This is a genomic window from Neorhizobium sp. S3-V5DH (assembly GCF_004343065.1).
GTDB classification, from domain to species: Bacteria; Pseudomonadota; Alphaproteobacteria; order Rhizobiales; family Rhizobiaceae; genus Neorhizobium; species Neorhizobium huautlense.
On record NZ_SMCL01000013.1, the window covers coordinates 1 to 57,671 of the forward strand.

Here is a 57,671-nt window from a genome sequence, read left to right on the forward strand (position 1 = left end):
CAGATGGAGGACCCAATGACTGGCAGTCTGTTCAGCCGACCTCTTTTTGTGCAAAGACAGCACTTCGTTCAGGAGGTAGGTTGCCTCGACGACATTTTTGACTTCCTGGAGGAATGGCCTGCGGACAAGCGAGATGTGGCGTATGAGACCATGCTGAGGGCGTGCCGCGACGCCGCGGTTGGTCGGTTTCCCCTCGGGGCGGTGCGCGACAATTTCAGGCGTTTCCTCAAAAAAAACGGCCTCCTGGTAGAGATCGAGTCCGTACCGTTCGTCTCGCGCGGCTCCAGCGACCGGAACGTAGATGGAATGTAGGTGCTGTCGTGTGGTCGTTCGCGACTGGCGGCGGCGCTTGCCTGCCCGGCGCTGGCAGGTGTTCCCAGCAAACCATATGATCTCGTCTTTGGTGGCTGCAGCTTGGTGCGAAAAACCGCGCGGCCTGCTGACAGATCGTCAGGTCAGAAAGGTCAATGTATTAAAGCAGGGCTCTCCAATGTTCGCCATAATGCGTGGGCTTGGCTATGCGCTTCAACGGCATCTTGCGCAGCGCTAGGAGGCGCTGGATGGATGGATCAATGATGCCGTTGACACCGAATTCACGACGATCATGTGTTTAGCCACCGCGTTTTGCCCCGGGACATTGATGTCCTAAGAAATGCGGTCGAATTCCCTTGGAGCAACAGTCAAGCCGAAGCGCAGATCAACCGCCTCAACATGCTGAAGCGAACAATGTACGGTCACGCTGGCTCAGAACTGGAGGGCGAGAATGCTGCCGCTTAATCAGAAATTGAGGATGAGCCCGATTAACCGCAAAATGACAACATATTCGAGAGGTTCGTGGAGCGCCGAGGAAAGTCATACGCGATATGTTATTGTCTCTGGCTGTTCAGGCGGTGGAAAATCAACTCTGCTTGGAGAACTTCAAGAGCGGGGCTTCGCCATTGCTGAGGAACCCGGGCGTCGTATTGTCAAACAACAACTTGAAACTGGGGGAGAAGCTTTGCCATGGGTTAACATGGCGGCTTTCGCACGAAAAGCAATAGAGATGGCACTTCAAGACCTGGCCGATGCCGAAAGGCGAGCGTCCGTGACGTTCTTTGACCGGGGGCTTATTGATGCAGTTGCAGGTCTACATCATGCGACTGGGGAGCCGATTCGGTTGGACCTCATTGCTGCAAACCGGTTTCATGTAGATGTCTTCATGACCCCGCCTTGGCCGGAGTTGTACCAGGCTGATTCAGAGCGACGGCACGGTTTGGAGGAAGCGGTTGCCGAGTATGATCGTCTCGTGAAGCTATACCCGTCACTCGGCTACAAAGTTCGGTTGATCCCCAAAACTTCGGTCGCCGGAAGAGCCGACTACATTTTGAGCCAGTTACACCGGGACTTCTTGCCCTGACGCTGAATAGGCGCGAGGGCGGAGGGCGGATAGAACTCCGGTCCTAATCGCCACAAGTGGTTGGAATGTAGAAAGCCCGCGTCAATCCCCAGAAGCGCGGGCTTTCGCGGCCGGGGCTCTTCTCTGCCCGACCTATGCCCGAAATTTACGCCTATGGAGCCCGAAGGATCAACTACGCCGAAGGGCGTAATTAGAGGAAGTCGATCTTATCGACCATGGCAGACAGCTGGTCCTCCGTCCGAACTCCGCGCTCGTAGAGATTGACCAATGTGGCCGCTAGTCCTTCGGCTTGAGCACTCGTCTTCTGGATGCCCAGCGTACAGCAAGTTTGGTCGAAAATCCGCTGCAGCGTTGCAACCTCATCTGGAAGGAGAACGCTTTGACGAGCAGGCTGCAAATATTCACTTAGCATTGGCGAGCTCCCTTGTCCCGGGGACGAGCCGGGCGCGGTGGCAGCATATGAATGTTCCGGGGTGATGAACAGAGGGGTCGGGTGTGTAGGAAAAATAATCTACTAGGAAAGCGGCTGGCACTTTGAAAAGGATGGGATGAAAGGATCGCAGAGTGGACCATATTTGGCCAAAATCAAGCTTTTGGTTGCTTCATAGCGGCCGAATACTATCTTCTCGCGGACCGAGGACGGGAAGACAATGGTAAGCGAAACAAAGCTAGAATACAGCCCCCTCACCGAGGCTACCAGAGAGGCACACACCCAGACATTCATCAACCAATTTGTTCGGTCCCATAAGTGCCAGGTGATAGGTCCGATTTTTCCCCTATGGTATTTGGGGCCATGATCCGATCTGCATCGCCCGCCTTCATGTTTTCGCTTATTGCGTTTGGCACAATCCTCGGTATCGCCGGAACTGACCTAGTCCTTCCCGCGGTCCCCGAGATGCCGCACGAATTGGGCGGCACGCCCGCTTTAGCCCAGATGGTGCTGGCAGCTTATGCCGCAGGAACGCTTGTGGGTCTGCTGACATTCGGTGAACTCGGCGCGAGATATTCGCCTCGCAGACTCCTGATCTGGTCGCTGACCCTATTTGCTTTCACCTCCATCCTGGCAGCATTCGCGCCTACGCTGGAGTGGCTGGTGGCATTCAGGTTTGCTCAAGGAGCTTTCGGCTCTGGTCCTGCAGTATTTGCCCCAGGTTTCATCCAGGGTCTCTTCACGGGTGACAAAGCGGTCGGAATGTTTGGTCGGCTTGGCTCGATCGAATCTCTAACCCCGGCGCTTGCCCCGGTGGCAGGTGCGCTTCTGCTCGGCATGGGCGGTTGGGAAACATCCTTCCTGGTTCTTGGAGCCTTTGCGATCTTCTGCGCCATCGCCTGCGTGGTCTACAGCCGCTCGCTTCCGGATCGGACTGTAGCGCTTGAGACTCATCGAAGCTACTTGTCGATCCTGCGGGACGGGGTGTTCCTTCGGCACGCGCTGAGCCAGGCTTTCTCTCTCGCCGCAATCCTCATCTTTGTCTTTGGCGCACCGGTCGTGATGACAGAGATCATGGGCGGCGGCATTGAGGATTTCATCCTTCTGCAGATTTGCGGAATAGCCATCTTTATTCTGGCATCCAATCTTTCCAGCACACTTGCCAGCAAGTTCGGGATCGAGCGCATGATCTACCTCGGAACGGGAGTCTTGCTCACTGCCTTTCTGCTGATCCTTGCCTATGTTCAGTTTGGTGGAAGCAGCCTTGCTGTCATCGTGCCCATCTGGGCCATCACCAATGGAGCGTTCGGTCTGCGGGGTCCAATCGGCTTCCATCAGGCCATAGTAGCCTCGAAGGGCGATCATTCTCGTGGCGCTGCACTGGTTGTGGCAGGCATCTTGGGGTTCACGGCGACAGGTACCGCTATCGCCGCGCCGTTCCTTGACCTTGGTTGGTGGCCTCTCGCCCTGGCAAGCTGCCTTTCAGCAGCCCTTGCCTCCCTCTGCCTGGCAGTCTTTCCAGAAGGCTGAACTGCTCTTTCGAAGGACCGAAGGTCTGCCGTCACCACGCGCAAGTGCGGGCTGGGCGAATAGTCTCGGAACACGCTGATAGAGAACGGTACGATCGTCTCGGCAAGCCTTGGGGCCAAGCGCACAGGCCAGCCATCTCTTTCCGACACCCGAGGGGCCGCAGATGCCAGATTGTGATGAGGACTGATCCAGTCGCTGCCGCGCAATTTCATGAAGAGCGCGCGGTCAAGGCCGCGTTCGCTGCGATAATCGCGACATCTTCCGGCGTCGACTGGTGGCGCAGTTTGGCGAAGCTGAGACGTGCAGCAAGCTTGTGATCGTAGCGGGAACGCCACTCCCGTTCGAGCAACAATCAGAGCCATTCAGCATGCGAGAGATGTTGCGGCTTCGCCGTTGCCGCTGAGTTCGCCAAAGGCTTTTGCCGTGCCGGCCAAGCCCATGGCGTTCAGTTTGTCGAGTGTTGGATGAGAAGCATCTTCGTTCTCCTTAGTGGTAATAGCGGGGTCTGCGGATGTTTTCATGATGGACCGGTCCATGCGACGCCGCTCTATTTGAGGCAGCCGTTCGGTCAAGGTGATTGTCGAGGATGGAGCGCACCGAGCCATATGTCTGGGCTCCAATCTCCAGCGCACGGCCGCAAGCGGCATTGACCCTGTCGCGGCCAAAGCTCTTGTTGAGGCGGATGATCCCGAGGCAAGCTCGAAAGCCTTGTTCAGGATGCGGCCTGTCGGCGAGGATGCGCTCGCACAGCAGCGCAACATCCCACCCAATGGCAGAGGCTTCGCGTCGAATGCGTTCGATCGTCCAGTCAGCAAAGCGGCGATGCGCTGAGGGCTTATGATCAGGGATCGTCGCATGCTTGCCGTTGCCGCTGGAGCGTCGATGAGCAGCAATCCGCTCGCCCTTGTGGAAGATCTCGATCGTATTGGCGGTTATCTGTACGCATCCGAGGTGGGCCGCCTTGCTGAGAAGTGAGGCGAACTGGATGTTCTGTCTATATGGACGTCAATATAGACAGTGTGAGAACCGTGGATTTAACGCTTGAGAAGCGGCTGCAAGTTAGCCGTATGGAGATTGTCGATAGCGGGCGGCGTCGCCGTTTCAGCAACGAGGCCAAACTTGCAATCGTGGCGGAGAGTTATTCCTCAGCTGCTCCCTCAGAGATATCCGCTGCCGGCCAGCCACATGCGATACTCCTCCCAATCTTTCAGGCGTGTACCGGGCGCTCGCATGAATTGCTCCATTCGCCCAGCGAGCTTCTCCATCGTTTCATCGGATGGCCAATCGCCCAAAGTGACGTATATCCGCCATGCAGTTTTCACACTCATGCCTTGTGGTGGATCAAATGGTGTTATGCAGAACTGGTGGCTAGAGAGGGCACTCTTTACCCTCGACAGCGGAATGCCTATCTCGTCAGCTATCGCCTTAGGCTTCACCCCGAGAGCAGCCATCTTCACGATCAGGTTGTCGCGCTCAATCTTGTCCATACACACCGAGATACTGCAATCATCATTCGCGGAAAAGAAGCAGCAGCGTCAGGTCAATTTCGGCATGACGATGGCGTCTGCTCCTATTATGTCGTTCTTGTTTTTCATTCCGTCCCAAAACTCCTCGGCGGTGCGTGCCGCCTCGGCCGCCGTCTGCGTGTTATCCCGCGTTCAGTGGTCGCATTCCTTTTCATCCCATCGAATAGGTCACCTCAGCGCCAATGCCTTTCTTGAAGGCCCCTCCAACCAAATCTCCCCAAATATTGATCGCCGTTATAGGCGGAGCAGTCCTTCAGCGCCTTCAATCTAAAGCCCCGACCGGATGTGGTGGATGGCCACTTTGGCGCATTGCGATGCCGGTAGCAGAGGCTGTCCGCCACATCAGGATTGGCTGCCAATTATCACCGGAGGCGGCTTTTTGCGCTCTTTAGCAGGATTAGAAGTTGGCTTCGAGCTGTGCTCTTTGATTTGTTGCCAAGGGCTTCTCGAATCAAGGCTCGCGCTTCTGCCTGCTTGTTGACAGCTGGATGCTTAAGGATCGCTTCTACGCGACCCAGCCATTCAAAATGCTCCAGGGCGGCCCAGGATTCGTTGATTTCGGGTATGGCGCGGATTACATCCTCGATCTCCGCCATGAAGACGTTAGCGTCGATGTTTCTGTCCGCAGGTGCGTTCATGATTTTTGTTTCAGAATAGATGGACCGCTTCGGCTCAAACGACAGGGCCGGCGCGCTGTCCCGTGCGGGGCCCTTTACCCTAAACCAAAGATTGCCCTGTGCTGCTTAGGGACCAGGGACTTTACGCTGGGTCGTAGAAGGGGTGAACAGGTTTCAAAGGATTAGAGCAAATGTCCACTGCAATCAAGACGGCCGGCGCTTCTGGCGCGCCGGCCGCTGAGATTGTTGATTGGGGCAAAACCGCAGGTTCTCAGAAACTTATTAAGCTTCGTCGAGCGTGAACGATCAAGTCGGCCGTTAGTAGGATATAAAAATGAAAACTGATCGCCCGTTCCGCCTCCACTTACACTCGTTGGCCAAGGAGGTGTCTGAGGAAAAGTTCGCTCGCGGCGAAAAGGCGACGCAGCAGTGGTGCCCGGTCGAATAGCCGACGCTAAAGTTTTAGCGGCTTAGTTGAGGGGAACATAATATTCCTTTGGTAGTCAGAAAGACGACGACCCGCATCTTTGATCCAACACGCGGCGAGTGCAAGGAAATAATTATGACTGCAGCACGTACTGAACTGCCTAACGCTTTGCCCAGACAGGATGTGCTAGCGGAGATTTTCAAGAAGGCGCCGCATCCGATCATCGTGAAGAACAGCGCATCTCAGTTCCTCTTCCTCAATGACGCCGCCTGCGATTTGATAGGCGCGAGATCGGAAGACGTCGTCGGTAAAACAGATTATGATTTTCTGCCCAAGGCTGAGGCCGATGCGATCCGAGCCGTGGACATCCAGATCTTCGAAACTGGAGAGGAAAAGCTCTTCGAAGAGGTGATTACTGGGCGGGACGGTTCACCCCACACCCTCAAGACCCACAAACGGCGCGTTTGTCTGGCTTTTGACGACACAGTACAGGAATTCCTGATCGTGGAGTTTCAGAACGTCACCGAGTTGCGGAAGGCAGAGCGCGTTCTTCGGGCGAGCGAGGAGCATCACAGATCGCTGATCGAACTCCATCCTCAAACGCCCTGGTTAGCCAATGCTGCCGGGGAGATCATCGAAGTTGGGGCCGAATGGGAGCATCTTTCAGGGAGGTCCTGTGACGAAGCCGCCGGCTCCGGGTGGGAAAGCTCCGTTCATCAAGAAGACCTGCTCGCAGTGAAAGAAAACTGGGCACGCTCGGTGGAGACAGGCGCTCCGCTCGACATCGAGTTCCGCGTCGCTAATGTAGGTGGGGAAGTTCGTTGGTTTCGCAGTCGTGCGGCGCCGAAAAGATCACCAACCGGCAAGATCACCAGATGGTACGGCTTGCTCGAAGACGTCCATGAGCGGCGGCTCGCGTTGGACGCGCTAAGGAAAAGCGAACAGAGTCTGATTGAACATCGGGACGAACTAGAGAAGCTGGTCGAGGCAAGGACTGCAGAAGTCAGCAGGAAAAATGCCGAACTCGACCGGTTGCTCCAGCAGGAACGCGAGGTCAACGCGTTGCAGCGCCGCTTCGTGGCCATGATTTCCCACGAATTCCGCACGCCACTTGCGATCATTGACAGCGCGGCCCAGCGATTAACGCGGACGAAGACAGCGGTCACCAGCGACTATCTCTTCGAAAAATCCGCGCAGATAAAAGGGGCTGTCGCTCGGATGGTCGAGCTGATGGAAAGCATCTTGGCTGCCGGACGGTTGCGAACAGGTACGATTGCGATTGACAGGCAACCGTGTTCATTGGCCACGGTAATAGACGAAGCAGTTAAGCGCAGACGGGACATCAGCGCGACCCACGACATCCATGTTGACGTCACGTCCCTTCCTCAATCGATGCCTTTTGATCCAGACGCCGTCGATCGCGTCGTATCGAACCTCCTTTCGAACGCCGTGAAGTACTCTCCTCACTCGTCGGAAATCTACATGCGCGGCTGGCAGGAGGATGGCTGGGCGAAGGTGAGCGTTCGTGACACGGGCATCGGCATGGATGTTGACGACCTTCCACGTCTTTTCGAGCCATATTTCAGAGCCCGTAGTGCAACGGGAATCGCAGGCACGGGTATTGGACTGAATATCGTTCGCGAAATCATCGAGCTGCACGGTGGAACAATCTCGGTCACCAGTGAGATTGGCAAAGGGACGACCTTTACGATCTCGCTTCCGGTGGATCACCACCCGAGATTGGAACAGGACGCAGCCTAAGAGGTGCCGGCAAGATGACGACTATTCTTTGCATTGATGATGAGACCGAAATTCGAAAACTCCTGGTCGAGGAGTTTCAGGACGCAGGGCTAAAGACCCTGGAGGCCGCGAACGGACGGGAGGGATTGGAGAAGATGTTGACCGCGTGGCCAGACATCGTCGTTTGCGATGTCTCGATGCCAGTGATGACCGGGCACGAGCTTTTGGCTGAGATCCAAGTCAATCATCCGGAATTCTCCAATACCCCGTTCATCATGTTGACTGCGATGACGGATAAGGAAAACACGCTGAATGGCTTGAAAGCTGGCGCCGACGACTATTTGACGAAGCCGGTGGATCTCGATCTTTTGATGGCGAAAATCAGCGGCTGCATTGCGCGGCTTGAAAGCAACCGCAAGGCGGGTCGGGGTCTGTAATTGAACCCAAACGCGAGCTACTGCGTTGGGCGTAATACTGAGCTTCGCGACTGCAGGTGTATGATGCCTTTTTTATCCTCGTCCAAACATCATACGGGAAGCGGGCAAACGCTCGATATTGTCTCAGCGATCTTTGCCGGCTTTCACAACCCGGTCATCGTCAAAGATGAGAATTCCCGTTTTGTATATCTCAATACAGCCGCCTGCGCCCTCCTGGGCTGTAAGCCAGATGACATTGCCGGACGATCGGACCATGATTTTTTGCCCAAAGAGGAGGCTGACGAAATCATCGCCGTCGACCGCGAGATTTTGAGGACTGGACGAGAGCGGATATTCGAGGAGACAATTACAACGCCTCGGGGAGAACGGAGGACACTTGTTACCCATAAACACTGCGTAACACTGCCGGCTTCGGCTGCTCCGTTGAGGCTGGTGGTTGCCGTCATCAACGACGTGACCGAATTGCGTAATGTCGAGCGCGCCCTTCGCGCTCGCGAGGAACATTATCGCTCTTTGATCGAACTTCATCCTCAAGTGCCGTGGGTTGCCACACCCGACGGGGAGGTCGAAGAGGTTGGCCGGACTTGGCTCGAAATATCGGGCCGCGCACCGGAAGACGCATTTGGCTCGGGATGGGCAACAATCATCCATCCCGACGACTTGCCCCAGGTACAACGGAGGTGGTCAGCGTCAATCCGAACTGGCACCAAATTTGACGTGGAGTGTCGTATACGCAGCGCTACCGGGGCGTTTAGGTGGGTCCGCAATCGTGCGGCGCCACGCCGAGATGAGGACGGGGCAATTACCCGTTGGTACGGCCTGCTTGAAGACATTGATGAGCGGAAAAAAGCCGAGGAAGCGGTTCGTGAAAGCGAAGCTCGTTTCCGCCTCATCGCGGACAGCACGCCGGTGATGATCTGGATGACCGACGCCAAGGGCGAGACGACATATCTTAACCGCCGATGGTCCGAAACAACAGGGCAGTCGAGCGACGAGGCGCTGGGGTCAGGATGGTTGAACGCCATTCATCCCGAGGATCGTGACAGCGTGATGGCTGCGTTTGTCGAAGCGGTACAAAACCGGGCACCCACACGTGTGGAATACCGCCTGCGCCGTAGGGATGGAACCTGGGCGTGGGTGATTGATCTTGGCGAGCCACGGTTGACGTCCAATGGCGACCTCATTGGCTTCGCCGGGTCGGTGCTCGACATCTCCGAACGCCATGCTGCGGAGTTGGCACTGGAGGAAAGCGAAACCTTCATTCGTAGCATATTCGACAGCAGCCCAGATTGCATCCGGTTGATGGATCTCGAGGGCAATCTGGTTCTCATGAACCGGGCAGGGCGTCAGCTTTTCGGCCTCGCCCCCGACGCTCCCCTGAACGAGATGCGCTGGGACAAGATCGTTGCCGCCTCCGACATGTCGAAGGTTGCTTCCGCGTTTGACCGTGTTAAAGCGGCAGAGACGGCTCGCTTCGAGACTGTAATTGCCGCTCACGACGGTAAAACACATTGCATGGACGTTATAGCCGCGCCAGTGTTTGGCTCGGGGGGAAAGCCGGTCCGTATCTTAACGATCTGGCGTGACGTGACGGAGGCAAAGACCGCACGCACTGAGGCTGAGGACGCCCGGCATGCGGCCGAGACGGCCGCTCGTCGGCTATCGTCAGTGCTTGAAAGTACCATGGACTGCGTGATCGTTCTCGATCGGGAATGGCGTCTGACATACATGAATTCGAAGGCAATGAGCCTGCTTGATCTCGGTGAAGAGGCCATCGGCAAGAATATCTGGACTCTCTACCCGGCGGAAGCAGACAGCATTTTCGCCTTACACTATCGGCAAGCGCTAGCAGAAAACGAAGCGGTCACTTTTGAGGAGTATTCTCCCTCGCTCAGCCTTTGGCTTGAAGTCCATGCCTCGCCCTCGGCCGATGGACTCTCAGTTTTCTTTCGTGACATCTCAGATCGGCGCAAGGCCGAGCAGGAACGGGTTCAGGCGCAGAGCCAGATCCTGCACATGTCGAGGCACGATGCGCTTACGGGCCTGCCGAACCGGCTGTGTTTCCGCGAGCGGCTCATCCGGGAACTCGAAGGTTTGCAACAAGGAAAAGGCGTAGCTCTCTTGGCTCTTGATCTCGACGGTTTCAAGGCGGTGAACGATGCCTATGGTCACCCCGTGGGCGATGCCTTGCTGCGTCAGGTTGCCGACCGTCTAAGATCCTGCGTGGAGGAAGCCGGCGTAGTGGCTCGCGTCGGTGGGGACGAATTTGTGGTCGTGCAGCCGTCAATCGGCAACCTTGATGATCCGCGCTTACTTGCTGGTCGCATCATCAAAATGCTTGAGACACCTTTTGATCTCGACGGAGTGTCCGCGACCATCGGCACCAGCGTCGGTATCGCACTAGGCCCAGAACATGCAAGCACTGTGGAGGAGCTTGTAAGAGCATCGGATGTCGCGCTTTATCGCGCAAAGGCGGACGGCCGAGGCAAATTCTCGTTCTTCGAACCCGGAATGGACAAACACCTTCAGGCGCGACAGCAACTGAAATTGCAGCTCAGCAATGCACTCATCCGCGGAGAACTGGAGGTTCATTATCAGCCACTGGTGGAGCTTGCGTCGAAAAAGATCACCTCATGCGAGGCGCTTGTTAGGTGGCGGCATCCGGAGAAAGGCATGATTTCGCCGGCTGACTTTATTCCGGTCGCTGAGGAAAGCGGTCTCATCGTGCAGCTAGGAGCATGGGTTCTCAATGAAGCGTGCCGGCAGGCCACCGCCTGGCCCGCGGACGTAGGCGTATCTGTCAATCTATCGCCGCTCCAGTTCAAGAGCGGCGACCTTCCCGAAACAGTCTCGCGATCTTTAGAGGCGTCTGGCCTCGCCCCCACCCGCCTTCAGCTCGAGATTACCGAATCGGTGATGCTCGATGACGAGGAAAACAACTTGCGGACCCTGCAGCAGATCAGGCGGCTCGGCGTCACAATCGCGATGGACGACTTTGGAACCGGCTATTCATCACTCGGCTACCTTCGCAGCTTTCCCTTCGACAAAATCAAGGTCGACCGAGGGTTCATCAATGATCTTCCTGAAGGGCGAGAATCTCTAGCAATCATCCGGGCTGTCGCGGGCATCGGCCGCAGCTTAGGGATAACAACGACCGTGGAGGGTGTCGAAACCAAAGCGCAGCTCGATGCGGTCAGTGCGGAGGGTTTTAACGAAGCGCAAGGATATCTGTTCTCCCGCCCAGTGCCTGCATCTGAAGTGTCTAAGTTACTTAAACGCAGCTAACCACAAGCGCATTACGAAATCGCATTCGATGAGATGCAAGCGCCTTCGTCCCGGCTAGGGCCTCCGGGCGCCGGTCCGTTTCGTCTACGATACACCGGCTGTGATGAAAATGTCGAAGTACAGTCAACGGGCAAGTCGAGTTAGTGGATGATGACGTGATCGAGATCACTTTCGCGTAAGCAAAAGACGATGAGCGCCGGTCGAGGGCAAAACCTGGGACTTCTGCTGCTAAACTGGATCCAGGACAAAATGCCGGGAACCATCGCCAGCATCAAAATAGCAAACATTAGACGAGCTACCATGGCACTTCTTCGAAAGAACAAGCTGGCCGCCGTTATAAAGGCAACGATCTAAGAAGAGCGTTCGGCCAGCGATCCGGGCCGTCATCAGAATTTCTGTCATTCGGTCTAGACTTCCGCGGTTGCTGCCCGACTAACGAAAACATCGGCTATTTTCCTGCCGAGGCACGAGCTGGAGAGGCACCGGACGTACTCGTCTGGCCGACTGCCCCCGGCGCAGCATAACCAGACTCCAGCCTAAGACGGGGCGATCACGGGATTAACAATCCCGACACCGATGGAGTTGGTAGCAGCCCAACGCGAATCCTCCCGTGCTCGTTGGAGAAGCTCGGGAGCCTCCGTGGCGATGCGGGCCCGTCCCACTTGCACGATCTCCGCGGATGACACGCCCTGCCAGCGCTCCCATACCTCGGCCTGGAGCGGGCTGACAACGAGGATGGCGAACAGATAGCTTATGAACTCGGACAGGACGCTCTCCCAATTCTTTGCAACGTTGAGGGCCATACGGGGCTCGAGCGGCCTGCCATTTGAAGGAAATCCCGACTGGCGGGTTGAATCGGATCGCCGCGATGGATGATGCCTGACGCATAACCCATCGGTTGTCGGTAATACTGCTTCAGATACGCACCGCAGTCGGTGTCAACGCCCCGTTTGGGAGACGGCACCAACGTCGTTACACCCGGAGCTTTTCAGGGAGAAGATGCATGCAGTCAGGCGTCCGGTTGTTGTCTCAAAGGTGTAAGAGAGTGTTTAAGTTCTGAAGTCATCATAGGGGCTTTCGTATAAGAGTCGGGGTGAAGCGTCCGCCAATGATGACCGTGGTAAGTTGCATCGCAAATGAACACAATTTGCTCCTGGTTTTTATCGCGGCTCTTACTTGCCTTTTCGGTGCGGCGATCACCTTGAGATTACTGCACCGGGCAGCGATCGCGTCGCGGTGGCAGAGGCTCGGTTGGCAGTTCCTGGCTGCAGTCGCTGGTGGCGGCGGCGTATGGACAACGCACTTCGTCGCCATGCTAGCATATGAACCACCGGCGCCAGCATCATTCGACCCGGTGATGACCTTGATGTCGCTGATGATCGCGATGTTGGGCCTCCTTGCCGGTTTCTCTATCAGTGGGATGGGAGCGACGCGTAAGTTCCCGCTGCTTGGTGGCACACTAGTCGGCTTAACATATTCCGCTATGCACTATACCGGGATGCGCGCCTACCATGTAGTTGGACTCGTCGAATGGCGAATTGATTACATTTTGGTCTCAGTATTAATCGCAACCTTATGTTCGGCGGCGGCGGTAGCCGTGGTCTGGCGATCGGGGCTGCAGATGCAACGATTCTGGTTGGCCGTTGCGCTTTTGGTCACGGGGATTGTCGGTCTACATTTCACGGCAATGGCGGCCTACCGCGTGACGCCGCTGACACAGAGTTTTGCCGAGGTGGATACGGCAGCCATTTTCACCTTCGCCCTCGCCATCACAATCGTTGCCCTGATCGTCGTCAGTTCCGGGCTCGCGAGCTATCTGATTGACACAGATGTTCGCGCAGACTCACAGGAACAGCTCCGCCACATGGCAGCCCACGATGCCTTGACGGGTCTGCCCAATCGCGCCAGTTTTTCCACTCACATCAGTAAAGTGTTCGATGAAGCCCAAGGACGAGGCCGCAAATTCGCCGTCATTGGCGTCGACCTCAACCGCTTTAAGGAAATCAATGACACGCTCGGACACGGCGCCGGCGATGAGGCCCTTCGCATCATCTCACGTCGCCTGGCGCAATGCCTTGAGGAGGACGAGTTTGTCGCCCGCCTGGGCGGCGATGAGTTCGCAGCAGTGAAAAAATGTGGCGCTAAAAGCGATGTCTCCGCCTTCGCCGAGCGCCTTGCCGAAATCGTAAGCCGGCCGATGCGTATTGGTAGCATGGAGATGAGAGTCGGGGCGAGCATGGGGGCCGCCATCTGGCCGGACGATGCCAAAGAACTGGACGAGTTGGTCAACAATGCCGATGTGGCAATGTATCATGCCAAGCACGCCGCCCTTGACGGGCTTCTGTTCTACGATGCCGGAATTGGTGCATTGGAACGCAAGCGGCGGCAGCTTGCGGAAACATTGCGACACTCCATAGAGCACGGCGAACTGGATGTCCACTATCAGGTGCAGAAGTCGCTCTCGACCAGCGAAATCCATGGATACGAAGCGCTACTGCGCTGGACACATCCGAAGCTAGGTCCAATTTCGCCATCCGAGTTCATTCCGGTTGCGGAGGAGAATGGATTGGTAGGGTCACTTGGTGCCTGGGTGCTTCGCCGGGCATGTACGGACGCGGCCGCGTGGGAACCGCCATGCCGTGTGGCCGTCAATGTTTCGGCTGTCCAGTTCATGGATGCCAACCTGCCTAGGCTGGTACACGAGATACTGGTTGAGACAGGGTTGCCGCCGCATCGATTGGAGCTGGAGCTTACCGAAACTGCACTGATCAAGGATAAAGTTCGCTCGCTGCACATCATCCGCCAGATTAAAGCTCTCGGAGTCGGATTGGCGCTCGATGACTTCGGAAGTGGTTACTCGTCACTCGAAACACTACGGTCGTTCCCCTTCGATAAGATCAAGCTGGACAAAGCCTTTGTCGATGGGATTGAGCAGGACCGGCAGTCGAAGGCTATCGTGAGAGCCGTACTAGCCCTCGGCAAGAGCCTGGATATTCCTGTTCTGGCAGAGGGCATAGAGACTGAAGAGCAAATGTCAGTATTGCGGATGGAAGGCTGCGACGAAGGACAAGGCTATCTGTTGGGAAGACCGTCAGCGACCAGGGATCTTGCTCACAAACTTGTGCCGACACGAGGGGAGGGTCCGCATCAGGAGAACCTGGCGACGAGCCGCTCTGCTTAAACCCCCTCGCTACCTCGGCAATACCCCCCATGTGGCACCCTAACGAGTCTCGTTCAGGGTGGTGAATAAAACTTCACTGCACAAAATTTGAGGGTGGACTGCAGCGACGTGTGTATGAGAAATCGTGGTAGCGATCAGGCGGCCATCTGGACGAGGGTTTCTGACAGGCGATGAACGTCGTACGGTTTGGCCATGAAAACGCTTCGCTCCGGAAGCTGGTTGGAATTCCGGCGGTATTCGGCTGGGCTAATCCCGCCACTTCATGCAGCAGCTGGATTCTTACATCCAGTGGTACAACCAGCATCGTATAAAGCTCTCACTGGAATGGTACCAACATACAACGTTCACCGTGATTGAGGCACGCCAAGCGCAACTGCTAGCGTTGCCTCGAGGGCTTTAGCAGAAAAGGGTTTGGCCAAGACAGGCCTTCCGATAAACTCCTCAGGCAATCCCGCCGTCCCGTATCCAGTACTGAAGATAAAGGGCACGCCGCGCTCAAGTAGGACTTCCGCAACAGGAAAACTGCGCTCTCCGCCAAGATTCACATCGAGCACAGCCAGATCAATCTCTTCGGCGGCCGCGACTGCGCAGGCTTCCTGTAATTCAGCTACGGACGCAACGATTTCGCAGCCGAGATCCGAAAGCATATCTTCGATCAGAAGAGCAACGAAACCCTCGTCCTCAACGACGAGAACCTTGATGCCGCTAAATTCACTCATGCAGCAACGAGCCCGGGCGCAATCGACATGCGGCACACAACTCCCGAAGGTTCGAAGGTGAGGTCGAGTTCACCACCGAGATCCCGCTCGATACACCGTTCCATCAACTTGCTGCCCGTGCCGCGACGTGTGGGCGGTACGACCGGTGGCCCACCATGCTCGCGCCATTCGAGGATCATTCTCGGTTTCAGGTCCGGACCCTCTTCCACTCGCCAGGAGAGCGAAAGCCTGCCCGCCCCTGAGGACAGAGCTCCATATTTCAGAGCATTGGTGGCGAGTTCGTTAAGCACCATCGTTACGTTCAACGCCGTGCGGGGGTCCAGATCAACGAAGGGTCCATCGATCTCGACCTGCCGTCCTGCATTACCGGCCAATGCCGTCAATACTTCCCGGGTGAGCGCGTCCAGGGAAGCACCCTCCCAATTGCGTCTCGTCAGCAAATCATGAGCGCGCGACAAAGCCAGTAGTCTTGCCTCGAACCGATGGGAAAAATCTTCCAGGCTGTCAGCATGCCGCGCCGTCTGAGCCGCCAGCGACTGCACCGTCGCCAGCGTGTTCTTCACACGATGGTTGAGTTCGTCAATCAGCAGCCTCTGCCGGTTCTCCGCTTGCTTGCGCTCGGTAATATCCACCAGCATGTTGATTGCACCTATCAGCTTGCCATCGGCGTCATGAAGAGGTGTAGGGTAGGGAGTGAACGGAATGCGTCTGCCATCTGGCCGTTCGGCGATTGCCTCGGCGCCGCGAACGGCACGATTTTCCTTCAACGCCACAGCCATTGGGCATTGGTCGTGGGGAAGCCGCGTGCCGTCGGTATTGTAAAGACGCCAGGTCACGCACCACATATCGCCGATCTGGGGCGTACGGCCGGACATCTCCACGGCGGCGTTGTTGAAGAAGGTGATACGACCGGCCGCATCCGTTGTATAAACCGCCGCCGGCAGCGCCTCCAGCAGATCGCGCAGGTGCTGTTCGCTCTCGCGTATCCGGTCCTCCATCTGCTTGGCGGCAGTAACATCCTGGAGCACCCGTACCCCGTAGCGGAAGCCCCCGGATGCATCCAGAACGGACGAGCTGTAGACATCCAAGTAAACCGTAGTGCCATCGGGCCTCGTAGCCCGTTTGCGTACGGCATAATTGTCGATTTCGCCGGCGACCTGGCGCGCATAAAGAGCACCATCCTCGTATCGGTCCTCTTCTTCTGTATAGTCGAAGAAGGTCATGTTGAGGAGCTGCTCGCGGGAGCGTCCCAACATCCGGCAGAGAGTGTCGTTGACGCGCAGCAGACGGCCGTTTTTGTCGGCTTCCGCAATCCCGATCGTAGCGGCGTCATAGGTTGCGGCCAGCCGCTCGTCGCTTTCATGGCGAGCAGTCTCGGCCTCACGAAGATCGGTTACATCAGTCGTAAAACAGCGCGTGCTGATGAACTTGCCGTCCTCAAACCGGCTGTTGGACGTGATCAGCACCTGCTTGATGGACCCGTCCTTGGCACGCAGACGTGCCGGATACAGGTCGAGCTTTTCGCCGCAGGAAAGCTTGTGGAGGATGTCGCCGATGACGGGTGCGTCCACATGGAACTCGACGATATGGCGGCCCACGTATTCCTCAGCCGTATAGCCGAGAAGCGCAAGCTCGGCCTTGTTGGCGCGCTGGATGATGCCGTCACCGCCGACGATATGCAGGCCAATCGCGCTATTTTCGAAGAAATCTTCAAGATCGGCGTTCTTCTGCTGAATCGTTTCTTCCAGCTGTTTATGCGCGGAGACATCCTGGAAGCAGTTGATCGCGCCCTGGATCCTGCCTTCATGGTCCTTCAGGGCCCGGATATTGACGAGGGCCGTAAAACGCGACCCATCCGGCCGTTCCATGACAACCTCGGCATTGCGCGTCGACGTGCCGGCGAAGATTGCCGTTGCCATGGGACAGACGTCATGCGCAAGCGGCGTGCCATCGGGGAGGAAGAGGGCGTGGGACCCGCAGAAGCGGGAACGCTTGTCGCCGACGGAAGGAGTTTGCCCCCACAGCTCCGCCGCCTCGGAATTATAACGGACCAGCCAGCCGTCCTGGTCGCAGAGATAGACCGCGCCAGGGATAGCATCGAGAACACCTGGGGCAGCTGCCGTGAGCGCCTCGAACTCGGTCAGCCGTCGCGCGGCGGCAGGAAACTCTTCGATATTGGACATGCAACTTATCCCCTCGGGCCCTGAGGCCGGAAACAGAGCGCCAGCCAAAGCTGGACCCGGATCCGCACCCCGCCCTTGCTCGCTCCACTGCGCGCAACCACAACAAACGCAACAATTGAGAATTGGTTCCGCGCGCCAAGAACAGGGACCGCGTATTTATTCCGGTGCTTCGCACCATTATACCCCGGGTGCGGCCCCAGACCATCCAAGTTCGGCCAAGGAGACGAGGTACTCGACGGCTGCCGATAATGTTCCTATGTTCCACCGCGTCTGTTGGCAGGAAGCCGACGAGCAGCGGCTGGCGCTTGCACCGAAGTTGGAGGGATCATGTCGGTTATCGCAAGGAACAATGTCACCGTGCGGGGCGAAGGACGGCGCGCCATGGTCTTTGCGCACGGCTTCGGCTGCGACCAGAACATGTGGCGGCATGTCACGCCGGCCTTTGAACAGGACCACAAAGTTGTCCTCTTCGACCATGTCGGCTGCGGCAAGTCCGACCTCACCGCCTATGACCATGCCAAGTACTCGCGCCTTGCCGGTTATGCGGCTGATGTCGTCGAGATAGGTCAGGCCCTGGATATCAAAGGTGGCGTATTTGTCGCACATTCCGTCAGCGCTATGATCGGTATTCTCGCCTCAATCGAAGCACCTGATCTGTTCAGCGAGCTTGTCCTGATCGGTCCATCGCCCCGCTATATCAACGACGAAGGTTACGAGGGCGGGTTCACGCGAGAACAGATCGAGGAACTGCTGGAATTCCTGGACGATAATCACATGGGATGGTCCGCCGCAATGGGTCCGGTGATCATGGGCAACCCCGATCGCCCCGAGCTCAGCGAAGAGCTTGTGAACAGCTTTTGCCGCACCGACCCCGATATTGCCAAGGCGTTCGCGCGCGTCACCTTTTTGTCGGACAATCGGGCGGATCTTCCGCGTTGTCAGGCACGTGCGCTTGTGATCCAATGCAAGCAGGATGTCATCGCCCAGCAGGGGGTCGGTGAATATGTACGGGATCACTTGCCACGGGGGGAGATGGTCGTCATCGATGCAACAGGACATTGTCCGAACCTGAGCGCGCCTGCCCAGGTCATCTCCGCGATCAAAGCCTTTGTGTAAGGCGGAGGCTCAAACTGGATTGGAGGGCATCATGGAGGATCTTGAAGACCTCTACGAGAATGCCCCATGTGGATACCTCTCTCTGGCCGCTGATGGCGTGATTGTCAAAGCCAACCGCACGCTTGCCGGATGGCTTGGCATGCCGAGCTTCGACCTCCTCGGAAAGCGGTTCTACGATCTGCTCAACGTTCCGGGGAAGATTTTCTACGAAACCCATTTTGCACCCCTGTTGCGAATGCAGGGGCACTTCAATGAAGTCGCCCTGGATCTTGTCGGCCCGGATGGACGAAAGCTCCCCGTTTTGGCAAATGCAGCCGAGCGCCGGTCGAGCGACGGGGGAGTGCAGTTTACCCGCATAACCCTGTTCCAGGCGGCGGATCGGCGCCGATATGAGCGCGACCTGGTGGATGCGAAGAACGCAGCCGACCGAGCCCGCCGAGAGCTCGGGGAACTAAACAGAACCCTGGAAGAGCGGGTCGATGCAGCCATTGCCGAGCGGCTCCAACTTGAGCAAGGGCTACTGGCGGAAAAGGAAGTGGCGCGCTTGAGGGAGCAATTCGTTGCAATCCTGGGCCATGACCTGCGCAATCCGCTGGCTTCGATCGCCGGTGGGCTTAACATTCTGTCCCGGGAGCCTCAGTCCGATAAGGCACGGCGCGTCCTGACGATGATGAGCCAAAGTGCCGAGCGCATGTCTGGCTTGATCCAGGATATGCTTGATCTCGCGCGGTGTCGAGCTGGCCAAGGCATTGCTATCGACCCGAAGCCGACCGACTTGCGCATCGTACTTGAGCAGGTTGTCCAGGAATTACAGACCGCACATCCCGGGCGAGACATCCAGAGTTCGCTTGATATTGCGGAGGAGGTAAATTGTGATGGCGGCCGGGTCGCTCAATTGGTCTCAAACCTGCTGGGTAACGCGTTGGCGCATGGGGCCCCTAACCGACCGGTGAAGATCGTCGCGGCTCCTGGCGTCAACGAAGTCGTGATAACGGTTGCGAATGAGGGCAAGCCGATCCCCGAGCACGTAAAGAACCACCTGTTCGAGCCCTTCTTCCGCGCTACAAGCTCTGCTGAGAAGCAGGGGCTTGGCCTCGGCCTATTTATCTGCAGTGAGATTGCTCGAAGCCATGGCGGTCGTTTGGAGGTGCACTCCGACACAAAGCAGACTGCCTTCCTATTCAGGATGCCGCCTAGCGCCGTCAAGCCAGTGGCATCGTGACGGCCCAGTGAAGGCAAAAGCGGTTACGAGACCGGCCGTGAAAAGATAAACTTGTCCGATCTGATGGCGTTCCAACGCCTCATGCGAAGGATCTATGTCGTTCGCGACAAACACAATGAGCCAACCCCGAATAGCTGATCGCTCGTGGCGCCAAAGGCGGTGGTCTGTTCAGGCTGCTTATGAACCGGGCATCGAAACCTTGAATCGCTGCGGCTGAGGCGCAATACTAGAGTAATGAGATTTTCAGGTGGAAGGAAGGAGATGGCTCTGACCGATGTTCGATGGACCCGTCCTGTGAAGGTGCGGCTCCAGTGTGGACTGGAGCACACCTTCACCAGCATCTACGAGGCCCTCGATTTCCTGGAAAACGAGGAGGGGTCGCCCCGCGACGTTGATGCAGCCCGTCGAATTTTGTTTTTGAAGTCGCTGGAGCTTTCTCCCGTTTTGCTGTCGAACAAAAAACTGTCGAGGCAGCTGCTCGAGCGTCCGGTGGCGCCCGCAGCCGGAACCGACCCTCAAAACCCCTCACAGCCGGCGGCCGCAACTCGCCATCTGCGCATCGTGGCCTAATAGTGGGTCGAGACACGCGCATAGCCGATAAGACGTTTTGGGGCCGGCGATAGATTGGCGACTTGCCGCTTTGCCATGGTTTTTTCGCGCGCTTTTCTGGTGGTTTGTACAGATAAGGAATGCCTGAGAAATCGACCAGTTGCAAGCGTGTTTTATGGTCCAAATGCAGCGCCGCCAGACTCGAAAAGCGACCCCGAACGGGCATCCGGCCGTAGCCAGTGTGAAACGCGCTCTGATGGCCATCTGCGCCGGAAATACCTGAAAATAAGGAGATCGGAGGAGGAGAGGGGCAAGAAGGGTCGGCTGAGCAGAGGAATGATGAGGGAAGCCGCATCGTAGCCGAATGCCAGGACCGCTGTGAGTGGCCTGCAGAGCCGAGACCGTTCCGCCGAACCTCGCCGAAATCTGCTCGAAAGGCCGGAAAACCAGGCGTTTCCGGTCATCCAGGGCGACCGACAGGCGGATTCGCGTGCCCTGTCGATCTACCATCGATAAACGCTTGTTATCGATGGCTAGGCGTGGCCTAGGGCAACATAAGGAGTGAGGAATGCTAACTTTGTGATAGAGTTCTTTTAGCAAATCATTTACCATAAAATCAATGGCTTACGATCTCGCGAAAATCAGTATGACAGCCCTGATGCGGCCGGCTTTTGATGCCGGTGTCGCTGTGACCCGTCTCGACGAGCGCATCGCCCGCTCGCCGGTCGGCGCCGGGTGGATCGAGCGCCAAAGTTTCGCCGACGCCTGCGCCTCCCTCTGGATCGACGGCGAACTCGTCCATCTCGAAGACCTCGTCCTGCACGACGCGACCCGCGATACCCGCCCGCCCACGCACGAGCTGATCATCGCCCGCGACGTGTTACGAACCCGCCGGCGCATCGCCGCGCAGTTACCGGATTGGGCGCTGTCGCCGGACGGAATTCGCGCCCTGCGAAAGACAGCGGAGATCACGGCCGCTGGCGCTGATGGAGCGGAGACGGCCAACACCATTCGGCGCGCGGTCCCGGCGGATCCGGAAGGGGAGGGGGATGATGACGGCGCGGGAAATCTGCCCGGCGTCGACTATGCCGCCATCGACGCGGTGCTGGCCCGATCGGAGGCGGCGATCGAGAGCGCCACACGACCGGGGCGCGCCGGCGGCAACCGTTCGGCCGAAAAGGATCCTCTCATCTATGATGTCGACTGGGACGAGGATGCCCGGCTCGACGAGTGGCGCGGCGTCCTGCGCCAGGCCGAAAACCTGCCGGCCGTGCTGCAGGCAATCGTCGCCCTCGATGCCTGGAACGAGCTGGCTGTCCTTCAGCACGCGCCCTGGCTTGGCCGGCTGTTGGCCGCGGCGATACTGGGCCAGGCAGGCGTCACCAGCGGTGCCCATCTCGCCGCCATCAATCTCGGCCTGAAAACCATCCCCGTCGATCGGCGACGGCATCGCGATCGCGAAACGCGGCTGCTCGCCATTGCCCACGGATTTTTGGCAGCCGCCGAGATCGGGATGAAAGAACACGACAGGCTGATGTTGGCGAAAACGATGATGGACCGGAAACTGGAAGGACGCCGGACGTCGTCAAAGCTGCCGGAATTGGTCGAGCTGGTCATGGCAAAGCCGTTGGTGTCGGCCGGGATGGTGGCCAAGACGCTGGATGTGACGCCGCAGGCGGCGCGGCGGATTGTTTTGGAGCTGGGCTTGAGGGAGATGACCGGGAGGGGGAGGTTTCGGGCGTGGGGAGTGATCTGATCCACCGCAGCGTATATTCGTCGGAGGTGGAGAACTCTTGAGATGTGAACACAAGCGGTCGCCCTTAGAACACATCGAAAAAATTCAGTGAGATGAGCAAAAGATACTCTTCCTCGAAACGCAAACAAGGCAGGTAGGACCGTGCCGGCTTCGAGTTAGGGTAACGACCTGTTCACCGACGGTGCTATGATGATTTCCTGCCCGCTAGTTGCTATGGATTATCGGAACGGAGGGGCGGACACATGGCAAAGACGGATATCGGACTGCGGCAGGCGCACAGGATTGCCAACATGCCGGCCGACAAGCGCAAGGCATTCATTGCCGAAGGCCTGCCAATCTTGCTGGAAAGTGCACGCGGCCTCTATGCCGCGTCGCAGAAGGTCTCGGACATGCCCCGTGAGTCCAGTGTACTCAAGGGCCATGCGGAAGAGGAAGCGGCCAAGATCCTCATCCTCATGGACATCGTCCGCTGCCCCAAAAAGCGCATCGCCGGCAGGATCGGGACGTTGATGAGCTGGTATTACGACCATCTTTCGCGGCTTCTCTATGCAGAAGCTTGCCAATGGCGGCCGGTCGATCTGAAGGAATTGCGCAAGATCATCGACCAGCGGCGCGTGACACACTACCTTGAAGGCGGCATGGGCGAGTTCATCGCGCCGAACGACCTTATCTACCAGCGGGAAACCCGCCTCTATGCCGACATCGAAGGCCTTGATGACGGCACCCTGCAGTGGATCGCACCTGGTGGTTACACCAGCATCTTCGATTTCAAGCCGAGTGCGCTAATTGTCGCCGAGGCACTGTCCGCGGTCGGTGCCTTCAGCCTCAATGGGATCAACGCTGTGTCCGAGGTCTGGGACGATGTGGATTTTCAGGATGACACGAAGTCCCATGAAAGCGACCGGCTCATTCAGGCCATGCTCGAACGGCTAATCGAAGAGAAGTTGGTGACGGAAGCCGCCAGTGACGACCATGTCGGTCAACTCTACGACCGCTGGCAAATGCCGCTCTACGCGCTGGACATGAAGTCCAAGGTGGTGGAGCGCTCGGCACTGGAGGAGGAGCAGGAACGCATGCTCTGGGCAGAGATTGGCGTCACCAACGAGTACTGATCCTACCTGTCTCGAAAACACCGAATCCTACATCCCCGATCTCGGAAAGCGAACAGGGCGTGGCCGGTGATCTTTAGTTTAAACGGCTTTTCGCGTGGAATCAGGCATTAGATTAAAGTCGAGGCGTGTAACTATCTGAATTCAAGGAGTCGTCGGGCAGACCGGCGAGGTAGGTCCGATATGCCTCCGGGAGACCGTGGTGGCTCGCGCCGTTCCGCAAGTGGTCCAGGTAGGCAAGACTCGGCAGATGCAAGCCTTCCTGGGGCGATGCTATGTAGGTTTCGGCATCCATCCACTCTCCGTTCAGATTGATCGTGACGGTCAGACGATTGTAGGCATTTTCCGACGGCTCCCGATCGCGACGATAGCCTTCATTGATATCGAGCGAGGCAAAATCTTTGTCACTAAGGTCCCAAACCACGCCCCAGGTATCCTGGCCAATCTGCGGAGTGACCGATGACACGCCGCAACCGCGGTTTTTCGATCGACGCGGAAAACAAAGGATGTAATCCGGCAGATAGCCGAGACCGACGAGCTTTGCGTTGGGGCAACGCTCTATCATCTGATCCGGATCCATGTTGGACCCATAGGCGAAGTAGAGCATGTTGCCTCCATTCTACAAGTTCTTCGGACCTGTCTTTGGTCCACCATATAATTCATAAAAAGCAATGGTTTGCAACAAAGGTGGAAGAATTTTACCATTCATTATTGAATTCTCGTCCACTTTAGGTAAGACTGGTCACTGGCATACGAGGATTTCCATACATGACGACGGCAAAAGCGGATCTCGATTCCGACATCATCAGCCTTGCGCGCCTGGCTCTCGCCGGTCGAGCCCAGGATATCCAGATGCTGGTGCAACGCATTGCGCGCAAGACACGGGCGGATAAGCCCGAGCTTTCCAGTTCGCTGACCGCTCTTCTGCGAGAAGCGCCCTCGAAAGAAACTCCGCTGCGCCGGATGGCTGAAGTCCCGATGCCGGTTGATTCCGATTCGCGCCTTCATCTTCTAAAGATTGAGGAGACGATCGAGCTTGATCATCCGCCAGTGCTAGCCCCAGAGGTTTCCGCGGCGCTTGACCAGCTGATTGCGGAACGGGGTCGGCTTGAGGCACTCGACGCGGCAGGGCTTGATCCGACCAGAACCGCACTTTTCGTCGGTCCGCCCGGGGTAGGCAAGACCCTTGCCGCAAGATGGTTGGCAAAACGGCTCGGCAAGCCTCTGATGATCCTCGATCTCGCTGCGGTTATGAGCAGCTACCTCGGCCGCACCGGGGCAAATCTTCGCCAGGTACTGGACTATGCCAAGCAGGCGGACTGCGTTCTCCTGTTAGATGAGCTCGATGCCATTGCGAAGCGTCGAGATGACCGCGACGAGGTCGGCGAACTCAAGCGGCTTGTGACCGTACTTTTGCAACAGATCGACGATTGGCCGGCGACCGGCCTGTTGCTCGCAGCCACCAATCATCCCGACCTGCTCGACCCAGCTGTTTGGCGACGCTTCGAGATGAAAGTTGAGTTTCCGATGCCAGAGCGGCCGGCAATTCAGGAGCTCGTGAATGGCCTGCTTCAGCCCTATGATGATAGCGCCGATCACTGGGCGAATGTTCTTTCGATCGCCCTCCACGGTCAATCGTTCAGTGACATCAGGCAATCGGTAGAACGTGCGCGTCGGGCAGCTGCGATCTCCGGAGATGCGCTGGAGACCCATTTGCAGGCCTTGATTTCACCGGATCAGCTTTCAAAGTCGGAGCGCATCAATCTTGCGACGATGTTGGTTGACGGTGGGCTTTCCCAGCGGAGCGTGCAGAAGTTGACCGGGGTTGCCCGTGACACTGTACGCAGCCATTCGCGGGCTGAAGTGAGCTCGCGCAAACGAAAGGGTGGCTGATGGCGCGGCAGAATTTTCTCTTGGGGAAAGGCGAGCGCCTTGTGTCTTCTGTCACAGGCGTCAGAGGTGGTTCCCCCAAACAGCATCCCTATACGTTTCTCGAGTCTCGCTCGCGCTTGGCACCGATGCTGAGCCGTGCGGTTTCTCTGGTCGACAGTTTGCCAGCAGCAGCATGCCCTGATGACAAGGCAGTTCTGTCGGTAGTTCTCAACCCGGAATACATCGCAAAGTCGTTCTATCCGAAGGAGCTCTTCCAGCAAGTCGGCGTCGAGGCCGTCGGGAGCCGGACAAGATCGATCACGCCGCAGAAGCGATCGCAAGGACGGCCAGCGCAAGAAACCCTGACGACCGAAATCTTTGTGATGGGGCCAAGAGCATCGCTACGTAGCTGGAGCTCAGCTATGCCGCGATGGAATAACACGACCACCGCAACCAACGGCATTATCTCTATCGAGGAAATTGGTGCTCCTGACGCAGACGACAAGCTAAAAGGCCATCTGCCGGAAAAGGGGAGTGTGACGTTTGAAGCAGTGCTGCACACTGATGAACTTCTTGGCGAGCAGAAAATCGTTCGCGCGTTCCGAGCGTATCTTTCGGAGCTTGGGATCGACGCTCCAATGGACAACCGCTTCTATGCTGGCGGGCTTTGCTTTGTTGAGTTGACCGCGCCAAGTGAACGCGCCGAGGACATTGCGACATTTACCGCAGTCCGCGCGCTTCGGCAGATGCCGACCCTTCGCGTGCTCCGACCGACTATTCGGGCGGCCGCGACCCCTTCGCCTCAGATTCAATATCCAGCGGAAGTGCCAATGGATCCGGCAATCAGGGTCGCCATCTTTGATGGGGGTGTGCCAGACAATCATCCGGTAACGGCCTGGACCACGCCAATCGATACGACTGGTGTCGGCAGCTCGCATGAGGATCTTCGCCGTCACGGTGTGCATGTCACATCAGCGTTTCTGTTCGGCCATATCGACCCGACCAAACCGCTTCCAAGACCTTACGCGCCGGTTGAGCATTATCGTGTGCTCGACACCGACCCCAGTCAGGATCCTGATGGGCTTTACGAGGTGCTTTATCGGATCGATCAGACGCTGCTTGCTCGGCAGTTCGATTTAGTCAACATCAGTCTCGGGCCGAATCTTCCTATTGAAGATGACGACGTTCACGCGTGGACCGCGGTGCTCGACGACCGTTTTTCAAGGAACGATACCCTGGCAACGATCGCCGTCGGAAATGACGGAGAGCGGGATGCGGCACTGGGATTCAACAGGATACAGGTGCCGTCCGACTGTGTAAACGCGATGGCCGTTGGCGCCGCCGATAGCCCCGACGCTGCTTGGGCGCGGGCGCCATATAGTTCTGTCGGTCCTGGCCGAAGCCCAGGTCTCATCAAGCCTGATCTTGTCGATTTCGGCGGTTCGCTGCAGCGGCCGTTCCTCGTTGCAAGCTCGGACGGAAGGCCACAGCTCGAGGTGACCGGAGGAACTTCCTTCGCCGCGCCGAGCCTGTTGAGGGTAGCCGCCGGCGTGAAGGCGCACCTTGGCGCGAATGTCGACATGCTTGCGGTAAGGGCATTGCTCGTACATACAGCCGAAGAAACGTCGATCTCTGCTGAAGAGGTCGGCCGTGGTCGGGTCGCCAGAACGATGGACGACATTCTATTGTGCGACGATGACACCGTCCGCGTCATCTATCAGGGTACTATCTCCGCCCGCAGCTACGTGAGGGCACCGATCCCGGTTCCGGTCGCTGAAATGGAGGGCAAGGTCCAGATAACGGCGACGATATGCTATAAGACACTGACGGACCCCCATCATCCAGGCAACTACACACGGGCCGGCTTGGAAATCGCGTTCCGTCCAAAGGATACAAAGCGAAAAGAAGATAAGAAAATGCATGCGGATACGCAAAGCTTCTTCGGCAAAGCCCAGAAGGGCTTGACGGAGGGGGATCTGCGCCGGGACGCCTGGAAATGGGAGAACACGCTCCACGCCTCTGTCGGTTTTCTTGGAAAAAGTCTGCGTAATCCGGCCTTCGACATCCACTATAATGCCCGCCTCGAAAGCCGAGATTTCGAACCAGAAGACGAGTTACGCTACGCACTAGTTGTGAGCGTTAAGGCAAAGCGCGTCGCGGATCTCTACGATCAGATTGTTCGCCGGTATCAGACGCAGCTCGAACCGCTGCGTCCGGTTGTCGAAATTCCGATCCGCAGGTAGTCCGCATCAATCGCACCAGCGGATCTTCCCGTTACGGATGAAAAAATGGGAGCGGCAACCAACCTGCCGCCAGACCGAAGGGTGGAGCGTGCCTGTTCCATCCTTCTCCACCTTCGCGCGCCAGACGGCTTTCTCGTCAGGGACCAAGTTCATTTCGAGGACAGCGCCGCATCCGCATGGGCACATCATCGTCGCCTGCCACGGGTCGCCGTCTTCGTTCAAAATGTATAGGGTCTTCGGGGCGACAAACCGCGGCATGCAACCTTCACGGACTACGCCGCGGTACGGGCGGCGTAGCAGTGCCCGGAATGTCCCCGCGAGGTATTGAGCGGCATCCAGTAACCACGTCATGAACGCGCCTCCGAAAGTTCCGGCAATCCAAGAAGCGGCGAAATCCTGCCGTGGCCGAGCCAAGGGCGCAGGAGTGCGCAATCTTCCAGCTCTTCGTCTGCAGTCAGGCACAACCAACCCAAGCTGAACTCTATCGAGCCCACATCACTGTTCCGCATCTGGCGATATGGGTGTATCCGTGCCAGAAAATCATTCACCGCCAAGGCTGCCGCGAACATGTTGATGCTGATCACAGCAGGCCGGCTGACGCTCAAGCCGCGGAAATATTTGTCGCGAACCTGCTGTGCTTCCGCTTCGGGATCGGAATTGGCCAGACCTTCCTGCGCAACGGTGCGAAGCGAGATCACGTCACGGGAAATCAAGCTCGACCGTCCAGGGACGATGTAGTGGATCGTGCCCAAGATGTCGCGAATTCGCCCCGCCTCATCTCCATCGCCGGCAGCATCGAGCATGACGCCGACGTCGAAATACGGAATGATATGGTATGTCGAGACCAGGTTCATCGCGAAGCGCCCGGTATGCGTATCGACGCAACCGAAAATAACATCGCAGACCGATAGGGCATGGATCGCCGCCGGCGACATCAACGTCGACGCAACCTTGATGATCTTCGTCGGAAGCTCCGTCGCGATCGCTGCGGCTTCGGCTACATCGACCTTGAGACGGCCCGCCCGAGCATCGGCGATGGTGCTATTCAAGATTCTGTTCAGATTGCGCTCCTCGACGGTATCAGGGTCGATGATGACGATTTCGCCGAAGCCGAGGCGGATGAGCTGTTCAAGCAAAGGGCTGCCGGTGCCCGAAATACCGACAATGCCGGCGCGCAGTCTCGCGAGCGTCGCCGTGGTTCCATCCCCGAAGGCCTGATCCTGAGATCGGGCAAACGGAGAATTTCGATTGTGAGCAGTTGCAGGAAAGAGCCGAATGTCAGGCCCTGCAACGCTGATCATGTCGAGCGACCTCATATCGTCGCCCCGCCAAAGAAAGCGGCCAAAGAGCCGGCCACATGGTTGCATGACAATGCTGCCGTGAGGAATGTCAGCGCCGACCCAGGAGCGGACCACCGGCAGGAGCTCGCGATCGCCGGCGTCGTCAACCTCGGAGAACTGCGGGAAGTTGCCGGGGTGGCAATGAACCTTTACCACACTCAGCCCAAGTTCTTCCGCATGATCGAGATGAGGAATGATCAGGTCGGTCGGCCACGAGATGCGGTCGTCGAGCCTTTTGCACTTGTCATGATCGAGCAAGACAACGTCGCGAACGGAAAGGCGGTAACGGTCCCCATGACCGCTTCCGCCGCAGAGCAGGAGGGCGGCGGCCTCAAGGCCGTCACCAGGGAAGAGATGATGACGCAGCATTTCATGCTGGCCGACCGTCATGCTGAGGGTAACGTTCATCGGGAAGCCTCCTGCTCGAAAATCTCCTCGATGAGGAAGACGTGGGTCTCCAGGCAGTCGACGCCGGGCACCCACAGGTTCGCACCGGAGCGATGACGCGACCAACGTTGGAAGATCCTGCCCTCGATCGGCTGCTCGACCTGCGTCTGCGGGATCTCGCGCCCGTCGATGCGGGACAGCTTGGGATAGACGTAAAGCATGTCGAGCGGCGTCATCGGGTAACCCTGCTCGATGCGGATCGCGAGCGACACGCTCTTATGGTCGAAGCAGGAGGGCACCGGGAAGTCATGAAGGATGGCCCAAGTCGAGCCATCCTTGACGATATCGAAGCGATGGCCATAGGCCTCCAGGAAGGCCATGTCGGCGTCCAGGAGCGGCGCATCGCGCCGCCCCTGAACTTCGCCGTCGGTCTGTTCCTTGCGGATAGCGCGGAACTTTTCTGTGCCCGGATGCCGGAGGTCCACCTTCTCGTCAAGTTCCACCTTCTGCGGCTTGTGGCCGGCGAGCTTGACGCGGAGCGTGTAGTTCTCCGGCGGGGTGAGACCGGCAAGAACGAGAACCTCGCGGCCAGTGATATACGGCTTGTCCCAGACGAACGACTTGTCGTTGATCTTGAAGCGGTAGCCCTTTGCGAGGGGCGGGCGCTTGCCCTCCTTGGCGTAGGCCTCCAATTCGATGATCTCATCAAGGATGTCCTCGAGAAGGTCCTCGATGCGGGAGGCCGAATTTTCATTTCCGATGATGTGCATTTTACCCTCGTGGGTTTGTGGTTGAACTGACCATCCCATCGCGGTCGGCCAGTGAATGCATCATCATTCAAGCGTGCTAAGTTTGTCAAGCAGAGAAATAGCATGCTTGATAAAAATAGCACACAGCACGCATGCTTGACTTATCAAGCGCCGGCGATACAATGTCATGCGCCGCGAAATCCACCGGCAGCGCTGGCGCCCGAAACGCTGTCATCGAAAGAGGAGAGCCGTGAAAGTCACCCTTGGAGAATATCTCGGGTCAATCCGCACAGATAGAAAGCTTACTCTTCGCGCTGTCGAAGAGGCGACAAATAAAGAAGTCTCAAATGCTTATCTAAGCCAGATTGAGAACGGTAAAATTCAGAAGCCGTCCCCAAACATCCTTTATGCCCTCGCGAACCTTTATGGCGTGGACTACGACAAACTGATGGAGTTAGCAGGTTATATAACGACGACGCGTACCGATGTTGAACGCCATGGGAGGGCGGCGACTTTCGCTGAATTGAACTTAACGCAGGCCGAAGAATCTGAACTGCTGAAGTATCTCGGTTATCTGCGATCGAAGAAGGATTGACCACTTGAAGCCTGACGACAGTTCCCTCACTGCGAGCGAGTATGCAGCAATCCATCGTGCAGCGACCGATCTGTTGAATAAGGCAAGCGCATGGGACCGGCTGCCTACGCCGGTCCCAGATCTGCTAAGCGCCGCGAAGCTTCGCGTTGCGCCAATGAGCGCGTTCGATCCGCGTCAGCTTCTTCGTCATGCCCGCGAATTTGGTGAGCGGGCGGCAAGCCTCATCAAATCGGCAATTGAGAAGGTGAGGGGCATCTTCGACGTTCAAGAAGATATAATCCATGTCGATGGTACGGTTGCCGAATCCAAGCAGAATTTTCTCAAGCTTCACGAAGCCGGTCACAAGCACATCCCACATCAATCTAAGCTTTTTCGCTGGATTCAGGATTGCGATAAGTCGCTGTCGCCGGATGTCTCCGACCAGTTTGAGCGCGAGGCGAACATCTTCGCATCGGTCGTCCTGTTTCAAGACGGGCGCTTCGCTGAAATGGCGGCCGATAGTGCATTCGGCATAAAAGTCCCGCTGGCGTTGAGCAAAAAATTTGGTGCGTCCGCTTATGCCTCTATGAGGGAATATGTCCGGCGAAATGAGCGCGCGTGCGCTGTGATTGTCCTCAACCCCGTAGAAATATGCCCTGTTCTCGGGATGCGTTCCGAGCTCCGTCGCGTAGAACTCTCGCCGCTTTTCCAGAAGCGGTTTGGTGAGTTGAAACTGCCCGAACATGTTGACCGATTGAGCCCGCTTGCGGAGTTCGTACCACTTGCAGGTCGACGCATGTCCCGCCCTGGAACCCTGCAACTTGAGGACAAGAACGGCGATGTCGTCGAATTCATCGCTGAGGGATTTGCGACGCCATTCAACAGCTTCATCCTCATCCATGCGAGAGCAGAGCTGAAGAAATCCATCGTTGTGCCATTTCCGTCAAGTCGGATCGTGCGAATGGTGACGCAGCTAAAACTTTGAACGCTACGAGAGCGACCACGGACTCTGTTCTAAAGGCCCAAGTTTGTCTCTCGATGGGCAGATTCCTTTTCCTGAAGACCTCGATAAACAAATAATGGGTTACACAGCAATGCCCTACAGAGTCCCAGAATGGCCGGAGATTCGTGCAAAGGGAGAATCGCTCGCCGCCGAACACCCCGATGATCATTTCATGAAGACTGTGCTCGAGGGTGCCTTTCTTGTCGGCGAGAGCGAAAATCCAATCCGGGGCAACCTATGTGCAGCAGCGATGCGTGAACTCACGGGTCACGTGCTTCATTCAATGGCCCCGGATCAACTCGTGACGGCGTGTAGTTGGTACGAGCTTGTCAAAGATACCAAAGGCCCGACGCGGTTGCAGCGGGTCACATACATAGTGCAAGGGGCTTTGCCGAGAGACTTTGTGGAAAACGTTCTGAAACTTGACCTGAGCAAGATCGCGCGACCACTGCTGAAGACAATCGAAATGCTCAATCGTTCAACGCATGTGCGGGAAGAAACCATTCTCGATGACGATGAGGAGATACGTGTTCTGGTGGATGACTCGCTGGACGGCTTGTTGGATATCTATGACGCAGCTCGGATTTGCCGAGAGGAAGTCCATCGCTCGTTGAGAACAGAGGTTTTCGACACGGTTCTCGACAAATTTCTATCGGAGACCTTGCAGGAGCTTGATGAGCTATCAACTCATACCTCTGTCGATGGACATGAGATCGACGACTACACAATTACGTTCGTTGATGACGAGTTCATAGAACTGGCCATCGCGGGTACCGTTTATGTCGAGCTTCAGTATGGCTCCAGATCGGATATCCGAAATGACATGGGAGCCGTTCTCTCCGACTCCTATCCGTATACCGCAAGCATGAAAGCGCGAGTAATCGAGCCCCAACGTATATTAAGAGACAGCGTCGTCGTCACTGTCGACAACAGCGCGTTCTACGATTGATATCTCGGCTTACGATCAGGAAACTTTTTCCCAGTTAATTTCGAAGACTGTTATGGCATTTGCGAGGAGTGCCTATCGCCGCGATTGGTTCGGCGCGAGCTTCACGCCGCGTAGTTTACTCGGAGACGGTAACACTTGGCCGCTCTCTTGCCGTGAGATCGTCCACCCACGCCTTGGCGCGATCCAGGAAGACAAGCGGCCCCTCGACCACGGTGGATCGGGGCTCTTCTCCTGGAGGTCAAGCACCCGGTTGCTTCCCGGGGCGGTGACCACAGCGAAATGCGAACTCGGGCTGTAGATCGCGATACGATATCCTCTGTGTTCACGCACCATGGCTGGCATCGGCCGGCTCCTGCGGTATTCCGCTCGGCGGACGACGTCCCGATGAGATCAGTTCCTTGTGCACCTCGGACGACGGAGGCGACGAGAGGACCGTCGCCTCCGTCACCCAGACCTTGCCGTCGACGTCTTCACCACGGCGGATCGCAGCCGCGGCCAGGTCGCGGTAATACTCGACGAAACGAACGAGCCGCCGAAGCGACATTTCCGGCGGGCGCGCTGTCGCCTTCATGGCTTCGCACGTGACGATCACAAGCCAGACGGACGCGCCATCGGTCACGGCCATCTGGCCATTCTCGAAATACAAGAAGGGCGCCGGCTCGCAGAGCTGGATTTCAAAATCGTGCGACATCATCCTGCCTTCTTGCTTTTAAGTTCGTCGGCAACGCTCTTCCGCAAGGCGTCCATGATGTTGATGACGTTGGTGGCCGGGGCGTCCTTCGCTTTCGCAGTCTTCTTTTTCGGCTTCAAGGCCTTCTTCTTCTCCTCGATCAGCTTGAGAAGGCTTTCCTGAATAGGATCGCTGACCATGTCGGGTGACCACCGCTTCGTCTTCTGCTTGATCAGCTTCTGGACCAGCGGCACGAGATCGGGATCGGCCCCGTCGTCGATGTCCTCGAAATATGCCTCCTCCGGCCGAACCTCGTCGCCGAAACGCAGGGACCACAGGACGATGCCTTCATCCCGCGGCTCGAGCACGACCGCCTTCTCGCGTCGGCCGACGACGAGCTTTGATATGCCGACGACTTTGTCGGCCTTCATCGCATCCCGGATGACTGCGAACGCCTCATTGCCGACCGCGTCGTCCGGCATGAGGTAGTGCGGCTTCTCCAGGTAGACCCATTCGATCGATTCCGCCGGAGCGAACTTCTCGATGTCGATCGTTTTGACGGTGTCGAGCGCCACCCGGTCGAGATCGTCGTCCGTGAGAATGACATAGTCGTTCTCGCCGCGGGCATAGCCTTTCGCCTCGTCCTCGTCCTTAACGGGCTTGCCGGTCACGGAGTCGATATATTGCGACACGACCCGGTTGCCCGTCTCCTTGTTGAGCGTGTGAAAGCGGACCTTCTCGCTCTCGCTCGTCGCGGGCGTCATCGCCACCGGGCAAGTGACCAGCGAGAGTTTGAGATAGCCCTTCCAGTAGTATCGCGTTGCCATCGCCTGTCTCCTAACCCGCCGTGCGTTGCGGAGCAGCCTTGAAGGAGGCGGCCTTCGCAGCCGCTCCGCGCGCGGCGCGCTGCCGACCGGTGCCAGCGTTGGCATTGGCGGCGGTGCGTTTCGGTTTCTCCCCCGTAGCCTTAAGCATGCCAGCGCTTTCGCGAAGGGCCGCAAGCAGATCGCTCGGCTTCGAAACCTCGACTTTTTTCGGCTTAGGCAGGGATCTGCCTTCCATCTTCGCCTTCACCAGAGCGGCGAGCGCTGCTTCATATCGATCGTCGAACGTGGCCGGATCGAAGTCGCCCTTCTTGGTGCTGATGATATGCTTGGCAAGATCGAGCATCTCGCCTTCAATCTTCAGCTTCGGCATTTCCTCGAACGCCTTCTTCGACGAGCGGACTTCGTAGTCATAGTTCAAGGTTGTGGCGATGAGACCTTTGCCATGCGGCCGGATGAGCACGGTCCGCATACGGCGGAACAGGACGGTCCGTGCGATCGCCGCCACCTTCGACTTCCGCATTCCGTCGCGCAGCGCGACAAAGGCGTCGCCGCCCATTTTGTCCGGTGTCAGGTAATAGGGCTTGTCGAAGTAGACGTCATCGACATCAGAGCAGGGAATGAACGCTTCGATCTCGAGGGTCTTGTTTGACTCCGGAATGGTGGCGGCGACCTCGTCCGGATCAATGACGATATACTGGCCGTTCTCGGTCTCGAAGCCCTTGGTCTGCTGTTCCTTCGGCACAGGCTCTTCGGTCTCGCCGTCGACGAAGACGCGGTTGACCCGATTGCCGGTTGCCTTGTTGATCGTGTTGAAGGTGATCCGGTCGGAGGTGCTCGCCGCTGTGTAGAGAGCCGCCCCGCAAGAGACTTCCCCGAACTTGATGAAGCCCTTCCATTGGGCTCTGTGTCCACTCGCCATACCCGTTACTCCCGAATCGCTACTGGCGAATCAAGGTCTGAAGAGGTGATTCGTTCCGATTCGAAACGAATCATTTTTCAATGGCTTAGCGTCGTTTGTTGCCAATTTGATTCCGGGTGCACCGGCAGGCACCTATCGAGGATGGGATCGCCGACGCGTAAGCCAAGGAACAACGTGAATCATCAAACGTTTAGGGGCAGGATCACTTAGCAAGTAGGAGATATCGCTATGGCGACGACAGCACGCGGCCGGGCGCAGGACAGAGCGAAGGTCGCAGGCGGACAGGATCATGAGGTCCGATACGAAGCGAAGAAGGAAGGCGTCTCGAAGGGTAAAGTGAAAGACGCCGTCAAAAACGTAGGCAACAGCCGCAAGAAGGTAGAAGCGGATCTAAAAGGTTGATGGATCAAACGCTGGATACAAGCGTCGGGAGCACAGGGACTGATGCTCGCTCAGGAACAATTTCGGCACACGGCGAACGTCAACGGGCTGAAGTCGAGATATTCGTGTCGAAGAATGCCGGTTTGCGCGCAAGCGTCGATGTCTCGAGCGGTGGCCTGCTCTCGATCGCCGCTCTCGTCTCCAGCATACTTCTATCGACGGCTGTTCTCGTTCATGTCGCCACGCGCGGCGCCCGGTCGAAAAGCCTCTGGCGATGATGAGGGCTCACTTGGATCCGATCTTGAAGATCGTCCCCACAATCATCATCTAGGGACTACCACCCGAAACCAACGACAGGCCGCGCCGCGAAATGATTTTCGCGTGGTCGCGGCCGTCCGGGTGAACGAGGGCGCTCCCCATGACGGGTCGAGCGCCCTCGGTTTGTCAAAACCCGAAAGCGAGAACCGTTGTCCGATAAAACCTTGATCGTCTTCCTGCATGGGATCGGTGCCTCGGGCGCGCAGCTCATGCCGCTGGCATCGTCCTGGCGCGCCAGCCTTCCCGGGACGCGCTTCGTCGCTCCAGACGCCCCGATGCATTACAGGTACGGTCATCAGTGGTTCAGCACGGACGGCAATCCCCTCGATCCGGAGCGTATCGAAAGCGCCCGAGAAGCATTCGACGGACTTATGAACGACGTCGTCCGGCGCGAAGGGTTACCCTTGAGGAACTCGTCCATACCTGGCCAGCGAGGTCGGAGCCTGGGGAATACGAGCGGCTCCGAGGGTGGTGGAACCCGACACTCGACGAGCTCCGAGAAGCAAGAAGGGCCGCCAAATCTCGCGAGCGACGGAAATCGGAGTCCGGGGTGCTGCGCGCCGCGGCGTTGACGCCCTTTAGCGACTAAAAAAATGAGTCCGGGCAAATACTTGGCGCCGCGCCGCTACATCACTGATTCGTTTGGTGATTCATATATCGGCGTTTCAGTCCGCCCTAATTTATCCTCCGGACGCCCGCTTGACTCTTTTCGAGCAACGGAACAAAAAGAGAACCTCCATATTTTGAGGGGCATGAAGTCCCGTGCAACGCGAGCTGAGGAGGTCCGTGAACGATGTCGCGCGTCCATAATCCTCGGGTCATCGAGGAGCTGAGAGACCGCATCGCCCACCTGGAGGGCAGTGCGGCAAAAAAAGCCATCGTCTTGCCTTTCGGCGTTCGCGAGATGGACCAGCATCTGCCGGGGGGCGGGCTATCATACGGCGCGCTTCACGAGATAGCAGGCGGCGGCGCCGGCACTGTCGATGGCGCGGCGGCGGCCTTGTTTGCCGCCGGAATTGCCGCGCGCTCGAAGGGCAAGGTGCTTTGGTGCCTGACAAGACCTGACCTCTTCTTCCCGGCGATTGCCCAAGCCGGCTTGCATCCCGACCGCGTGATCTTCTGCGAAGGCGACAAGGAAGAGGATGTCCTGGCGTCCATGGAAGAAGGGCTCTCCTTTGGTGGATTGGCAGCGGTGGTCGGGGAGCTGGTTCGATTGCCGATGGTGGCATCCCGAAGACTTCAACTGGCCGCCGAAAAGACAGGAACCATGGGGCTCGTCGTCCGCAGATGGCGGCGGCAGACAGAAGCGTCGGATTTCGGCAATCCGACGGCCTCGACGACACGGTGGAGGGTGAGCGTGCTTCCGTCGGAGGAACTACCAGTGGCGGGGGTCGGCCGCGCCCGATGGCTTGCGGAACTGATGCGGGTGAAAGCAGGCGAGTGTGCTGAGTTTGAATTAGGAGCCTGTGATGCCAAGGGTCGTCTGTGTCTACTTCCCCACTTTGCCAACAGACCGGATACGACGGCATGGAGAGGGAACCGTGCCAGCTGACCAGCCTCTCGTCGTCATTTCGAAATCGGGCTCGAAACGCTGGGTCTCGGCTGCAGACACCGCCGCGCGCAAACTTGGCCTCAAGGTCTGCATGCCCGCGAGCAAAGCCCAGGCCATAGTCGCCAACCTAACGATGATCGATGCTGATCCTAGCGCCGACGCCGCTGCCCTTGAGCGCCTCGCGCTATGGGCGCTCCGGCAGTACAGCCCGGTCGTCGCCGTCGACGGCACAGACGGTATCGTCATGGATACCGAAGGCGCCGATCACCTGCAGGGCGGCGAAGCCCTGCTGATTTCCGGGCTGGTCAACGGCTTGAGAGGACGAGGCCTGACCGCTCGTGCTGCGGTCGCCGATACCTGGGGCGCGGCGCATGCGCTGAGCCGTGTAACGTCGGCGGAGACGACCGTCGTTCCGGTGGGCGGCGTTGCGAAAGCGGTGACCGGCCTGCCGATCCACTGTCTGCGCCTTCCGCCCGACACGATTCACGGGCTGCGTGTCATGGGCGTCGAGACGGTCGGTGAACTCTCCGCCATGCCGCGCGCGCCGTTGACGCTGAGATACGGGCCGGAGGTCGGTCGGCGGCTGGATCAACTGTTCGGACGGATGGCAGAACCTATCGAGCCTCTGCGAACGCCAGAGCTCGTCGCGGCGGCGAAGAACTTTCAGGAGCCGATCGGCGCCGCGGACACGATCGCCAAATATGTGCGTCGGCTGGTCGGCGAACTCACCTCCAAGCTGGAGGCACGTGGTCTGGGCGTCAGGCGCTCCGATCTGGTCATCCACCGGGTCGACAATACCCGCCAGTGTATTCGAGCCGGGCTGGCAAAACCGGTGCGTGACCCCGCCCGGCTGTCAAAGCTTCTCTGCGACCGGATCGAAAAGATCGACCCCGGCTTCGGCATCGAACGGCTCGTGCTTGTCGCCATCATGGCGGAGCCATTGGAGGAGCGGCAGGTCGCGTCGTCACTCATCGAGGAGCAGGTTGTCGATGTCACGCCGCTTGTCGATATTCTCGGCAACCGTGGCCAGCGGCTTTACCGGGTTATCCCCGTCGCCTCCGACGTTCCCGAGCGATCGGTGATGCGCGTCAGCCCGACGGCCGACGAGACTGGAGCGACATGGGCTGCCAAATGGCCAAGGCCCTCGCGGCTGCTGGCGAACCCGGAACGCATCGACGTCACCGCTCTTCTCCCCGATCAGCCGCCCGCCGTCTTCACTTGGCGCGGCAAGCGTCGCCGCGTCAAACGGGCCGATGGCCCGGAGCGGATATTCGGCGAGTGGTGGCTTCGTCCGAGAGAACATGCCGCCGTTCGGGATTATTTCGTCGTCGAGGACGAGGCCGGCGCACGCTACTGGGTCTATCGTGCCGGCGACGGGGTGGATACCGATACGGGCTCGCACTTGTGGTTTCTGCATGGGGTGTTCGGATGAGATATGCCGAGCTTCAGGTCACCACACATTTCTCGTTCCTGCGCGGCGCCAGTTCGGCCGAGGAACTGTTTGCCGCCGCGGCAGCGCTTGGCATTGATGCTTTGGGCGTTGTCGATCGCAACTCGCTTGCTGGCATCGTGCGCGCCTGGGAAGCGGCGAAGACCACGGGCGTGAGACTTGTTGTCGGCTGTCGTCTCGATCTTTCTGATGGCATGTCGATCCTGGTCTACCCGACCGATCGCCCAGCCTATTCGAGGCTGACCCGCCTGCTTTCGCTCGGCAAGAGCCGGGGAGGCAAGGGCAAGTGCATCCTCGATCTCTCGGATGTGGAAGCCTATAGCGGCGGCCTGATTGCCATCCTGATCCCGGATGAGGCCGACGAGACCACTGCAGGTCAGGTCAGGAAGATCGCCGCGATCTTCGGCGACAGGGCTTACGTCTCGCTGTGCCTGCGCCGACGTCCTAACGATCGTCTGCGGCTCCACAACCTGTCGAACATGGCCGTGCGCCACAAGGTCAGGACGGTCGTCACCAACGATGTCCTGTTTCACGATCCCAGTCGCCGGCAGCTGCAGGACATCGTCACCTGCGTCCGCAATCGGACCACCATCGATAGCGTCGGCTTCGATCGTGAACGACATGCCGATCGGTTCCTGAAAGCGCCGGAAGAAATGCACCGGCTGTTTTCGGACTATCCGGAAGCATTGGCGCGCACCCGCGAAATCGTCGACCGCTGTCGTTTCGACATGAGCGAGCTTCAGTATCAATACCCGGAAGAAGCGCTTGTGCCGGGCCTCGACGCGCAGCAGTCGCTGACCAAGTTCGCCTGGGAGGGTGCTGCCGCTCGATATCCCGAGGGGATCCCCGACAAGGTCCGCAAGGCGATCCTGCATGAACTCGAACTCATCCGGGTGATGAAATACGCCCCGTACTTTCTCACTGTCTACAGCATCGTCCGGTTTGCCCGGTCACAAGGCATCCTCTGCCAGGGGCGGGGATCGGCGGCCAACTCGGCCGTCTGCTACTGCCTCGGGGTCACCAGCATCAATCCGGAAACCGGCGACCTGCTGTTCGAGCGTTTTGTCTCGATGGAACGCGACGAGCCGCCAGATATCGACGTCGATTTCGAGCATGAACGGCGCGAAGAGGTCATTCAATGGATCTACGAGACCTATGGCCGCTCACGCTCTGCCCTTTGCTCTACCGTTACCCGTTATCGTGCGAAGGGAGCATTGCGTGACGTCGGCAAGGCACTTGGGCTTCCGGAGGACCTGATCACCCAACTATCCTCCGGCGTCTGGGGCTGGTCGGAAGGGGTCGGCGAGAAGCAGCTTAAAGACAACAACATGAACACCGCCGACTACCGCCTGAAGCTGGCGCTCGATCTCAGCTCCCAGCTGATGGGCGCGCCGCGCCATCTCGGCCAGCATCCGGGCGGCTTCGTTCTGACGCAGGACAGGCTCAACGATCTGGTGCCGATCGAACCGGCGACCATGAAGGACCGCCAGGTAGTGGAGTGGGACAAGGACGACATCGAGGCGCTGAAGTTCATGAAGGTCGACGTGCTCGCTCTCGGGATGCTGACCTGCATGGCGAAATCGTTCGAGCTGCTGAAGGAAAACAAGAATATTCCGATGGGTCTGTCGGACGTTGAGCAGGAGGACCAAGCCACATACGCGATGATCCGCAAGGCCGATACGCTCGGCACGTTCCAGATCGAAAGCCGCGCCCAGATGGCGATGCTGCCACGCCTGAAGCCTCGGACATTTTATGACCTCGTCGTCCAGGTGGCCATCGTTCGGCCGGGACCCATCCAGGGGGACATGGTCCATCCGTATCTTCGCCGCCGCGAAGGCAAGGAGAAGGTCGAATATCCGACACCGGAGCTTGAAGCGGTGCTTGGTAAGACGCTGGGCGTCCCGCTGTTTCAGGAGAGCGCGATGAAGGTCGCGATGACTTGCGCGGGCTTTACCGCGGGTGAGGCCGACCAGCTTAGGCGCGCAATGGCCACCTTCAAGTTCACCGGCGGGGTCTCGAAGTTCAAGGACAAGCTCGTCGAGGGCATGGTCAGGAACAACTACACCCGCGAATTCGCCGAGAAGACATTCACCCAGCTTGAGGGTTTTGGCTCGTACGGCTTTCCCGAAAGCCATGCCGCGAGCTTCGCGCTGATCGCCTATGCCAGCTCCTGGGTGAAATGTCATCACCCGGATGTATTCTGTGCGGCGCTCCTCAACAGCCAGCCCATGGGGTTCTACAGCGTCGCACAGATCGTCCAGGATGCCCGAAACCATAGTGTCGAGGTCCGGCCGGTCTGCGTCAACCGCTCGCGTTGGGACTGCACGATGGAGCGGATCGGCAATTCCGACCGCTTTGCTGTTCGTCTCGGCATGCGTGTCGTCAAGGGACTGTCCACCAACGAAGCCGCGCGCATCATCCTGGCTCAGGCAGAGCAACCATTCGTCTCAGCCGACGACATGTGGCGGCGTTCCGGAGTGACGCCGTCGTCGCTGGTCAAACTGGCTGAGGCAGATGCTTTCCTGCCATCGCTGCAACTGGAACGGCGACAGGCACTTTGGGATATCAAGGCGCTGAGGGATGAGCCCTTGGAACTCTGGGCGGCCGCCGCTGAGCGAGAAGCCAAGGTGATCGCCGAGATGCAGGAGCCTGAAGTGGCGCTGAAGTCGATGACCGAGGGCAGGGAGGTAGTCGAGGACTATTCACACACCGGTCTAACCCTGCGGGCGCATCCGGTGTCGTTTCTTCGAAGAGACCTCGATCGGAAGGGTATTGTTACCTGCGCCGAAGCCATGGGTCAGCGCGATGGAAGATGGTTGTGGACGGCGGGTCTGGTTCTGGTGCGACAGCGGCCGGGATCGGCCAAGGGCGTCATGTTCCTCACGCTGGAAGACGAGACCGGTATCGTCAACGCTGTCGTTTGGCCCTCGCTCTTCGAGCGCCAGCGGCGGGTTCTGATGACCGCGAGCATGATGGCGATCAATGGCCGCATTCAGAGGGAAGGCGAGGTCGTTCACCTCGTTGCGCAGCGCCTGTTCGATTTCTCGAACGATCTGGCAAGCGTTGGGAACCGCGACGGCGGCTTCGGTGACTTCCCGCTTCCCCATGGTCGCGGCGACCAGGTCAAGCACGGAGGAGGACCTGATCCGCGAGACAATCCCAAGCCTGCCGTGCAGGCGCGCGACATCTATATCCCTGACCTCCATATCGATAACCTGAAAATCAAATCCAGAAACTTCCACTGAGGAGACCCGTGTGTCGCGTCTGTTTGCAGTCACCAAAAGCCTGGAGGAGATTGTCACGCATTTCGCCGTCGACATGGCGCCGGCGATTGAGGTGCCGAACGAAACGGTCGAAGGCACTCCCGGACTGATCGTCCTTGAGAAAGACGGGTTGAGGCTGTTGAAGTCGATCCCATGGGGCTTTCCGCGACAGACCCGCGACATGCGGCGCGAGGGCGGGCCCCCGAGCCGGATAGGTCTCGTCGCTGATCTCACCAATCCGCTCTGGGACCGCATCGTTGTCGATCCCAGATATCGTTGCCTGATCCCTTTGACACACTTCGCCAACCCCGACGGTGTCAAAGGGGCAAAAAACCGATCATGGTTTTCGAAGAACCGCCAACCCCTGATGGCCTGGGCGGGCTTCTGCAAGAACACCCCCGACTTCGGCCCGGTGTTCGCCGGCATGACCATGACCGCCAATGAGAAGATCAGGCCATTTAACGACCGCATGCCTGTTTTGCTAAAAGCCGAGGAATATGACCGCTGGCTTCACGGTTCGATCGAGGACGTCATCGCATTCCAGTTCCGCGAGCCGCCGTCATCCGATGACTTCGAAGTCCTCCATACGCGCGATCGCTGGCAAAGCGGCGTTTCACCCTCCAAGGCTTCACCGCGCCGGGACAACATGCTTATGTAGCCAAGGTTCGTGTTGAAAGGTCTGCCATATGTGCAACTTGTACACCGTCCGTCTTTCCGCCGCGGAAGTGGCCGCGCACTTTCGCGTGCCGAACCCGATGCAATCCAACGCTCCCGAGGAAGTTTACCCCGGCACGCCCGGGATGGTGGTGACGGAGAATGAAGGCGTTCGCGAGCTTCGCTCGATGGTGTGGGGATTTCCCCTGCGCCTGAAAACCATGAAGCCAGAGGCAAAGCCGAAGCCGGTCAACAATATAGCAGACCTTGCGAAAGGCATGTGGGTCGGCCTCGCTCGAAAACCGCAATGGCGATGCCTGATCCCGGTCACGGGTTTTGCCGAAGCAGAAGGCGAGAAGGGCCGGATGACGCGCACATGGTTTTCGCTCAAGGACCAGCCAATCTTTGCCTGGGCGGGGCTGTGGCGGGTCAGTGACGAGTGGGGTCCCGTCTACTCCGGCGTCATGACGGACGCCAATGAGGCGATCCAGCCGGTGCACAATCGCATGCCGGTTCTCTTGCATGCTGGCGAATACGAACAGTGGCTTCACGGTAGCTTCGATGATGCGCTCGCGTTCCAGAAGCGGACATTTCCGCCAGAGTTGGTGACGATGGAGCGGACAAGCGAGCTGTGGACGAAGAAGAAGGCCGCACCTGAGGCGCCGCTGCTACTTTGATGGCAGCTTTTTCCTGTCGATACCGGAATTGTCAACATGCGATGCCAATCACCAGGGCGCGCACGCGACCCTTCGATTGCTCATCCGAGGTAACAGGATGGCTCCATGGGCTCTCTATCATGGTCACACGAGAAGTCGAGCTGTCGTCAAATCAAGTGGGGCACCGCCTCGACGGGGCATCCTCGGACCTGATTGAAGGCTGAACAAACGGCCAAGGTGTCGGGATCACGACAAGATCCGCAACAGTATCATCAATGTTTGTCCGAGGCGGCCCACGGAGGCGTCCCATCCCGCTCTTGATGGATGGCTTCCTGTCCAGCCCCGGATCTCCGTCGATCAACCCGCTGACGGGGTCCGCTACGCAAGCGTGCGGCCACTCGGCTTTGCCTTCGCGGTGATCGCGACCGGTTCCGGACACTGACGGGAGCCATCGAGCGGGAATGGCCCGCTCCAAAGATGGAGCCTCAGATGAACACCGATCTTTCTCTCGCACAGAACCACGCCTTCCAGCTTTCCCGCACCCTGATGGTTCCAGTCACGCTGTTCAGGTCCGGCGACGAGTTCGGCGTTCTGCCGAGCGACGAACTCGATGACGAAGACGATCTGGAGATCGTGCATGAATACGTTCCGGGTGGGTCTCATTAAGACCCTTCACCTCCTGGTGCCGCTTGCGAGCGGCAGGCGGCAAGGGAAGCTGCGCCGCTGCTGGCATGTCATCTGGATCGGGCGCAAATCTGCAGATTGCCAGCCGCGCCCTTGCCTCCTTTGCTCTTCGCGGACCGTGAGAAATGGTCCCGCAAATTGCGGGAGAAAAGAGTCTGGAAAGAAGGGCGGCGCCAGGAGCGCCGGCAGAAGGATGGAAAAACAGAAACTGGAAGACCTGCGGGATCGTGTCCCGTGTGCCGTCGTGCTGGAGCAGGCAGGGTTCGCGGTCGATCTGAAGGAAAGCACACGGCGGGCAATCAAATACCGGCGCGACGGGGAGATTATTATCGTCATACACGGCGGCAGGGGATGGTTCGACCCGCTGTCCGAAGCAAAAGGCGATGTCTTCAGCCTCGTTCAGCACGTAGAGGGCTTCTTCTTTGTAGATGCTTTAAATCGTGTCGCGTCGCTGGTCGCGGTCGACTTGCGGGAGCCGGAGTGGCGACGCTCAAAGCGCGATGCAGCTCCTTCAGCATCCATCCGGGAGCGATGGGACGGCCGGCGAGAGCCATGGCGCGGGTCTATGACATGGCGCTATCTATCAACCGATCGAAACGTACCGAACAGGGTCATCCGGGCGGCTGTCGAGACCAACGTCCTGCGGGAGGGGCCTTACGGCGGTATGTGGGCGGCCCATGTCGATGACGATGGTGCCGTGACCGGCTGGGAAGAGCGCGGCCCGGACTGGCGGGGATTTTCGACTGGCGGATCGAAAGTGCTGTTCCGGCTCGGTGCCAAAGACGCCCTGCGCTTATGCGTCACCGAAGCAGCGATCGACGCCATGAGCCTGGCTGCATTCGAAGGACTGCGTGAGGGCAGCCTCTATCTCAGTACCGGCGGTGGTTGGTCGCCGACGACTGACGTCGCCCTCCGCAAGCTGGCCGCGCGTCCCGGCGCTGTTCTGGTCGCGGCCACCGATGCCAATAGCCAGGGCAAAGTTTTGCCGGCCGCCTTCGCGACATTGCCGATGAGGTGGGCTGCGACTGGTTACGGCTGAAGCCGCCGGCCGAGGACTGGAATGATGCGCTACGCGCTCGCGAGAAAGAAAGAAGCGAAAGAAGAATGGAAAGAGAGGGAGGACTGCCGCATGCCCGCCGGCCGCGTCAAGGGTGAAGCTTCGCCCGGCCACGCCGGCCCTTGACCCGTCCGGACGGAGAGGCGGCTTGAGGGGAGGGGTCAGGAAGGGCTGAAGAGAAGATGGCGACCATGAGGATCCGCCGCACTCGCGCCCGGACGAGGCTGAAGGAGCCCGCTCATGACCTTCTCTCCTATCCGAAAAGTTTATCAGGGTGTCGCCGATCGCCGGCAGATGTTCCGCATGTTCGATCGACACGCGCAGCGCCCGAACCGCTGGGAGGGCGATGATGGTGCACTCTACAGCGGCGAGTGGTTCGAGATCGGCCCGTCGTCGCACGACTATATGTTCGAGATCCTGCCGCCGCTCTGGACGCGCGGTGAGATGTTCGCCATGCGCGAATTCCTCACCGACAGCATCACCAGTGTTTTCTACACGCTGAAGATCGATGCCTGCATGCGGCATTTCCACGGTTATTGCGATCTCGCCGACAGGGGTTCGCCCGAACGGATGCGCGATGCGATTGTCGAGCGCGAAACCCGGCCCGTTCGGGCAATGACGCGCGAGGAACGCCTGGAGCACATTTGGTCGAGCACGACCGACGAGTATCGCGGCTATGCCGGTGAGCGTTGGCCAGACCAGGACCGCGGCAAGCGCACCTTGTTGTCCTACGGAGGACGCCAGGGCACGATCCTGAAGCTGCTCGAGTATCTCACCGAGGATGAGATCGCCGCCAAGCTTCCGGTGCATTTGCGCTTTCTGCCTGCCGCGATCGCAGCGTGAGGAGGATGCTATCCATGCTTTCCTTCCCGATCGAATCCGTACGGGCGGTGATCGCCCGCGGCCGCGCCGACGCAGAAGCCAATGGCGGGTTTCGAAATCCCCATTATGGCCTTCATCCCGGTCGCGACGAGCAGCCGGGCGTCTGGCTGGTGGGTGATCACGGTGTCTACCTGTGCTCGAACGGCAACTTGCCGGACGGCGAAAAGCCGTTCGTCGACTACGCGCTCGAATGCGACCCTCGCACCAACGACGACTGGTTCGAGGTGAAGCGCAAGACCTTTGGCGGAGATGACGGTGTGGAATTCCTCGATGCCGACCAGCTGGAGGCGATGATCGCTGCCACCGCGAACCCCAGGCATCTCGCCATCACCTTTGATGAGGACTCGATGGAACTCTTCATCATCGAGTGGTCGTAACCTCCCGTCGTAGCGGGATCCCCACCGTCAATCAGCGTCTGTTAGCCGCCCCAGTGGCGGACCGATAACGCGCGCTTTCACAAGGAGATTTGATCATGAGCAACGATCCCTTCACGATCGACATGTTTGGCAATACCGCTCTTTCGTCAGGACTTGGCCTTGGCCTGACCGCCTTCGGCAGTTTTGCGTCCGAGGCTGCCAATGACGACGATCCCGACCCCACACCGCCGGCACCCGCCTCGGCCATGCGGCCGCCTGTCGTCGTTCCGGCACCTGTTGCGCGCAAACAGGGCGACCGTCAAAACTTCTATTTCGAGGATGGTGAGGATCGCCGCCTGGCCGCCTCGCGGAAGGAGCGCGCTCGGTTGAACATCGCGGCCATTCTTTCCGCCGACCAACTGGAAAAACTAGACATCGCTGCGACACGCGAGCAGCAGAAGCGTCTGATCCGCTTCACCGGATTCGGCGCCGGTGAGCTTGCTAACGGCATCTTCCGCCGTCCGGGCGAGATAGATTTCCGGCAGGGCTGGGACGATCTCGGCAACTCGCTCGAGAGCGCCGTATCCGAGAGCGAGTATTCCAGCCTGTCGCGCTGCACCCAGTATGCCCACTTCACGCCGGAGTTCATCATCCGGGCGATCTGGGCCGGATTGCAGCGCATGGGCTGGCGCGGTGGCCGGGTGCTGGAACCGGGCATCGGCACGGGCCTCTTTCCGGCATTGATGCCTGAAGAATACCGTGACACGTCCTATGTCACAGGTATCGAGCTTGATCCTGTGACAGCGCGGATCGCTCGGTTTCTGCAGCCGAAGGCACGCATCATCACCGGCGACTTCGCCCGTACAGACCTGTCTGCGATCTACGATCTCGCCATCGGCAACCCGCCCTTTTCCGATCGCATCGTACGCTCGGACCGCGCTTATCGTTCGCTCGGCCTGCGCCTGCACGACTACTTCATCGCGCGGTCGGTCGACCTCTTGAAGCCCGGCGCGCTCGCTGCCTTCGTTACCTCGCATGGCACGATGGACAAGGTCGACACGACGGCGCGGGAGCATATCGCCAAAACCGCCAGCCTGGTCGCGGCCATCCGCCTGCCCGAAGGCAGTTTCCGTCGGGACGCCGGCACGGACGTCGTGGTCGACATCCTGTTCTTCCGCAAGCGCAAGGTTGGCGAGCCGGACGGGGACCAAACATGGCTCGATGTGGACGAGGTGCGCCCGGCCACTGAGGATGAGGGCGCGATCCGGGTCAATCGCTGGTTCGCCCGGCACCCCCACTGCGTTCTCGGCACCCACGCGCTGACCTCCGGACCGTTTGGCGAGACCTATACCTGCTTGCCCCGGGCCGGCGAGGATCTGGAAACCGCCCTTACCGCCGCCATTCAACACCTTCCGGCGGATCTCTATGACGGCGAGCCGACGCCCATCGATATCGATCTGGAGGATGAGCTCGGCGAGATCGTTGATCTGCGGCCGAAGGACAGGGCCATTCGCGAGGGCAGCTTCTTCCTCGACCGCACAAAGGGTCTGATGCAGATGCTCGAAGGCGCGGCCGTGCCGGTCACGGTGCGCAAGGGGCGCACCGGGGATGGCATCTCGGAAAAGCATGCCCGGATTATCTCGAAGCTGATCCCGATCCGCGACGCGGTGCGCGAGGTGCTGACGGCGCAGGAACTGGATCGCCCGTGGAAGGATCTTCAGGTCCGCCTGCGCATCGCCTGGTCGAGTTTCGTGCGCGACTTCGGGCCGATCAATCATACCACCGTTTCGATCCAGGAGGATGCGGAGACCGGCGAGGTCAAGGAGACCCATCGCCAGCCGAACCTTGCACCTTTCCGCGACGATCCCGATTGCTGGCTGGTCGCCTCGATCGAGCACTACGATCTCGAGACCGACACGGCGAAGCCGGGTCCGATCTTTTCCGAACGGGTGATTGCGCCGCCGGCTGCGCCGACCATCACATCTCCTGCCGATGCACTCGCCGTCGTGCTGAATGAACGTGGTTACGTCGATATCGACCATATCGCCGAACTGCTGCATCGCGATCCGGATGCGGTGATTGCCGATCTCGGTGATGCCATCTTCCGGAACCCGGCAGATGGCGCATGGCAGACGTCGGACGCTTATCTCTCCGGACCGGTGCGCACGAAACTTGCCGCAGCCATCGCAGCCGCCGAGCTCGATCCGGCGTTCAAACGGAATGTCAGCGCGTTGCGAGAGGTGCAGCCCGCCGATCTTCGGCCGTCCGATATCACGGCCCGGCTCGGCGCGCCATGGATCCCGGCCTCCGATGTGGTCGCCTTCGTCAGGGAGACGATGGGCGCCGAGATCAAAATCCACCACATGCCGGAAGTCGGGTCATGGACGGTGGAAGCGCGCCAACTCGGTTATATCGCGACCGGCACGTCGGAATGGGGGACGGACCGCCGACACGCGGGCGAGTTACTCGCCGACGCCCTGAACTCGCGGGTGCCTCAGATCTTCGACACCTTCAAGGACGCCGATGGCGAGCGCCGGGTGTTGAACGTGGTCGACACCGAAGCGGCTCGCGACAAGCTGCAGAAGATCAAGACCGCCTTTCAGACCTGGGTCTGGACTGATCCGGATCGTACCGACCGGCTGGCGCGGGTCTATAATGACCGGTTCAACAATATCGCGCCGCGCAAGTTTGACGGCAGCCATCTTCAACTTCCGGGCGCCTCAGGCGCCTTTACTTTGTATGGCCACCAGAAACGCGGCATCTGGAGGATCATCTCCTCCGGCTCGACCTATCTCGCCCACGCCGTCGGCGCTGGAAAGACCATTACCATGGCGGCGGCCATCATGGAACAGCGCCGGCTCGGTCTGATCGCCAAGGCGATGCTTGTCGTGCCCGGCCATTGCCTGGCGCAGGCGGCCCGCGAGTTTCTGGCGCTCTATCCCAACGCAGGGATCCTCGTCGCCGACGAGACCAATTTTACAAAGGACAAGCGCGCCCGTTTCCTCAGCCGCGCGGCAACTGCTGTCTGGGATGCGATCATCATTACCCACTCGGCATTCAGGTTCATCGGCGTGCCCTCGGCTTTCGAGCAACAGATGATCCATGACGAATTACAGCTCTATGAGGATCTGCTGACCAAGGTCGACAGCGAGGACCGCGTCTCGCGCAAGCGCCTCGAGCGGCTGAAGGAGGGACTGGAAGAACGTTTGCAGGGCCTTTCCACCCGCAAGGACGATCTTCTGACGATCTCCGAGATCGGCGTGGATCAGATCGTCGTCGACGAGGCGCAGGAATTCCGAAAACTCTCCTTCGCCACCAACATGTCGACGCTGAAGGGCATCGATCCCAACGGCTCGCAAAAGGCCTGGGACCTTTACGTCAAGTCGCGCTTCATCGAGACGAAGAGCCCCGGCCGCGCTCTGGTGCTGGCGTCCGGCACGCCGATCACCAATACGCTCGGGGAAATGTTCTCCATCCAGCGCCTGCTTGGCTTTGACGTCTTGCGCGAACGCGGCCTGCACGAGTTCGACGCCTGGGCGTCTAACTTCGGTGACGAAAAGACGGAGCTGGAGCTTCAGCCGTCAGGGAAATATAAGCCGGTCAGCCGCTTCGCCTCCTTCGTCAACGTGCCTGAACTGATCGCGATGTTCCGCGCCTTCGCCGACGTGGTGATGCCGGAGGATCTCAAGGCATATGTGAAGGTGCCCGAGATCGCCACCGGCAAGAGGCAAATCCTGACCGCCGCCCCGACGCCAGCGTTCAAGACCTACCAGCGGATCCTCGAAACCCGCATCAAGGCGATCGAGGAGCGTGATCGTCCACCGGAGCCAGGCGATGACATTCTGCTTTCCGTCATCATCGACGGCCGCCATGCGGCGATCGATCTCAGGCTCGTGATGCCGGCCATGGGGGATGAGCCGGACAACAAGCTCAATCTCCTGGTCCGCAATGCCCACCGGATCTGGCGGGAGACATCGGATATCACTTACATCCGTCCGGACGGCAAGCCATACGAGCTTCCAGGCGCGGCCCAGATGATCTTCTCCGATCTCGGCACGCTCAACGTCGAGAAATCGCGGGGCTTCTCGGCCTATCGCTGGATCCGCGACGAGCTCATCCGCATGGGCGTGCCGGCCTCCGAAATCGCCTTCATGCAGGACTTCAAGAAGACGGAAGCCAAGCAGCGCCTGTTCGGCGATGTTCGCGCCGGCAAAGTGCGTTTCCTGATCGGCTCCTCCGAGACCATGGGCACCGGCGTTAATGCTCAGCTCCGCCTGAAGGCGCTGCACCATCTCGATGTGCCGTGGCTTCCGTCACAGATCGAGCAGCGGGAGGGCCGCATCGTCCGTCAGGGCAACCAGCATGATGAGGTCGATATCTTCGCCTATGCCACGCAAGGGTCTCTCGACGCGACGATGTGGCAGAACAACGAGCGCAAGGCCCGGTTCATTGCTGCCGCGCTCAGCGGTGACACATCGATTCGCAGGCTTGAAGACCTCAACGAAGGGGCTGCCAATCAGTTCGCGATGGCCAAGGCTATCGCCTCCGGAGACGAGCGCCTGCTGCAGAAGGCCGGACTGGAGGCCGATATCGCCAGGCTCGAACGGCTGCGGGCCGCCCATGAGGACGACCAGTATGCCGTCCGCCGGCAGATCCGCGATGCCGAGCGTGAGATCGAAACTGCCAAGCGACGCATCGATGAGATCGGCCGGGATATCGGACGTCTGACGCCGACGTCAGGCGAAAGTTTCGCCATGACCGTGACGGGCAAGCCATATACAGAGCGCAAGGAAGCTGGACGAGCGCTGATGAAGGAAATCCTCACACTGGTTCAGCTACAGCAACAGGGCAAGGTCCAAATCGCCAGCATCGGCGGCTTCGACCTCGTCTACACCGGGGAAACGTTCGGCCGTGGCGACAACTACCACTACCAAACGCTGCTCCAGCGCACCGGAGCCGACTACGAGATCGAATTGCCGGTCACCGTCACGCCGCTCGGGGCGATCTCCCGTCTTGAACATGCGCTCGACGGTTTGGAACAGGAGCGGGAGCGCTACCGCCAGCGTCTGGGAGAGTATCGCCGCAGGCTGACGTCCTATCAATTCCGGCACGGCGCTGCCTTCGCCTTCGCTGATGAGCTCGCGGACAAGCGCCTGAAACTCCGGGAGGTCGAGGAAGCGCTCGCGAACTCGCTGCGCGACGACGCGGATGCCGACAGGGCGGCCGCTTAGCCCGTCTGTTGACGCAGCTCGTCAACCAGTTCCGGGTGACGGTCAAGGAGACGCAGCAACTGGCTGGTCGGGCCGCTCGGCTCGACCAGCCCGCGTTCGTACTTGTCGAAGGCGTTCTCTCCGACTTTGAGAATGCCTCCCGCCTCCCGCTGCGACAGGTTCAGTTTCTGTCGCACGCGTCGGATCGTGGTTGGTGAGGGAATACCCTCGACCTCTTCCTTCAGCGCGCGCAGGGCTGCATCCGTCACCTCCATGTCATCGCCGACATGAACGCCGTCATCGCCTATTTCCGGATAATAACCGGGCAGATCGACCGTCCTGCTCTTGCCCTTATAGGTCACAACGAAGGGGCGAACGTCGCGGAGCAGGACCTCACCGGTCTCCGGAGAGACCATCGTGTCGGGCAGTATCTTTTCTGCAGATGCCATCCTATTTCTCCTTGAACGACATGACCCGGAATTCGGTAATCACGTCCGCCTGGAATTTCACATAGAGCACGATGTCCTCGTTCGGCACTGGTACGTGATAAACGTCCTGCCAGACGCGATGATCGGCATTGGTCGTCATCGACTTGTAGAACATGCGCCGCTCGATCCCTCCGATCGTTGAAACGATGGCAGCGCGATCGTAACCGAGAGCCGCGGCATCACGAAGTGCTGTCGTCGTGATCGCCAGGGCCTGCAAAGACCCCAAGGCAGCTTTGATTGCTTCGAGGTCGTATGTCGGCCGCATCTTTTCCATGGCCTAATATGCCACCTTAATGGTGGCAGTTCAAGATGTCTGAGAAGAGACGGGGAAAGAGAACCCCCTCGCAGATCGGGCTTCCCGGCGACGCTGTCGCTCAACCGCCCCCTGCGCAACCCTGTCCGTCGTTCTCGCAAGGCTTCGCCCCGCTCGCCCTGACGGTCAGGGCCGCTCGGGCGCAGTTGCACCGCTCCAACCGCCCTGCGGTCCGGGAGATGTCTTCGGAAAGAGCTGAAGGCAGGAAGGACCGGCGAGGTGCCGGTTCCGATATCCCGGAAGGAACAGATCCCATGCAGATCCTAAAACTCGATCCCCGTGCGCTGAAGGACAATCCCGACGACGCGCGCCGCTCTAAATCCTCGCCGCAATCCGACGCGCTGCTGCTTGCAACGGTGAAGGCGGTCGGCATCATCCAGCCGCCGGTCATTTCCCCGGAAGTCGACGGCGGTAACGGCTACATCATCCAGGCCGGCCATCGCCGCGTGAAGCAGGCAATTGCGGCCGGGCTGGAAGAAATCACGGTCCTTGTGGTCGAAGCGGCCAACGACAATGGCGCCATGCGGTCGATGGTCGAGAACATCGCCCGCGAGCCGCTTAATCCCGTCGATCAATGGCGCGGCATCGAACGCCTCGTCGCGCTCGGCTGGACCGAGGAAGCGATCGGCGTGGCGCTCGCATTGCCGGTCCGCCAGATCAGGAAGCTCAGGCTCCTTGCCAACGTGCTTCCGGCCATGCTCGACCAGATGGGGCTTGGCGACATGCCGAACGAGCAGCAGTTGCGGACCATTGCCGCAGCATCGCTCGACGAGCAGAAAGAGGTCTGGAAGGCCAACAAGCCGAAGAAGTCCGAGCGGGCCGACTGGTATAACATCTCCCGCGCACTCTCCAAGACCCGCATGTTCGCCAGGGATGCGAGCTTTGGCGATGATCTCGCGAGCGCCTATGGCATCGAATGGGTCGAGGATCTGTTTGCGCCCGCCGACCAGGACAGCCGCTACACGACCAATGTCGAAGCGTTTCTGGGCGCGCAGCAGGAATGGATGACATCGAACCTGCCGAAGAAGGGCTCGATCGTCGAAGTGAATAACTGGGGTCAGCCGGAACTGCCGAAGAAGGCGGAGCGCGTTTACGGCAAGCCGTCGAAGTCCGACTATGTCGGCATGTATCTCGACCGCGACGGCAAGGTGCAGTCGGTTGCCTACCGGATGCCGGAAGAAAAGAAGAAAACAAAAGCTGGCTCGTCCACGACGGGCGCCGCCGAGGACCTCGACAACGACGCGATCGTCGATGCGCCGAAGTCCCGCCCGGACGTGACCCAGAAGGGACAGGACATGATCGGCGACTTCCGCACCGATGCCCTTCACGAGGCGCTCGGCCGCGCGCCGATCGAGGACGACACGCTGATGGCGTTGCTCGTGCTTGCCTTCGCCGGCCTCAACGTCCGCATCGATTCCGGCGCGAACGACAATGTGTTCGGTTCGAAGCGGTTCAAACGCCATGCCGCCGGGCTTATCGGTGAAGACGGAAAGCTCGCCTTCGACAGGGAAACACTGCGGGTCGCCGCCCGCTCGATGCTGATCGAGGTCCTGTCTTGCCGGCGCGGCTTGTCGAACAGCGGTGTTGTCTCGCGTATCGCAGGGAACGCTATCGGCGCCGACAGCTTCCTGCCCAATATGGGAAGCGAAGACTTCCTCTTGTGCCTGTCGCGTCAGGCGCTGGAAGCGGCGGCGAAGGAGGCGAATGTGCTTCCACGCGAGAAGGTCCGGGAAACTCGCTCCGCGCTGATCGACCATTTCAAGGAGGGTCACTTCGTGCATGCCTCGGCGCTATTTGCGCCGGATGCGAGCGAGATCGCCGATCTGCTGAAGCATGGCGACTATCTCGACATCGATGAGGCATCGGCCGACACGGATGCAACCGGGCCGGAGAATGACGCTACCGATGGCAGTGCAGTCGAGCCAAACCGTGCGAACGAGGATGGCGGAACTGTCGAAGACAGCACCGCAGATGAAGCGTCAGCCGAGAACGACGAGAGCCTCGATCCGTTCGATAACGAAGATACCTCTTCGGAGACTTTCGATCATGACGCCGACGAGGCCGATCCCGATGAGCAGGACGCTTACGGGATCGCGGCGGAATAGCCAACCCTCTCCAATCCTTCCGAATGATCTGCCGCCGCCGATGGTCTCCATCGGCGGCGGTTTCGTTTTCACTACCCCTCAAAACAGGGAGAATTTGCATGTCTGCACATCTCGCATTTTCCGCCGCGGTCGGCTTACTCGTTTCCTGGTCGGACGGCACACCGCGCCCGCCAGAGCGGCACAGCAAGAAGCTGGCCGTCTGGAAGACGCGCAACAGCTCCGGCCGTCTGATCCGGAAAGAGGCCTTTCGAAGCCTTGGCGGCTATACCGCGCCGGCGTCCTTTACGCTGCATGAGGGCGATATCGGCGGCCACGGCACGATCGTCGTTACCGTCCTGAGAACATTCGGCATCGACAGCACGCTCTCCTTCACCGTGAGCGAGCGCCCGTCGATCGGATCGGTCCGCGTCTTTGATCGACCCGGACCCTCGCATCACATGATCCATCTCGCTGCGAACCGGGAGGCGGCCGAGGTGTGGCTCAAACTCCACCGACATCCCAAGGCGGTTCTTGAAGAGGTGACAACCGACGAAGTCGCAGACGATCACGTCGAGGGAAGGGCAGCATGACGATGCCTCTGTCCCCAGAGAATACCGCCGGCTCTACCTCTGAATATTCAGGGGTGGAGTTCGGCATCAGCGCCGACGGTCTTCCCGTTGCCCGGATCGGCGAAATCACGCTGGCCATGCTTTCCTTGCCGGCGGGCGGCGGTTTTCTGGCAAGCGCTTGGCGCCACCGCCGTCCGCTTTGTGAGCTGACCCGCGCTGACTTCTATGGCCAGGAGGGCAACCTTGCCGACGAGGCTGCGTTCCGGGAGCGCGTGCTTGAGACGGCAGAGCAAAAGCGCGAGCTGGCTCTGCTCGAACGCGTGCAGACGCGGATGTCCTGCAGCACGCCATGGGGCGTTTCGCAAATCGCCACCGTCTATGCAGAAGGCATCGTCTCGCATGTCACTGCCGGTCACGGCGGCTTCAAGCTCTCGGCCGATCGCAACAGCAAGGTTCATCCGATGCTGCGGGCGGAGGGCGGCTGGTACGAAGAGGACTGCACCTGGTCGATCGTGGCGTTCACCTATCCGCAGTTCTTCACGTCCTATGAGCGGCGGAGCGCGGAAAGGCATCTCAAGAATTGGTGGCCGGAAGCCTGGGAAACAATCTCCGGCGAGGTCCTGCTGCCGGGCGAATCCCGAGCGAATGATCGCAAGGCGTTCGAGCTCGCTCATGCTGACGATTGGGTGGTGATCTCTGCCCTCAGATCCGATCATCATCCCGGCATGACCGAGGTGATCGCCACCCGCGGCGGCAAGCGAGACCATCATGTCGACGAGCGCCGCTTTCTGGTTCCATCCGCCGAATATGAGGTCGGACGCTTCGGCTTCGTGATCGATGAAGCACGTCATGCTGCCTATGACGGCCCTTCCAGCTTCGCCTCGTGGGCGGGGAGGAGCGCGGCATGACAACGATCAGTCCCCATCCTCTTCTCGCCCGTATGCAAGCATCGCGGCGCGATACGCGACATCATCTCGATCTGGTGCTGCGACAGATTGCGGCCCGTGCCGAGCGAGTGACGGTCACGCAGAAGGCGAAGTCCAGCGGCCGTACGCACAAAAGGTCAGGGTCACGCTGGACGCCCTCCGACGAACGGCTGTTCCAGTCTCATCTCCAGGCATTGGAATTCCAGCGCCGGGGCGAGATCGAGGCGTTGTCGCGCAAGCTCGCCCGGCAGGATGCTGCGATCGCCGCTCTTAAGGCGAGGCTGGAACCACGTGCTGACATCAACGAGAGGAATGCGGCATGGCCCGCTTTGTCATTGAACGAGCTACCGTCTGCCGACCTACCGCCATCGCGTTTATGACGCGGCAAGCCTTGGCGATGGCGGGGGTTGACCCGATGTGTGGAAAACGCCACGACAAGCTTCCGCCCCTCACCGGGCAGGAGGAGGCCGCACTGCAGGTCTGCGCGGCCCGGCATGGGCGCTCATGGAAGCGCATCCTTAATTACGCTTGGATGGGCGAGGCGCCCTATGACGACGGTCAGGTACTGCGTAAGCTTCGCAACACACATGGACCGACGTGGCTGGATCGCTACAGACTACCGAAGCGTCCGGTTGTTCTGAGGCGCTGAGGGTTCTGACTGCTAGGCCGTGAACCATAAACTTGCGGGGATTGTGCTGGCCGAGCTAAGGTGCGTTCGCCCTTAGCCAAGCCGGGAGGCAAGACTTGGCGAGGGGATCAGCTGGGGCCCCGAGAGGAGCAGATGGATTTCTCCCTCCCAGCACCAGCTTGCGCAACGTGGCGCTAACTCATTCAGCATTCGTATGATCGCACACAAACTCGGCGTGCAGGACAAGTCCCATGGTCTCATCGTGGTGACAATCAACTCGTTGCATTGTCGGTAAACCGTATCGATCGGACGAGGGCGGCCTACTTCCCGGGTTCATCGGGCAGTCGCTGACCGTTCGTCATGTCGTGCCGATAGACTTCGGATCGGCGGCGATAAAGGCGGCTGCATTGAGGTGGAACCGGTGCATCCTGCATGAGATCCCTCGCGGTGCTGACATCTGGTGTCGGCCCCCTGGCCGGCCTGCCCTCCGGTTTTGCTGCGGTCTGAACCAGCGCCCGTCCGGTTCAAGGCCGCTTTGCGCCGCGGGGCGGCCGGTCATGCCGCTCTCGACAAAACAGCCATACGGGCTTCGCAGGTCTGGGAGACCCGCTTGTCCGCATGACTGCTTCGCTCGATCTGGCCCGCCCGGACCCTGAACCGTCCGGCTTGCGCCGGTTCTTTTCGACCGCACCGAAGGACAGACCGGCCAAGGGGCCGGAACCGCTTCGGCGAACCGAAAGGAAACCCCCATGGCAAAGTCCGCTACCTCTCCCCGCCAGCCTAACCGTACCACCGCCCGCGTCGTACAGCTCCGCAAAGGCGCCACCATCGAAATGGTCCGCCTGACATGCCCCGATGAAGCGCAGGCGCTGCGCATCGCCGAAAGCTTCGGAACCGCCATCCTTGACAGCGACGGCATCCGCGACATGCACGAGCGCCTGATCATTGAGACTGCGACCGGCCTCTCCGAGGGCCTCGGCGAACGGGCGATGCAAATCCATCTCCAGCGGATCGTCGGAGCCTATGTCGGATCGGCCCATGGCGCTGGCCAGTTCTACAGCAAGGCCGTTACCGAAGCTCGCGATGCGACCGCCAAGAGTGCATCAGAGGCTCGCGACGAGGATCTCGACGGCCCGGTTGGGTACGACAGCGCCGCCCAGCGCAAGCGCGAGTTCGCAGCCGACATGGGCATCCAGGCCCACGCGCTGCGCCTGGCCGCTGAAGGCGCCGTCGCGGCTTACGAACAGATTGTCGGCGAAGCGTGGAAGCCCTTTGATCGCCCAGTCGGCAATCCCGGCCAGACGCTCGACCGCAAGGCGGCCGAGGCACAGATGGACGCTCTTGGCTGAGACGTCTCCGGCGGAGCATCTGGCTCCGCCGTTTCGTGACGAGGCCGCCTCACTCCGAGGCGGCCATTTTTTGTGTCACTGCCGGAGCGACGCTC

The 57,671-nt window shown here is 59.2% G+C and carries 47 protein-coding genes and 6 pseudogenes; 37 read left to right on the forward strand and 16 right to left on the reverse strand.

The annotated features are described in order from the left end of the window. Window positions 1-15: 15 nt before the first annotated feature. The 3 genes and pseudogenes from EDE09_RS17650 to EDE09_RS17660 all read left to right on the forward strand — a co-directional run bounded on the left by EDE09_RS17650 (window position 16) and on the right by EDE09_RS17660 (window position 1,396). On the forward strand, window positions 16-312 hold the full coding sequence (locus EDE09_RS17650; RefSeq protein WP_132411989.1) for a DUF982 domain-containing protein: 297 nt from the start codon (window positions 16-18) through the stop codon (window positions 310-312). Between the two features lie 73 nt (window positions 313-385). Next, a pseudogene (locus EDE09_RS28700) lies at window positions 386-784 on the forward strand (transposase); the annotation flags it as partial. A gap of 27 nt (window positions 785-811) precedes the next feature. Beyond that, window positions 812-1,396 carry an AAA family ATPase gene (locus tag EDE09_RS17660; protein WP_132412237.1) on the forward strand — a complete coding sequence of 195 codons (585 nt, stop codon included), beginning with the start codon at window positions 812-814 and terminating at the stop codon, window positions 1,394-1,396. Window positions 1,397-1,586: 190 nt separating this feature from the next. On the opposite strand, the gene EDE09_RS17665 is transcribed toward EDE09_RS17660, so the two are convergent. Further along, window positions 1,587-1,808, reverse strand: a complete 222-nt coding sequence (locus EDE09_RS17665; protein ID WP_132411991.1) for a hypothetical protein — start codon at window positions 1,806-1,808, stop codon at window positions 1,587-1,589. A 366-nt stretch (window positions 1,809-2,174) separates the two neighbouring features. On the opposite strand from EDE09_RS17665, the gene EDE09_RS17670 reads away from it, so the two are divergent. Further along, window positions 2,175-3,356 carry an MFS transporter gene (locus EDE09_RS17670; protein WP_165924208.1) on the forward strand — a complete coding sequence of 394 codons (1,182 nt, stop codon included), beginning with the start codon at window positions 2,175-2,177 and terminating at the stop codon, window positions 3,354-3,356. A gap of 3 nt (window positions 3,357-3,359) precedes the next feature. Here the strand turns inward: EDE09_RS17670 and EDE09_RS17675 are convergent. The 4 genes and pseudogenes from EDE09_RS17675 to EDE09_RS17690 form a co-directional block, all read right to left on the reverse strand. After that, window positions 3,360-3,877: pseudogene (locus tag EDE09_RS17675) on the reverse strand (ATP-binding protein); the annotation flags it as partial. After that, a pseudogene (locus EDE09_RS17680) lies at window positions 3,843-4,295 on the reverse strand (IS21 family transposase); the annotation flags it as partial. The pseudogenes EDE09_RS17680 and EDE09_RS17675, both read right to left, overlap by 35 nt. Before the next feature lie 218 nt (window positions 4,296-4,513). Next, window positions 4,514-4,843 carry a hypothetical protein gene (locus EDE09_RS28230; protein ID WP_165924209.1) on the reverse strand — a complete coding sequence of 110 codons (330 nt, stop codon included), beginning with the start codon at window positions 4,841-4,843 and terminating at the stop codon, window positions 4,514-4,516. A gap of 401 nt (window positions 4,844-5,244) precedes the next feature. Then, on the reverse strand, window positions 5,245-5,520 hold the full coding sequence (locus EDE09_RS17690) for a hypothetical protein (RefSeq protein WP_132411995.1): 276 nt from the start codon (window positions 5,518-5,520) through the stop codon (window positions 5,245-5,247). A gap of 541 nt (window positions 5,521-6,061) precedes the next feature. Here EDE09_RS17690 and EDE09_RS17695 point away from each other — a divergent pair. The 3 genes from EDE09_RS17695 to EDE09_RS17705 all read left to right on the forward strand — a co-directional run bounded on the left by EDE09_RS17695 (window position 6,062) and on the right by EDE09_RS17705 (window position 11,388). Beyond that, window positions 6,062-7,687 carry an ATP-binding protein gene (locus EDE09_RS17695; protein WP_132411997.1) on the forward strand — a complete coding sequence of 542 codons (1,626 nt, stop codon included), beginning with the start codon at window positions 6,062-6,064 and terminating at the stop codon, window positions 7,685-7,687. 14 nt (window positions 7,688-7,701) lie between these two features. Further along, window positions 7,702-8,103: a response regulator gene (locus EDE09_RS17700; protein ID WP_132411999.1), complete on the forward strand. Its 402-nt coding sequence runs from the start codon at window positions 7,702-7,704 to the stop codon at window positions 8,101-8,103. Between the two features lie 63 nt (window positions 8,104-8,166). Continuing rightward, a complete protein-coding gene (locus EDE09_RS17705; protein ID WP_165924210.1) occupies window positions 8,167-11,388 on the forward strand; it encodes a PAS domain S-box protein in 3,222 nt (1,073 codons plus the stop codon). A 554-nt stretch (window positions 11,389-11,942) separates the two neighbouring features. On the opposite strand, the pseudogene EDE09_RS28945 reads toward EDE09_RS17705, so the two are convergent. Then, window positions 11,943-12,155 (reverse strand): annotated as a pseudogene (locus tag EDE09_RS28945) (hypothetical protein); the annotation flags it as partial. 341 nt (window positions 12,156-12,496) lie between these two features. Here EDE09_RS28945 and EDE09_RS17715 point away from each other — a divergent pair. Beyond that, on the forward strand, window positions 12,497-14,569 hold the full coding sequence (locus EDE09_RS17715) for a bifunctional diguanylate cyclase/phosphodiesterase (protein WP_132412003.1): 2,073 nt from the start codon (window positions 12,497-12,499) through the stop codon (window positions 14,567-14,569). Window positions 14,570-14,913: 344 nt separating this feature from the next. On the opposite strand, the gene EDE09_RS17720 is transcribed toward EDE09_RS17715, so the two are convergent. Beyond that, entirely contained in the window at window positions 14,914-15,288 is a 375-nt protein-coding gene (locus tag EDE09_RS17720) for a response regulator (RefSeq protein ID WP_132412005.1), read from the reverse strand. Beyond that, window positions 15,285-17,471: a PAS domain S-box protein gene (locus EDE09_RS17725; RefSeq protein WP_132412007.1), complete on the reverse strand. Its 2,187-nt coding sequence runs from the start codon at window positions 17,469-17,471 to the stop codon at window positions 15,285-15,287. The genes EDE09_RS17720 and EDE09_RS17725 overlap by 4 nt, the downstream gene beginning before the upstream one ends. Window positions 17,472-17,798: 327 nt before the next feature. Between EDE09_RS17725 and EDE09_RS17730 the strand changes: the two genes are divergently transcribed. From EDE09_RS17730 to EDE09_RS17750, 5 genes are all read left to right on the forward strand, one after another. After that, window positions 17,799-18,587: an alpha/beta hydrolase gene (locus EDE09_RS17730; RefSeq protein WP_132412009.1), complete on the forward strand. Its 789-nt coding sequence runs from the start codon at window positions 17,799-17,801 to the stop codon at window positions 18,585-18,587. Between the two features lie 31 nt (window positions 18,588-18,618). Continuing rightward, window positions 18,619-19,809, forward strand: coding sequence for a PAS domain-containing sensor histidine kinase (locus EDE09_RS17735; RefSeq protein ID WP_132412011.1), 1,191 nt, complete (start codon window positions 18,619-18,621; stop codon window positions 19,807-19,809). Window positions 19,810-20,070: 261 nt separating this feature from the next. Continuing rightward, entirely contained in the window at window positions 20,071-20,379 is a 309-nt protein-coding gene (locus EDE09_RS28705) for a hypothetical protein (protein ID WP_245505187.1), read from the forward strand. A gap of 598 nt (window positions 20,380-20,977) precedes the next feature. Then, entirely contained in the window at window positions 20,978-22,114 is a 1,137-nt protein-coding gene (locus EDE09_RS17745) for an RHE_PE00001 family protein (protein WP_132412013.1), read from the forward strand. 242 nt (window positions 22,115-22,356) lie between these two features. Further along, window positions 22,357-23,226, forward strand: a complete 870-nt coding sequence (locus EDE09_RS17750; protein ID WP_132412015.1) for a hypothetical protein — start codon at window positions 22,357-22,359, stop codon at window positions 23,224-23,226. Window positions 23,227-23,338: 112 nt separating this feature from the next. Here the strand turns inward: EDE09_RS17750 and EDE09_RS17755 are convergent, their stop codons facing one another. After that, window positions 23,339-23,830: a gamma-glutamylcyclotransferase family protein gene (locus EDE09_RS17755; protein WP_132412017.1), complete on the reverse strand. Its 492-nt coding sequence runs from the start codon at window positions 23,828-23,830 to the stop codon at window positions 23,339-23,341. Between the two features lie 161 nt (window positions 23,831-23,991). Between EDE09_RS17755 and EDE09_RS17760 the strand changes: the two genes are divergently transcribed. Continuing rightward, the gene (locus EDE09_RS17760; protein ID WP_132412019.1) at window positions 23,992-25,116 is read left to right on the forward strand and encodes an ATP-binding protein; all 1,125 of its coding nucleotides are present in this window, start codon (window positions 23,992-23,994) and stop codon (window positions 25,114-25,116) included. Then, the gene (locus EDE09_RS17765; protein ID WP_132412021.1) at window positions 25,116-27,338 is read left to right on the forward strand and encodes a S8 family peptidase; all 2,223 of its coding nucleotides are present in this window, start codon (window positions 25,116-25,118) and stop codon (window positions 27,336-27,338) included. The genes EDE09_RS17760 and EDE09_RS17765 overlap by 1 nt, the downstream gene beginning before the upstream one ends. A 347-nt stretch (window positions 27,339-27,685) precedes the next feature. Here the strand turns inward: EDE09_RS17765 and EDE09_RS17770 are convergent, their stop codons facing one another. Both EDE09_RS17770 and EDE09_RS17775 read right to left on the reverse strand, forming a co-directional pair. Beyond that, on the reverse strand, window positions 27,686-29,086 hold the full coding sequence (locus EDE09_RS17770) for a ThiF family adenylyltransferase (RefSeq protein ID WP_132412023.1): 1,401 nt from the start codon (window positions 29,084-29,086) through the stop codon (window positions 27,686-27,688). Then, the gene (locus EDE09_RS17775; protein ID WP_165924211.1) at window positions 29,083-29,835 is read right to left on the reverse strand and encodes a multiubiquitin domain-containing protein; all 753 of its coding nucleotides are present in this window, start codon (window positions 29,833-29,835) and stop codon (window positions 29,083-29,085) included. The genes EDE09_RS17770 and EDE09_RS17775 overlap by 4 nt, the downstream gene beginning before the upstream one ends. A gap of 229 nt (window positions 29,836-30,064) precedes the next feature. On the opposite strand from EDE09_RS17775, the gene EDE09_RS17780 reads away from it, so the two are divergent. The 3 genes from EDE09_RS17780 (at window position 30,065) to EDE09_RS17790 (ending at window position 32,340) form a co-directional block, all read left to right on the forward strand. Then, window positions 30,065-30,409 (forward strand): helix-turn-helix transcriptional regulator, encoded by a 345-nt coding sequence (locus tag EDE09_RS17780; RefSeq protein WP_221157355.1) that lies wholly within the window; start codon window positions 30,065-30,067, stop codon window positions 30,407-30,409. Window positions 30,410-30,413: 4 nt separating this feature from the next. Next, a complete protein-coding gene (locus EDE09_RS17785; RefSeq protein WP_132412029.1) occupies window positions 30,414-31,373 on the forward strand; it encodes an ImmA/IrrE family metallo-endopeptidase in 960 nt (319 codons plus the stop codon). Window positions 31,374-31,482: 109 nt separating this feature from the next. Then, a complete protein-coding gene (locus EDE09_RS17790) occupies window positions 31,483-32,340 on the forward strand; it encodes a hypothetical protein (protein ID WP_132412031.1) in 858 nt (285 codons plus the stop codon). Window positions 32,341-32,662: 322 nt separating this feature from the next. On the opposite strand, the gene EDE09_RS17795 is transcribed toward EDE09_RS17790, so the two are convergent. Genes EDE09_RS17795 through EDE09_RS17805 form a run of 3 tightly spaced genes read right to left on the reverse strand, consistent with a single transcriptional unit; the run spans window position 32,663 to window position 34,756 of the window. Beyond that, entirely contained in the window at window positions 32,663-33,031 is a 369-nt protein-coding gene (locus EDE09_RS17795) for a hypothetical protein (RefSeq protein WP_132412033.1), read from the reverse strand. Beyond that, window positions 33,031-33,837 (reverse strand): Ku protein, encoded by an 807-nt coding sequence (locus EDE09_RS17800; protein ID WP_132412035.1) that lies wholly within the window; start codon window positions 33,835-33,837, stop codon window positions 33,031-33,033. The genes EDE09_RS17795 and EDE09_RS17800 overlap by 1 nt, the downstream gene beginning before the upstream one ends. Before the next feature lie 10 nt (window positions 33,838-33,847). Next, window positions 33,848-34,756 carry a Ku protein gene (locus tag EDE09_RS17805; RefSeq protein ID WP_132412037.1) on the reverse strand — a complete coding sequence of 303 codons (909 nt, stop codon included), beginning with the start codon at window positions 34,754-34,756 and terminating at the stop codon, window positions 33,848-33,850. A 228-nt stretch (window positions 34,757-34,984) separates the two neighbouring features. On the opposite strand from EDE09_RS17805, the gene EDE09_RS17810 reads away from it, so the two are divergent. The 14 genes and pseudogenes from EDE09_RS17810 (at window position 34,985) to EDE09_RS17870 (ending at window position 51,240) form a co-directional block, all read left to right on the forward strand. Next, complete coding sequence (locus EDE09_RS17810) at window positions 34,985-35,158, forward strand: DUF3606 domain-containing protein (RefSeq protein WP_132412039.1); 174 nt, start codon at window positions 34,985-34,987, stop codon at window positions 35,156-35,158. Window positions 35,159-35,262: 104 nt separating this feature from the next. Further along, window positions 35,263-35,415 (forward strand): hypothetical protein, encoded by a 153-nt coding sequence (locus tag EDE09_RS28235; RefSeq protein ID WP_165924213.1) that lies wholly within the window; start codon window positions 35,263-35,265, stop codon window positions 35,413-35,415. Window positions 35,416-35,619: 204 nt separating this feature from the next. Beyond that, window positions 35,620-35,763, forward strand: a pseudogene (locus EDE09_RS28855) (phospholipase); the annotation flags it as partial. Window positions 35,764-35,855: 92 nt separating this feature from the next. Further along, a pseudogene (locus EDE09_RS28715) lies at window positions 35,856-36,044 on the forward strand (hypothetical protein); the annotation flags it as partial. A 204-nt stretch (window positions 36,045-36,248) separates the two neighbouring features. Beyond that, on the forward strand, window positions 36,249-37,007 hold the full coding sequence (locus tag EDE09_RS17825) for an ImuA family protein (RefSeq protein ID WP_132412041.1): 759 nt from the start codon (window positions 36,249-36,251) through the stop codon (window positions 37,005-37,007). Next, window positions 36,925-38,439, forward strand: coding sequence for a DNA polymerase Y family protein (locus EDE09_RS17830; RefSeq protein WP_207914863.1), 1,515 nt, complete (start codon window positions 36,925-36,927; stop codon window positions 38,437-38,439). The genes EDE09_RS17825 and EDE09_RS17830 overlap by 83 nt, the downstream gene beginning before the upstream one ends. Further along, window positions 38,436-41,702: an error-prone DNA polymerase gene (locus EDE09_RS17835; RefSeq protein WP_132412045.1), complete on the forward strand. Its 3,267-nt coding sequence runs from the start codon at window positions 38,436-38,438 to the stop codon at window positions 41,700-41,702. Before EDE09_RS17830 ends, EDE09_RS17835 begins: the two co-directional genes overlap by 4 nt. 10 nt (window positions 41,703-41,712) lie before the next feature. Beyond that, window positions 41,713-42,378, forward strand: a complete 666-nt coding sequence (locus tag EDE09_RS17840; protein WP_132412047.1) for an SOS response-associated peptidase family protein — start codon at window positions 41,713-41,715, stop codon at window positions 42,376-42,378. Between the two features lie 28 nt (window positions 42,379-42,406). Then, entirely contained in the window at window positions 42,407-43,051 is a 645-nt protein-coding gene (locus tag EDE09_RS17845; protein ID WP_132412049.1) for an SOS response-associated peptidase family protein, read from the forward strand. Window positions 43,052-43,519: 468 nt separating this feature from the next. Beyond that, window positions 43,520-43,696, forward strand: coding sequence for a hypothetical protein (locus EDE09_RS28240; protein ID WP_165422072.1), 177 nt, complete (start codon window positions 43,520-43,522; stop codon window positions 43,694-43,696). 211 nt (window positions 43,697-43,907) lie between these two features. Further along, on the forward strand, window positions 43,908-44,753 hold the full coding sequence (locus EDE09_RS17855; protein ID WP_348631323.1) for a DUF3991 and TOPRIM domain-containing protein: 846 nt from the start codon (window positions 43,908-43,910) through the stop codon (window positions 44,751-44,753). 258 nt (window positions 44,754-45,011) lie between these two features. Further along, a complete protein-coding gene (locus EDE09_RS17860) occupies window positions 45,012-45,614 on the forward strand; it encodes a DUF1419 domain-containing protein (protein ID WP_132412051.1) in 603 nt (200 codons plus the stop codon). 14 nt (window positions 45,615-45,628) lie between these two features. Further along, on the forward strand, window positions 45,629-46,030 hold the full coding sequence (locus EDE09_RS17865) for a DUF3085 domain-containing protein (protein WP_132412053.1): 402 nt from the start codon (window positions 45,629-45,631) through the stop codon (window positions 46,028-46,030). 95 nt (window positions 46,031-46,125) lie between these two features. Continuing rightward, window positions 46,126-51,240, forward strand: a complete 5,115-nt coding sequence (locus tag EDE09_RS17870; RefSeq protein ID WP_132412055.1) for a lactate dehydrogenase — start codon at window positions 46,126-46,128, stop codon at window positions 51,238-51,240. Here the strand turns inward: EDE09_RS17870 and EDE09_RS17875 are convergent. Both EDE09_RS17875 and EDE09_RS17880 read right to left on the reverse strand, forming a co-directional pair. Then, window positions 51,237-51,668: a type II toxin-antitoxin system MqsA family antitoxin gene (locus EDE09_RS17875; RefSeq protein WP_132412057.1), complete on the reverse strand. Its 432-nt coding sequence runs from the start codon at window positions 51,666-51,668 to the stop codon at window positions 51,237-51,239. The two genes, EDE09_RS17870 and EDE09_RS17875, sit on opposite strands and share 4 nt — an antisense overlap. Before the next feature lies 1 nt (window position 51,669). Then, window positions 51,670-51,981 carry a type II toxin-antitoxin system MqsR family toxin gene (locus EDE09_RS17880; protein WP_132412059.1) on the reverse strand — a complete coding sequence of 104 codons (312 nt, stop codon included), beginning with the start codon at window positions 51,979-51,981 and terminating at the stop codon, window positions 51,670-51,672. Between the two features lie 293 nt (window positions 51,982-52,274). Between EDE09_RS17880 and EDE09_RS17885 the strand changes: the two genes are divergently transcribed. The 5 genes from EDE09_RS17885 (at window position 52,275) to EDE09_RS17910 (ending at window position 57,576) form a co-directional block, all read left to right on the forward strand. Further along, entirely contained in the window at window positions 52,275-54,125 is a 1,851-nt protein-coding gene (locus EDE09_RS17885; protein ID WP_132412061.1) for a ParB N-terminal domain-containing protein, read from the forward strand. A 98-nt stretch (window positions 54,126-54,223) separates the two neighbouring features. Further along, on the forward strand, window positions 54,224-54,694 hold the full coding sequence (locus EDE09_RS17890; RefSeq protein ID WP_132412063.1) for a hypothetical protein: 471 nt from the start codon (window positions 54,224-54,226) through the stop codon (window positions 54,692-54,694). Further along, window positions 54,691-55,581 carry a hypothetical protein gene (locus tag EDE09_RS17895; RefSeq protein ID WP_132412065.1) on the forward strand — a complete coding sequence of 297 codons (891 nt, stop codon included), beginning with the start codon at window positions 54,691-54,693 and terminating at the stop codon, window positions 55,579-55,581. The genes EDE09_RS17890 and EDE09_RS17895 overlap by 4 nt, the downstream gene beginning before the upstream one ends. Continuing rightward, window positions 55,578-55,979 carry a hypothetical protein gene (locus tag EDE09_RS17900; protein WP_245505188.1) on the forward strand — a complete coding sequence of 134 codons (402 nt, stop codon included), beginning with the start codon at window positions 55,578-55,580 and terminating at the stop codon, window positions 55,977-55,979. The genes EDE09_RS17895 and EDE09_RS17900 overlap by 4 nt, the downstream gene beginning before the upstream one ends. Before the next feature lie 997 nt (window positions 55,980-56,976). Next, entirely contained in the window at window positions 56,977-57,576 is a 600-nt protein-coding gene (locus tag EDE09_RS17910) for a hypothetical protein (protein WP_132412069.1), read from the forward strand. The last annotated feature ends 95 nt before the right edge of the window (window positions 57,577-57,671 follow it).

Excerpts from the sequence above, each read along its gene's own strand:
- EDE09_RS17825 (WP_132412041.1), top strand. The coding sequence starts at position 36,249 with ATGTCGCGCGTCCATAATCCTCGGGTCATCGAGGAGCTGAGAGACCGC.
- EDE09_RS17690 (WP_132411995.1), bottom strand. The coding sequence starts at position 5,520 with ATGAACGCACCTGCGGACAGAAACATCGACGCTAACGTCTTCATGGCG.
- EDE09_RS17830 (WP_207914863.1), top strand. The coding sequence starts at position 36,925 with ATGCCAAGGGTCGTCTGTGTCTACTTCCCCACTTTGCCAACAGACCGG.
- EDE09_RS17730 (WP_132412009.1), top strand. The coding sequence starts at position 17,799 with ATGTCGGTTATCGCAAGGAACAATGTCACCGTGCGGGGCGAAGGACGG.
- EDE09_RS17875 (WP_132412057.1), bottom strand. The coding sequence starts at position 51,668 with ATGGCATCTGCAGAAAAGATACTGCCCGACACGATGGTCTCTCCGGAG.
- EDE09_RS17810 (WP_132412039.1), top strand. The coding sequence starts at position 34,985 with ATGGCGACGACAGCACGCGGCCGGGCGCAGGACAGAGCGAAGGTCGCA.
- EDE09_RS17735 (WP_132412011.1), top strand. The coding sequence starts at position 18,619 with ATGGAGGATCTTGAAGACCTCTACGAGAATGCCCCATGTGGATACCTC.
- EDE09_RS17670 (WP_165924208.1), top strand. The coding sequence starts at position 2,175 with ATGGTATTTGGGGCCATGATCCGATCTGCATCGCCCGCCTTCATGTTT.
- EDE09_RS17800 (WP_132412035.1), bottom strand. The coding sequence starts at position 33,837 with ATGGCAACGCGATACTACTGGAAGGGCTATCTCAAACTCTCGCTGGTC.
- EDE09_RS17755 (WP_132412017.1), bottom strand. The coding sequence starts at position 23,830 with ATGCTCTACTTCGCCTATGGGTCCAACATGGATCCGGATCAGATGATA.
- EDE09_RS17750 (WP_132412015.1), top strand. The coding sequence starts at position 22,357 with ATGGCAAAGACGGATATCGGACTGCGGCAGGCGCACAGGATTGCCAAC.
- EDE09_RS17865 (WP_132412053.1), top strand. The coding sequence starts at position 45,629 with ATGCTTTCCTTCCCGATCGAATCCGTACGGGCGGTGATCGCCCGCGGC.
- EDE09_RS17805 (WP_132412037.1), bottom strand. The coding sequence starts at position 34,756 with ATGGCGAGTGGACACAGAGCCCAATGGAAGGGCTTCATCAAGTTCGGG.
- EDE09_RS17870 (WP_132412055.1), top strand. The coding sequence starts at position 46,126 with ATGAGCAACGATCCCTTCACGATCGACATGTTTGGCAATACCGCTCTT.
- EDE09_RS17665 (WP_132411991.1), bottom strand. The coding sequence starts at position 1,808 with ATGCTAAGTGAATATTTGCAGCCTGCTCGTCAAAGCGTTCTCCTTCCA.
- EDE09_RS17650 (WP_132411989.1), top strand. The coding sequence starts at position 16 with ATGACTGGCAGTCTGTTCAGCCGACCTCTTTTTGTGCAAAGACAGCAC.
- EDE09_RS17720 (WP_132412005.1), bottom strand. The coding sequence starts at position 15,288 with ATGAGTGAATTTAGCGGCATCAAGGTTCTCGTCGTTGAGGACGAGGGT.
- EDE09_RS17890 (WP_132412063.1), top strand. The coding sequence starts at position 54,224 with ATGTCTGCACATCTCGCATTTTCCGCCGCGGTCGGCTTACTCGTTTCC.
- EDE09_RS17910 (WP_132412069.1), top strand. The coding sequence starts at position 56,977 with ATGGCAAAGTCCGCTACCTCTCCCCGCCAGCCTAACCGTACCACCGCC.
- EDE09_RS17745 (WP_132412013.1), top strand. The coding sequence starts at position 20,978 with ATGGCTTACGATCTCGCGAAAATCAGTATGACAGCCCTGATGCGGCCG.
- EDE09_RS17880 (WP_132412059.1), bottom strand. The coding sequence starts at position 51,981 with ATGGAAAAGATGCGGCCGACATACGACCTCGAAGCAATCAAAGCTGCC.
- EDE09_RS17775 (WP_165924211.1), bottom strand. The coding sequence starts at position 29,835 with ATGCACATCATCGGAAATGAAAATTCGGCCTCCCGCATCGAGGACCTT.
- EDE09_RS17700 (WP_132411999.1), top strand. The coding sequence starts at position 7,702 with ATGACGACTATTCTTTGCATTGATGATGAGACCGAAATTCGAAAACTC.
- EDE09_RS17760 (WP_132412019.1), top strand. The coding sequence starts at position 23,992 with ATGACGACGGCAAAAGCGGATCTCGATTCCGACATCATCAGCCTTGCG.
- EDE09_RS17835 (WP_132412045.1), top strand. The coding sequence starts at position 38,436 with ATGAGATATGCCGAGCTTCAGGTCACCACACATTTCTCGTTCCTGCGC.
- EDE09_RS17795 (WP_132412033.1), bottom strand. The coding sequence starts at position 33,031 with ATGTCGCACGATTTTGAAATCCAGCTCTGCGAGCCGGCGCCCTTCTTG.
- EDE09_RS17705 (WP_165924210.1), top strand. The coding sequence starts at position 8,167 with ATGCCTTTTTTATCCTCGTCCAAACATCATACGGGAAGCGGGCAAACG.
- EDE09_RS17895 (WP_132412065.1), top strand. The coding sequence starts at position 54,691 with ATGACGATGCCTCTGTCCCCAGAGAATACCGCCGGCTCTACCTCTGAA.
- EDE09_RS17660 (WP_132412237.1), top strand. The coding sequence starts at position 812 with ATGACAACATATTCGAGAGGTTCGTGGAGCGCCGAGGAAAGTCATACG.
- EDE09_RS17765 (WP_132412021.1), top strand. The coding sequence starts at position 25,116 with ATGGCGCGGCAGAATTTTCTCTTGGGGAAAGGCGAGCGCCTTGTGTCT.
- EDE09_RS17790 (WP_132412031.1), top strand. The coding sequence starts at position 31,483 with ATGCCCTACAGAGTCCCAGAATGGCCGGAGATTCGTGCAAAGGGAGAA.
- EDE09_RS28705 (WP_245505187.1), top strand. The coding sequence starts at position 20,071 with ATGGCTCTGACCGATGTTCGATGGACCCGTCCTGTGAAGGTGCGGCTC.
- EDE09_RS17715 (WP_132412003.1), top strand. The coding sequence starts at position 12,497 with ATGATGACCGTGGTAAGTTGCATCGCAAATGAACACAATTTGCTCCTG.
- EDE09_RS28240 (WP_165422072.1), top strand. The coding sequence starts at position 43,520 with ATGAACACCGATCTTTCTCTCGCACAGAACCACGCCTTCCAGCTTTCC.
- EDE09_RS17885 (WP_132412061.1), top strand. The coding sequence starts at position 52,275 with ATGCAGATCCTAAAACTCGATCCCCGTGCGCTGAAGGACAATCCCGAC.
- EDE09_RS17900 (WP_245505188.1), top strand. The coding sequence starts at position 55,578 with ATGACAACGATCAGTCCCCATCCTCTTCTCGCCCGTATGCAAGCATCG.
- EDE09_RS17845 (WP_132412049.1), top strand. The coding sequence starts at position 42,407 with ATGTGCAACTTGTACACCGTCCGTCTTTCCGCCGCGGAAGTGGCCGCG.
- EDE09_RS28230 (WP_165924209.1), bottom strand. The coding sequence starts at position 4,843 with ATGGACAAGATTGAGCGCGACAACCTGATCGTGAAGATGGCTGCTCTC.
- EDE09_RS17725 (WP_132412007.1), bottom strand. The coding sequence starts at position 17,471 with ATGTCCAATATCGAAGAGTTTCCTGCCGCCGCGCGACGGCTGACCGAG.
- EDE09_RS17770 (WP_132412023.1), bottom strand. The coding sequence starts at position 29,086 with ATGAACGTTACCCTCAGCATGACGGTCGGCCAGCATGAAATGCTGCGT.
- EDE09_RS17695 (WP_132411997.1), top strand. The coding sequence starts at position 6,062 with ATGACTGCAGCACGTACTGAACTGCCTAACGCTTTGCCCAGACAGGAT.
- EDE09_RS17860 (WP_132412051.1), top strand. The coding sequence starts at position 45,012 with ATGACCTTCTCTCCTATCCGAAAAGTTTATCAGGGTGTCGCCGATCGC.
- EDE09_RS17855 (WP_348631323.1), top strand. The coding sequence starts at position 43,908 with ATGGAAAAACAGAAACTGGAAGACCTGCGGGATCGTGTCCCGTGTGCC.